This is a genomic window from Streptomyces sp. LUP47B (assembly GCF_001746295.1).
Taxonomy (GTDB): Bacteria; Actinomycetota; Actinomycetes; order Streptomycetales; family Streptomycetaceae; genus Streptomyces.
Genome location: NZ_MJAH01000009.1, coordinates 56,428 through 111,803, shown reverse-complemented (window position 1 = coordinate 111,803; position 55,376 = coordinate 56,428). Strand labels below are relative to the sequence as shown.

55 protein-coding genes and 1 pseudogene (2 of these 56 only partly in view) are annotated in these 55,376 nt (G+C 70.3%); 18 read left to right on the top strand and 38 right to left on the bottom strand.

From position 1 onward, the window contains the following. Positions 1-767, top strand: the 3' portion of a protein-coding gene (locus BFN33_RS26770; protein ID WP_069762724.1) for a chitinase. Its footprint begins 262 nt before the window's first position; 767 of the gene's 1,029 nt are visible here — the last part of the coding sequence; its start codon lies off the left edge, out of view; its stop codon occupies positions 765-767. Positions 768-826: 59 nt separating this feature from the next. Here BFN33_RS26770 and BFN33_RS26765 read toward each other — a convergent pair whose 3' ends face one another. The 5 genes from BFN33_RS26765 to BFN33_RS26745 all read right to left on the bottom strand — a co-directional run bounded on the left by BFN33_RS26765 (position 827) and on the right by BFN33_RS26745 (position 6,174). Beyond that, complete coding sequence (locus tag BFN33_RS26765; protein WP_079141029.1) at positions 827-1,465, bottom strand: hypothetical protein; 639 nt, start codon at positions 1,463-1,465, stop codon at positions 827-829. 7 nt (positions 1,466-1,472) lie between these two features. Next, positions 1,473-2,672, bottom strand: coding sequence for a cyclic dehypoxanthinyl futalosine synthase (gene mqnC / locus BFN33_RS26760; RefSeq protein ID WP_069762723.1), 1,200 nt, complete (start codon positions 2,670-2,672; stop codon positions 1,473-1,475). Between the two features lie 82 nt (positions 2,673-2,754). Continuing rightward, a complete protein-coding gene (locus BFN33_RS26755; RefSeq protein ID WP_069762722.1) occupies positions 2,755-3,483 on the bottom strand; it encodes an A24 family peptidase in 729 nt (242 codons plus the stop codon). Further along, positions 3,480-5,294 (bottom strand): serine/threonine-protein kinase, encoded by a 1,815-nt coding sequence (locus BFN33_RS26750; RefSeq protein ID WP_069762721.1) that lies wholly within the window; start codon positions 5,292-5,294, stop codon positions 3,480-3,482. The genes BFN33_RS26755 and BFN33_RS26750 overlap by 4 nt, the downstream gene beginning before the upstream one ends. Positions 5,295-5,325: 31 nt before the next feature. Further along, positions 5,326-6,174 (bottom strand): menaquinone biosynthetic enzyme MqnA/MqnD family protein, encoded by an 849-nt coding sequence (locus tag BFN33_RS26745; protein ID WP_069762720.1) that lies wholly within the window; start codon positions 6,172-6,174, stop codon positions 5,326-5,328. A 285-nt stretch (positions 6,175-6,459) separates the two neighbouring features. On the opposite strand from BFN33_RS26745, the gene BFN33_RS26740 reads away from it, so the two are divergent. Further along, entirely contained in the window at positions 6,460-6,663 is a 204-nt protein-coding gene (locus BFN33_RS26740) for a cold-shock protein (protein WP_003992177.1), read from the top strand. Between the two features lie 95 nt (positions 6,664-6,758). Here BFN33_RS26740 and BFN33_RS26735 read toward each other — a convergent pair whose 3' ends face one another. After that, positions 6,759-7,325, bottom strand: coding sequence for a helix-turn-helix domain-containing protein (locus BFN33_RS26735; protein ID WP_069762719.1), 567 nt, complete (start codon positions 7,323-7,325; stop codon positions 6,759-6,761). Between the two features lie 68 nt (positions 7,326-7,393). Here BFN33_RS26735 and BFN33_RS26730 point away from each other — a divergent pair, with 68 nt between their 5' ends. From BFN33_RS26730 to BFN33_RS26720, 3 genes are read left to right on the top strand one after another with little or no spacing between them, the layout of a single operon-like run. Next, on the top strand, positions 7,394-8,062 hold the full coding sequence (locus tag BFN33_RS26730; RefSeq protein WP_069762718.1) for an AzlC family ABC transporter permease: 669 nt from the start codon (positions 7,394-7,396) through the stop codon (positions 8,060-8,062). Continuing rightward, a complete protein-coding gene (locus tag BFN33_RS26725; protein ID WP_069762717.1) occupies positions 8,059-8,373 on the top strand; it encodes an AzlD domain-containing protein in 315 nt (104 codons plus the stop codon). The genes BFN33_RS26730 and BFN33_RS26725 overlap by 4 nt, the downstream gene beginning before the upstream one ends. 31 nt (positions 8,374-8,404) lie before the next feature. Next, positions 8,405-9,043: a class I SAM-dependent methyltransferase gene (locus BFN33_RS26720; protein WP_069762716.1), complete on the top strand. Its 639-nt coding sequence runs from the start codon at positions 8,405-8,407 to the stop codon at positions 9,041-9,043. Here BFN33_RS26720 and kstD read toward each other — a convergent pair. Together kstD and BFN33_RS26710 are read right to left on the bottom strand one after the other, a co-directional pair. Then, on the bottom strand, positions 9,040-10,770 hold the full coding sequence (gene kstD, locus BFN33_RS26715; protein ID WP_069762715.1) for a 3-oxosteroid 1-dehydrogenase: 1,731 nt from the start codon (positions 10,768-10,770) through the stop codon (positions 9,040-9,042). The genes BFN33_RS26720 and kstD overlap by 4 nt on opposite strands. Positions 10,771-10,836: 66 nt before the next feature. Continuing rightward, a complete protein-coding gene (locus BFN33_RS26710; RefSeq protein ID WP_256122880.1) occupies positions 10,837-11,370 on the bottom strand; it encodes a DUF6817 domain-containing protein in 534 nt (177 codons plus the stop codon). A 156-nt stretch (positions 11,371-11,526) separates the two neighbouring features. Between BFN33_RS26710 and BFN33_RS26705 the strand changes: the two genes are divergently transcribed. After that, the gene (locus BFN33_RS26705; protein WP_069762713.1) at positions 11,527-12,429 is read left to right on the top strand and encodes a LysR family transcriptional regulator; all 903 of its coding nucleotides are present in this window, start codon (positions 11,527-11,529) and stop codon (positions 12,427-12,429) included. Positions 12,430-12,619: 190 nt separating this feature from the next. Then, a complete protein-coding gene (locus BFN33_RS26700) occupies positions 12,620-14,545 on the top strand; it encodes a YncE family protein (protein WP_141757996.1) in 1,926 nt (641 codons plus the stop codon). 51 nt (positions 14,546-14,596) lie between these two features. Here BFN33_RS26700 and BFN33_RS26695 read toward each other — a convergent pair whose 3' ends face one another. After that, a complete protein-coding gene (locus BFN33_RS26695; RefSeq protein WP_069762711.1) occupies positions 14,597-15,019 on the bottom strand; it encodes an ATP-binding protein in 423 nt (140 codons plus the stop codon). Between the two features lie 116 nt (positions 15,020-15,135). Here BFN33_RS26695 and BFN33_RS26690 point away from each other — a divergent pair, with 116 nt between their 5' ends. The 3 genes from BFN33_RS26690 to BFN33_RS26680 are packed head-to-tail and all read left to right on the top strand — an operon-like array spanning position 15,136 to position 17,830. Next, positions 15,136-15,990, top strand: coding sequence for a helix-turn-helix transcriptional regulator (locus BFN33_RS26690; RefSeq protein WP_079141028.1), 855 nt, complete (start codon positions 15,136-15,138; stop codon positions 15,988-15,990). Then, positions 15,987-16,196 carry a DUF397 domain-containing protein gene (locus BFN33_RS26685; protein WP_069762709.1) on the top strand — a complete coding sequence of 70 codons (210 nt, stop codon included), beginning with the start codon at positions 15,987-15,989 and terminating at the stop codon, positions 16,194-16,196. Before BFN33_RS26690 ends, BFN33_RS26685 begins: the two co-directional genes overlap by 4 nt. A gap of 41 nt (positions 16,197-16,237) precedes the next feature. Beyond that, positions 16,238-17,830 carry a peptide-N4-asparagine amidase gene (locus BFN33_RS26680; protein ID WP_069762708.1) on the top strand — a complete coding sequence of 531 codons (1,593 nt, stop codon included), beginning with the start codon at positions 16,238-16,240 and terminating at the stop codon, positions 17,828-17,830. A gap of 16 nt (positions 17,831-17,846) precedes the next feature. Here the strand turns inward: BFN33_RS26680 and BFN33_RS26675 are convergent, their stop codons facing one another. The 3 genes from BFN33_RS26675 to BFN33_RS26665 form a co-directional block, all read right to left on the bottom strand. Beyond that, positions 17,847-20,132, bottom strand: coding sequence for an MFS transporter (locus BFN33_RS26675; protein ID WP_069762707.1), 2,286 nt, complete (start codon positions 20,130-20,132; stop codon positions 17,847-17,849). Positions 20,133-20,264: 132 nt separating this feature from the next. Further along, positions 20,265-22,181: a long-chain fatty acid--CoA ligase gene (locus BFN33_RS26670; protein ID WP_069762706.1), complete on the bottom strand. Its 1,917-nt coding sequence runs from the start codon at positions 22,179-22,181 to the stop codon at positions 20,265-20,267. Between the two features lie 221 nt (positions 22,182-22,402). Next, complete coding sequence (locus BFN33_RS26665; protein WP_069762705.1) at positions 22,403-23,689, bottom strand: acetyl-CoA C-acetyltransferase; 1,287 nt, start codon at positions 23,687-23,689, stop codon at positions 22,403-22,405. Between the two features lie 88 nt (positions 23,690-23,777). Here BFN33_RS26665 and BFN33_RS26660 point away from each other — a divergent pair, with 88 nt between their 5' ends. Together BFN33_RS26660 and BFN33_RS26655 are read left to right on the top strand one after the other, a co-directional pair. Continuing rightward, entirely contained in the window at positions 23,778-25,058 is a 1,281-nt protein-coding gene (locus tag BFN33_RS26660) for a 3-oxoacyl-ACP reductase (protein WP_069762906.1), read from the top strand. Positions 25,059-25,345: 287 nt separating this feature from the next. Beyond that, positions 25,346-26,173, top strand: coding sequence for a MaoC/PaaZ C-terminal domain-containing protein (locus tag BFN33_RS26655; RefSeq protein WP_069762905.1), 828 nt, complete (start codon positions 25,346-25,348; stop codon positions 26,171-26,173). A 135-nt stretch (positions 26,174-26,308) separates the two neighbouring features. Here BFN33_RS26655 and BFN33_RS26650 read toward each other — a convergent pair whose 3' ends face one another. The 7 genes from BFN33_RS26650 to BFN33_RS26620 form a co-directional block, all read right to left on the bottom strand. Continuing rightward, complete coding sequence (locus BFN33_RS26650; protein ID WP_069762704.1) at positions 26,309-26,983, bottom strand: TetR/AcrR family transcriptional regulator; 675 nt, start codon at positions 26,981-26,983, stop codon at positions 26,309-26,311. A 45-nt stretch (positions 26,984-27,028) separates the two neighbouring features. Next, positions 27,029-27,340 carry a DUF4229 domain-containing protein gene (locus BFN33_RS26645; protein WP_069762703.1) on the bottom strand — a complete coding sequence of 104 codons (312 nt, stop codon included), beginning with the start codon at positions 27,338-27,340 and terminating at the stop codon, positions 27,029-27,031. 96 nt (positions 27,341-27,436) lie between these two features. Further along, positions 27,437-27,961 carry a GNAT family N-acetyltransferase gene (locus BFN33_RS26640; RefSeq protein ID WP_069762702.1) on the bottom strand — a complete coding sequence of 175 codons (525 nt, stop codon included), beginning with the start codon at positions 27,959-27,961 and terminating at the stop codon, positions 27,437-27,439. Positions 27,962-28,019: 58 nt separating this feature from the next. Beyond that, positions 28,020-28,670 carry a UdgX family uracil-DNA binding protein gene (locus tag BFN33_RS26635; protein WP_088245402.1) on the bottom strand — a complete coding sequence of 217 codons (651 nt, stop codon included), beginning with the start codon at positions 28,668-28,670 and terminating at the stop codon, positions 28,020-28,022. Positions 28,671-29,013: 343 nt separating this feature from the next. After that, the gene (gene mqnE / locus BFN33_RS26630; RefSeq protein WP_069762701.1) at positions 29,014-30,177 is read right to left on the bottom strand and encodes an aminofutalosine synthase MqnE; all 1,164 of its coding nucleotides are present in this window, start codon (positions 30,175-30,177) and stop codon (positions 29,014-29,016) included. A 47-nt stretch (positions 30,178-30,224) separates the two neighbouring features. After that, positions 30,225-30,680, bottom strand: a complete 456-nt coding sequence (locus BFN33_RS26625; protein ID WP_069762700.1) for an Lrp/AsnC family transcriptional regulator — start codon at positions 30,678-30,680, stop codon at positions 30,225-30,227. Between the two features lie 90 nt (positions 30,681-30,770). Next, positions 30,771-31,454, bottom strand: a complete 684-nt coding sequence (locus tag BFN33_RS26620) for a UbiX family flavin prenyltransferase (RefSeq protein ID WP_069762699.1) — start codon at positions 31,452-31,454, stop codon at positions 30,771-30,773. A gap of 91 nt (positions 31,455-31,545) precedes the next feature. On the opposite strand from BFN33_RS26620, the gene BFN33_RS26615 reads away from it, so the two are divergent. Next, a complete protein-coding gene (locus tag BFN33_RS26615; RefSeq protein ID WP_069762698.1) occupies positions 31,546-32,148 on the top strand; it encodes a rhomboid family intramembrane serine protease in 603 nt (200 codons plus the stop codon). Here the strand turns inward: BFN33_RS26615 and BFN33_RS26610 are convergent. The 3 genes from BFN33_RS26610 to BFN33_RS26600 form a co-directional block, all read right to left on the bottom strand. Then, on the bottom strand, positions 32,139-32,657 hold the full coding sequence (locus BFN33_RS26610) for a Uma2 family endonuclease (protein WP_069762903.1): 519 nt from the start codon (positions 32,655-32,657) through the stop codon (positions 32,139-32,141). The two genes, BFN33_RS26615 and BFN33_RS26610, sit on opposite strands and share 10 nt — an antisense overlap. Before the next feature lie 101 nt (positions 32,658-32,758). Further along, positions 32,759-33,661 (bottom strand): menaquinone biosynthesis prenyltransferase MqnP, encoded by a 903-nt coding sequence (mqnP, locus tag BFN33_RS26605; RefSeq protein WP_069762697.1) that lies wholly within the window; start codon positions 33,659-33,661, stop codon positions 32,759-32,761. Beyond that, positions 33,658-35,115, bottom strand: coding sequence for a menaquinone biosynthesis decarboxylase (locus tag BFN33_RS26600; RefSeq protein ID WP_069762696.1), 1,458 nt, complete (start codon positions 35,113-35,115; stop codon positions 33,658-33,660). The genes mqnP and BFN33_RS26600 overlap by 4 nt, the downstream gene beginning before the upstream one ends. Before the next feature lie 87 nt (positions 35,116-35,202). Between BFN33_RS26600 and BFN33_RS26595 the strand changes: the two genes are divergently transcribed. Next, on the top strand, positions 35,203-35,595 hold the full coding sequence (locus tag BFN33_RS26595) for a PLD nuclease N-terminal domain-containing protein (protein WP_069762695.1): 393 nt from the start codon (positions 35,203-35,205) through the stop codon (positions 35,593-35,595). 81 nt (positions 35,596-35,676) lie between these two features. Next, complete coding sequence (locus tag BFN33_RS26590) at positions 35,677-37,068, top strand: cytosine permease (RefSeq protein ID WP_069762694.1); 1,392 nt, start codon at positions 35,677-35,679, stop codon at positions 37,066-37,068. Between the two features lie 4 nt (positions 37,069-37,072). On the opposite strand, the gene BFN33_RS26585 is transcribed toward BFN33_RS26590, so the two are convergent. The 3 genes from BFN33_RS26585 to BFN33_RS26575 form a co-directional block, all read right to left on the bottom strand. Continuing rightward, positions 37,073-37,900 (bottom strand): hypothetical protein, encoded by an 828-nt coding sequence (locus BFN33_RS26585; protein WP_069762693.1) that lies wholly within the window; start codon positions 37,898-37,900, stop codon positions 37,073-37,075. A 90-nt stretch (positions 37,901-37,990) separates the two neighbouring features. Then, positions 37,991-38,965, bottom strand: a complete 975-nt coding sequence (locus BFN33_RS26580) for an isopenicillin N synthase family oxygenase (protein ID WP_069762692.1) — start codon at positions 38,963-38,965, stop codon at positions 37,991-37,993. Beyond that, entirely contained in the window at positions 38,958-39,407 is a 450-nt protein-coding gene (locus tag BFN33_RS26575; RefSeq protein ID WP_176742476.1) for a nucleoside deaminase, read from the bottom strand. The genes BFN33_RS26580 and BFN33_RS26575 overlap by 8 nt, the downstream gene beginning before the upstream one ends. A 93-nt stretch (positions 39,408-39,500) precedes the next feature. On the opposite strand from BFN33_RS26575, the gene BFN33_RS26570 reads away from it, so the two are divergent. Next, positions 39,501-40,793, top strand: a complete 1,293-nt coding sequence (locus tag BFN33_RS26570; RefSeq protein ID WP_069762690.1) for a PucR family transcriptional regulator — start codon at positions 39,501-39,503, stop codon at positions 40,791-40,793. On the opposite strand, the gene BFN33_RS26565 is transcribed toward BFN33_RS26570, so the two are convergent. The 9 genes from BFN33_RS26565 to hemL all read right to left on the bottom strand — a co-directional run bounded on the left by BFN33_RS26565 (position 40,775) and on the right by hemL (position 50,103). Then, the gene (locus BFN33_RS26565) at positions 40,775-41,689 is read right to left on the bottom strand and encodes a transglutaminase-like domain-containing protein (protein WP_069762902.1); all 915 of its coding nucleotides are present in this window, start codon (positions 41,687-41,689) and stop codon (positions 40,775-40,777) included. The genes BFN33_RS26570 and BFN33_RS26565 overlap by 19 nt on opposite strands. A 128-nt stretch (positions 41,690-41,817) precedes the next feature. Beyond that, positions 41,818-42,216: a hypothetical protein gene (locus tag BFN33_RS26560; RefSeq protein ID WP_069762689.1), complete on the bottom strand. Its 399-nt coding sequence runs from the start codon at positions 42,214-42,216 to the stop codon at positions 41,818-41,820. Positions 42,217-42,311: 95 nt separating this feature from the next. Next, positions 42,312-43,412: a c-type cytochrome biogenesis protein CcsB gene (gene ccsB / locus BFN33_RS26555; RefSeq protein ID WP_062042013.1), complete on the bottom strand. Its 1,101-nt coding sequence runs from the start codon at positions 43,410-43,412 to the stop codon at positions 42,312-42,314. Beyond that, a complete protein-coding gene (locus BFN33_RS26550; RefSeq protein WP_069762688.1) occupies positions 43,409-45,178 on the bottom strand; it encodes a cytochrome c biogenesis protein ResB in 1,770 nt (589 codons plus the stop codon). Before BFN33_RS26550 ends, ccsB begins: the two co-directional genes overlap by 4 nt. A gap of 3 nt (positions 45,179-45,181) precedes the next feature. Continuing rightward, positions 45,182-45,955 carry a cytochrome c biogenesis CcdA family protein gene (locus BFN33_RS26545; RefSeq protein WP_069762687.1) on the bottom strand — a complete coding sequence of 258 codons (774 nt, stop codon included), beginning with the start codon at positions 45,953-45,955 and terminating at the stop codon, positions 45,182-45,184. Position 45,956: 1 nt separating this feature from the next. Further along, positions 45,957-46,565, bottom strand: coding sequence for a TlpA disulfide reductase family protein (locus tag BFN33_RS26540; RefSeq protein WP_069762686.1), 609 nt, complete (start codon positions 46,563-46,565; stop codon positions 45,957-45,959). 66 nt (positions 46,566-46,631) lie between these two features. Continuing rightward, a complete protein-coding gene (locus BFN33_RS26535; protein WP_069762685.1) occupies positions 46,632-47,900 on the bottom strand; it encodes a hypothetical protein in 1,269 nt (422 codons plus the stop codon). Between the two features lie 197 nt (positions 47,901-48,097). Continuing rightward, a complete protein-coding gene (locus BFN33_RS26530) occupies positions 48,098-48,787 on the bottom strand; it encodes a histidine phosphatase family protein (protein WP_069762684.1) in 690 nt (229 codons plus the stop codon). Next, on the bottom strand, positions 48,784-50,103 hold the full coding sequence (gene hemL, locus BFN33_RS26525) for a glutamate-1-semialdehyde 2,1-aminomutase (RefSeq protein WP_069762683.1): 1,320 nt from the start codon (positions 50,101-50,103) through the stop codon (positions 48,784-48,786). The genes BFN33_RS26530 and hemL overlap by 4 nt, the downstream gene beginning before the upstream one ends. Before the next feature lie 304 nt (positions 50,104-50,407). On the opposite strand from hemL, the gene BFN33_RS26520 reads away from it, so the two are divergent. Together BFN33_RS26520 and BFN33_RS55600 are read left to right on the top strand one after the other, a co-directional pair. After that, positions 50,408-51,064, top strand: a complete 657-nt coding sequence (locus BFN33_RS26520) for a hypothetical protein (RefSeq protein ID WP_176742475.1) — start codon at positions 50,408-50,410, stop codon at positions 51,062-51,064. An 85-nt stretch (positions 51,065-51,149) separates the two neighbouring features. Then, positions 51,150-51,778, top strand: a pseudogene (locus BFN33_RS55600) (Lrp/AsnC family transcriptional regulator); the annotation flags it as partial. Between the two features lie 68 nt (positions 51,779-51,846). Here the strand turns inward: BFN33_RS55600 and BFN33_RS26510 are convergent. The 4 genes in view from BFN33_RS26510 to BFN33_RS26495 are tightly spaced (at most 20 nt apart) and all read right to left on the bottom strand, a layout consistent with a single transcriptional unit that may run on beyond the window. Next, positions 51,847-53,205, bottom strand: a complete 1,359-nt coding sequence (locus BFN33_RS26510; RefSeq protein WP_069762681.1) for a GH1 family beta-glucosidase — start codon at positions 53,203-53,205, stop codon at positions 51,847-51,849. Between the two features lie 20 nt (positions 53,206-53,225). Then, on the bottom strand, positions 53,226-54,065 hold the full coding sequence (locus BFN33_RS26505; RefSeq protein WP_069762680.1) for a carbohydrate ABC transporter permease: 840 nt from the start codon (positions 54,063-54,065) through the stop codon (positions 53,226-53,228). A gap of 13 nt (positions 54,066-54,078) precedes the next feature. Continuing rightward, complete coding sequence (locus tag BFN33_RS26500; RefSeq protein WP_069762679.1) at positions 54,079-55,071, bottom strand: carbohydrate ABC transporter permease; 993 nt, start codon at positions 55,069-55,071, stop codon at positions 54,079-54,081. Between the two features lie 5 nt (positions 55,072-55,076). Further along, on the bottom strand, positions 55,077-55,376 hold the final stretch of the coding sequence (locus BFN33_RS26495; protein WP_069762678.1) for a sugar ABC transporter substrate-binding protein. It continues 1,017 nt past the right edge of the window; the window shows 300 of its 1,317 coding nt (coding positions 1,018-1,317); its start codon lies beyond the right edge, outside the window; it ends in the stop codon at positions 55,077-55,079.

Here is a 55,376-nt window from a genome sequence, read left to right as displayed (position 1 = left end):
CGCCTTCCTGGAACGGCACGTCCGCCATCGGCGACTCGTCGGTCGCGTCCCGGATCAGTGCGCTGAAAGAGGACGGGGCCCAGGTGCGGGTCTCGTTCGGCGGGGCGTCCGGGAAGGAGCTGGCCGAGACCTGTTCCACCGCGGCGAAACTGGCCGCGGCTTATGGAAAGGCGCTGGATGCCGCCGGTTCCTCACTCGCCGACTTCGACATCGAGGGGGACGCGCTGACCGACTCCGACTCGGTGGAGCTGCGGTCCGAGGCGATCGCTTTGCTCCAGGAGCAACGGAGCGATCTCGCCGTCTCGTTCACGCTTCCCGTGATGCCGTCCGGGCTCGACGACGGGAGTGTGGCCTTGCTGGAGTCCGCGAACGACAAGTCGGTTCAGGTGTCGACCGTCAACATCATGACGATGAACTACGGGGAGTCGTACGACGGGGACATGGGGGATTACGCGATCACTTCGGCGAAGGCGGCGCAGGCGCAGTTGAAGGAGGTTTTCGGTACGTCCGACTCCACCGCGTGGCGGGCCATGGCGCTCACGTCGATGATCGGGACGAATGATGTGGACGGAGAGACGTTCACGTTGTCCGACGCGGCGCAGGTGCGGGAGTTCGCCGAGGCGAAGGAGGTGGCGTGGGTGTCGATGTGGTCGACGTTTCGGGATCAGGAGTGTGAGTCGGGGAGCTCGGACGAGGATGATCCGTTGACCAATTGCAGTGGGGTTTCTCAGTCGGCGGGGGCGTTTGGGAAGGCGTTGGCTGGTTGAGTTTTGGGTGCGGGTGCGTTGTGGCTGGTCGCGCAGTTCCCCGCGCCCCTAGGTGGGTCTCAGCGCCGTCGATGCAAGAGGCGGCCGGCGATCACTGTTGCCACACAGGTGATCGCGCCCTCCTCCGTCAGCGCCGCCTCGCCCGACACGTCGAAAACCGTGAAGGTCGCGTCGATGCCCATGTGCGGCAGCAGGGGCATCAGGATCGCCTCGGCCAGGCTCCGTCCGATCAGCGGGTCGAGAGTGGGTGGGCCCGCAGGATCCTCGAAGCGTTCTTCACTCGTCATCCCCGCCCGGTACACGGCGTCTGCCACCATGGGGCGTCTCAAGTCCCCCGCCACCGCCACCGTCCCGTGCGCCAGCATTCGCTGTACGCCCCGCCTCGCGCTCGCGCCCCACCTCGCGTCCGTCATGCCCAGTGACTTCAGCGCCTCGCCCGAGATCGGCTCGTTGCCCAAGTCCTCGCGTGGGTCCGGATGGTAGGCCTGCTCCAAGAGTTCCGGGCCGTACGGGTTCACCAGGCCCGGGGTGAGAACTCCCGGCCAGCGGCGCACCCTTGCCGTCGGATGTGCGGCGGCCAGGTCCTCGTAGACCTCTACGGCAGCGATCCGCCGCCCCTCGACCAGTACCGCGCCACCGGGCAGCGGTGACCTTCCGCCGCCCGGGATCAGCAGGTCGGCGGTGTGGATCGTCAGCAAGGCGGGCCTAGTTGGACGCGAGGATCTTCAGCTCGGGATGCGCCGTACCGCCCGCGATCGCCGTGGAGGAGATGTGGGACACCACACGCGCGTCGACCGGGTCGTTCGCCGGGTCGTCGTGGACGACGAGGTGTTCGTACGTCGTGGAGCGCTGGGCCGGGACCCGGCCCGCCGTGCGGATCATGTCGATCATTTCCTGGAGGTTGGAGCGGTGCTTGGCACCGGCCGCCGAGACGACGTTCTCCTCCAGCATGATCGAGCCGAGGTCGTCCGCGCCGTAGTGCAGCGTCAGCTGGCCCGCGTCCTGGCCGGTGGTCAGCCAGGAGCCCTGGATGTGGGCGATGTTGTCCATGAAGAGCCGGGAGATCGCGATCATCCGCAGGTACTCGAAGATCGTGGCCTGGGTGCGGCCCTTCAGGTGGTTGTTCATCGGCTGGTAGAGGTACGGGATGAACGCCCGGAAGCCGCCCGTCCGGTCCTGTACGTCACGGATCATCCGCAGGTGCTCGATGCGCTCGGCGTTGGTCTCGCCGGTGCCCATGAGCATCGTGGAGGTGGACTCCACGCCCAGGTTGTGCGCCGTCTCCATGATCTCCAGCCAGCGCTCGCCGGACTCCTTGAGGGGCGCGATGGCCTTGCGGGGACGCTCGGGGAGCAGTTCCGCGCCGGCGCCCGCGAACGAGTCGAGGCCGGCCGCGTGGATGCGCCGGATCGCCTCGTCGACGCTCACCTTGGAGATCCGGGCCATGTGCTCGACCTCGGACGCGCCCAGCGAGTGGATCACCAGCTGGGGGAACTCCTTCTTGATGGCGGCGAAGTGCTTCTCGTAGTACTCGACGCCGTAGTCCGGGTGGTGGCCGCCCTGGAACATGATCTGCGTGCCGCCGAGTTCGACGGTCTCCGCGCACCGGCGCAGGATGTCGTCCAGGTCGCGGGTCCAGCCCTTGTCCTTGGCGGTCGGCGGGGCGTAGAACGCGCAGAACTTGCACGCCGTGACGCACACGTTCGTGTAGTTGATGTTCCGCTCGATGATGTACGTCGCGATGTGCTCCGTGCCCGCGTACCGACGGCGGCGCACGGCGTCCGCGGCGGAGCCCAGCGCGTGCAGCGGGGCGTCGCGGTAGAGGTCGAGCGCCTCCTCCGGAGTGATGCGCCCACCCTCGGCGGCACGGTCGAGGACGGACTGAAGGTCGGCCTTCTCGGTCACCGGGGCGTGCCTTTCGTCAAGGATTCGGGCGGACCGGGCCAGCCTACGCCAGCCCTCCGACAAGCCGGATGTCAGGCCGATGTCAGGCCGTGTACGCGCCGATCAGCAGGCCCGCGTACGCCCCCGTGATCAGGAACGGCCCGAACGGGATCGCCGTCTTGCGTCCCGCCCTGCCCACCAGGACCAGGACACCGCCGTAGAGCGCGCCGAGCAGGAAGCCGGCGAAGGTGCCGAGCAGCACGGTGTCCCAGCCGTACCAGCCCAGGACCGCCCCCGCCCCGAGCGCCAGCTTCACGTCGCCGAAGCCCATGCCGCCGGGGTTGATCCGCCACAGCACCCAGTAGCCGGCGCCGAGCGCGAGGGCGCCGAACAGGGCGTTCAGCCAGTTCCCGGTGTGCTCGGGCACCAGTGAGACCGCGCCGAGCAGCGCGAGGGCGGCGGCCGCGAGGGGGAGGGTGAGCGGGTCGGGCAGTCGTCGTACGCGCAGGTCGATGACGGCGAGCAGCACGCCCACGGGGGCGAGCAGCAGCCAGACGGCGATCTCCGGGCGGGTGCCGGTGGCGGCGGCGAGGGCGGCGCAGAGGAGGGCGGTGACGGTGGAGAGGAGGAGGGTGCCGGGACCGTACGACTGCCGGGTGCCGCAGGTTCCGCACCTCGCCCGTCCGAGCCACCCGCCCAGCGGGTGCCCGTCGGGGCAGGTTGTCCGCCACGGCTGCCCGGTCGGGACGGAGTAGCGGTAGGCCGCGCGCGGCAGCAGCGCACCCGTCGCCGCTCCCCACAGTGCGGCCGGGACGACGAGCAGCTGCGTCACCGCTCGACCTTCGACATCCGCGCCTCGGGGTATCCCTCGGCCTCGCTCTCCGACGTGTACTTCAGGTCGTCGCCGACCGTGGTGAGGCGGACGGTGTGGGCGGTGGGGTTGCAGCCGGCGTGGTTGTCCTTCGCGCCGACGGCCGTGGTGACGAGCTCCGTCTCCGTGACCTGCTTCAGCGTGAGGACGTCGGTGCACTCGGCCCCGATCGCGTCGGTCTGCCGCAGTCGGCCCAACTCCTCGCCGACGCTCACCTTCTTGACGGTGATCCGGAAGGTCCCCATCGGCAGGCTCCCGCCGAGACCGCTGCCCGGCCCCTCCCAGGTGCCGAGATAGCGGTCGGGGACCTCGGAAGGCCCGCTCGGCGCCGCGCTGGACGGCTGGGAGGACGCGGACGGCGGCGAGGAAGCCGAGGGCAGGGAGGCCGACGGTACGGAGGTCGGGGCCGAGGAGTAGGCGCCGTTGCCGGGACTGGAGCTCGCCGAGTCGTCGTCGCCCCGCCCCGGCAGCAGGTCGAACAGGAACACCGACCCCACGGTCACCGCGGCCAGCGCCCCGGCGACCGCGAGCGCCACGGTGCAACTCATCCGGCGCCCGCGGCCGCCCTCTCCGGGCGTGGCGGTGGCGGCGACGGAAACGGAGAGCCGACCGGGACCGGGTCGCTTGTCGGAGGGCACCACCGTCTCGTGCGGCGCCGCGTCCCGGGGCTCGGGCACAAAGGGTCCGCCCGTGGTGGCCGGTGGCGTGACCGGAAACGCCGGGGGCCCGGCCGCGTCGGCCGGAGGCGCCCCCGCGGACACCAGCGGCATCACCGGCGGCGGCCCGAACGCCCCCGCCGTCCCCGGCGAACCACCACCCACCGAAGGACTGCTGAACCCCACAGGCCCGGAGGCCTGCTCCCCAGTCCGCTCCCCCACCGCCTCAAGATTCAGCAGCTGTACGGCACTTCGCCCCACCTGCTCGACCAGCGCCCCCGGCAGCCATCCCGCCGCCACCAGCCGGGCCGCCCCCTCAGGGGCGAGCCGCCGGGCCACCTCAGCCGGGGTCGGCCGTTCCTGTGCCGACTTGGACAGGCAGGCCCCCACGAGTTCCCGCAACTCGCCGGTCAGTGACCCGAGTTCGGGCTCCTCGTGGACCACCTTGTAGAGGAGCGAGGCCGAGGAGTCCCCCGGGAAGGGTGGTGCTCCCGTGGCCGCGTACGCCAGCACCGCGCCCAGGGAGAAGACGTCCGCCGCGCCCGACACCCCCTTGCTCAGGATCTGTTCGGGGGACATGTAACCCGGCGAGCCGATGGAGACGCCGGTCGAGGTCAGGGACGCGGTTCCGTCGGTGGCGCGTGCGATGCCGAAATCGATGAGGAGGGGGCCGTCGACGGTGAGCAGGACGTTGGAGGGCTTCACGTCCCGGTGGACGAGCCCCAGTCCGTGCACGGCCGCGAGCGCCTCGGCGAGGCCCGCCCCCAGGACTCGTACGGAATGCTCGGGCAGCGGGCCCCCGTCCGTGACCGCCGAGGCAAGGGAAGGGCCCGCCGCGTACCCCGTGGCGACCCACGGCACCGCCGCCTCCGGGTCCGCGTCGAGGACCGGCGCGGTCCAGGCCCCGCCCACTCTGCGCGCCGCGTCGACCTCGCGGCGGAAGCGGGCGCGGAACTCCTCGTCGAGCGCGAAGTGCGGGTGCACGATCTTGACCGCGACCGTGCGGCCCCCGGCGCTGCGGCCGAGGTAGACCCGGCCCATGCCGCCGGACCCCAGTCGGCCGAGCAGCCGGTAGGGCCCCACGGTGGTGGGTTCGTCGACTCCCAGCGGCTGCATACCGGCCTCCCCCATAAGGTGCAGATGCAGATTAGGGCTGAAGCAGTTCCACCTTCACGTCCCCGGGGAAACCCGTCGTCGGCCCGACCCTCCGCGCGAACTCCGTGACCGCCGCCAACTGCGGTCCCCCGAACCGGAAGTCCAGCGTCGTGAAGTACTTCGCGAGCACCTCTTCGTCGAAGTCCTCCCAGCGGGCCGCCTGCTCCGCGACCTTGCCGACCTCCTCCAGGGAGAGGTTCCGGGAGGCGAGGAAGGCCTCGTGGACCTTGCGGGTGATGACCGGCTCGCGTTCGAGATAGTCCCGGCGGGCGGCCCACACCGCGAAGACGAACGGCAGCCCCGTCCACTCCTTCCAGAGCGAGCCGAGGTCGTGCACCTCGAGGCCGAAGCGCGGGCCGTCGAGGAGGTTCGCCCGCAGGGCCGCGTCTCCGATGAGTACGGCCGCCTCCGCCTCCTGCATCATCAGGCTCAGGTCGGGCGGGCAGGTGTAGTAGTCGGGCCGGACGCCGTAGCGCTCGGCGAGGAGGAGCTGGGCGAGGCGTACGGAGGTGCGCGAGGTCGACCCGAGGGCAACCCTGGCGCCGTCCAGCTCGTCCAGCGGGACCTGGGAGACGATGACGCAGGACATGACCGGGCCGTCGCAGCCGACGGCGATGTCGGGGAAGGCGACCAGGTCGTCCGCGTTCTTGAGGAACTCGACGAGGGTGATGGGCCCGATGTCGAGGTCTCCCTGCACCAGCTTCTCGCTGAGCTTCTCCGGGGTGTCCTTCGTGAGCTCGAAATCGAGGAGCGTGCCCGTCCTCGCGAGCCCCCAGTACAGGGGCAGGCAGTTCAGGAACTGGATGTGGCCGACGCGCGGCCGGGTGCGAGAATTGTCCACATCGCGACAGTAGACCCCTTGGGGTACGCTTCGGACTTCGGCCCCACAGTCAACCGGCGTGCGATCTTCAAACCTCCGGGTGACGTGATCTTGGCCTCTATTGCTTTCGGCTGCCTGCATGCTAGGCTCGCCGCAAGTTGCAGTTTGGTTTCCCTTGCAGTACAGAGCCTGCGGAGCATGTAACCGCAGGCTCTAGTCGTTTTCAGACATATGCAGTTGTGCGGCACTGTTTTCACACTTGCAGGTTCTGGAGCAGGGCAACCCTTTTGGGCCCAAGGAGGGCTTATGGCTACCGGAACCGTGAAGTGGTTCAACGCCGAAAAGGGCTTTGGCTTCATCGCCCAGGAGGGCGGCGGCCCCGACGTCTTCGTCCACTACTCCGCGATCAACGCGAGCGGCTTCCGTTCGCTGGAGGAGAACCAGCAGGTCTCCTTCGACGTGACCCAGGGCCCGAAGGGCCCGCAGGCGGAGAACGTCACCCCCGTCTGATCCCGTCTCATTGGCCATCCAGCCTCTGATCCGGACCTGAAAGCAGTACCCAAGGAGCCCCGCGCCGCACGGTAGCGGGGCTCCTGCCTTTGCTTTTACAGGTGCTGCATGACAAGCACGAATGTCGTGCCGGCGGTGAGCGCCTCATATGAATGGGCCACGTCCCCCCGATACGTCATGTAGTCACCGGGCTCCAGTTCGGCCTCCTCCCCCACCGGCCCGGCCTTCACCCGCCCCGTGCTCACGATCAGATGCTCCACGGTCCCCGGAATGTGTGGCTCCGATTCCCGTACGGCACCGGGTTCGGCCCGCAGGTGGTAGATGTCCCGGCGCGCTCCGGGCGGACTCGCGGAGAGCAGGGTGGCCGCGAACTCGGACTTCTCCGAGGCCACACTCGGCCCCTGTCCCGCCCTGATCACCCGCACGGACGACGCCGGCGGCTCCACCAGGGCACTGAACGGCACCCCGAGCGCCACCCCCAGCGCCCACAGCGTCTCCACGCTGGGATTCCCGCTCGCCGCCTCCAGCTGGGACAGCGTGGACTTCGCGATTCCGGCGCGCTTGGCCAGCTCGGAGAGGGAGAGCCCGGCGCGGGTGCGTTCGCGGCGCAGGGAGGCGGCGATCCAGTCCAGGGGGAGCCGGGGCGGGGGGCTGTCGGACATGCTGTTCGCTCCATCGGTACGATCGTTCGCCTTGACGAACAGAGGCGGTACCGTCCAGTGTAGTGAACATGCGTACGGCAGAGCGAACAGCCTTGGTCCGTGACAGTGCGCTCGTCTGGCTCGCGAGCGGGGTCGTGGGCGTCTCCTTCGGCGCGATCGCCGTCACCGGCGGCCTGCCGGTGTGGGTGCCGGTGGTGATGTCCCTGGTGGTGTACGCGGGCTCCGCCCAGTTCAGCGCGGTCGGGGTGCTGCTGGCCGGGGGCGGTCCGGTCGCCGCGGCGGTCACCGGCCTGCTGCTCAACACCCGTACGGCCGCCTTCAGCCTCGCGGTCGCGGACATCCTCGGCCGGGGCCGGCTCGCCCGTCTCCTCGGCGCGCACCTGGTCACCGACGAGACGGTGGCCTTCGCCCTGGCCCAGCCGGACCCGGCCCGCCGCCGGGCGGCCTTCTGGGTCTGCGGGCTCGGTCTGTTCGCCGTGTGGAACACCGGCGTCCTGGCCGGGGCCCTCGCCGGGGACGCCCTGGGCGACACCGGCACCTACGGCCTGGACGCGGCCTTCCCCGCCGTCCTCGTCGCCCTGGTGCTGCCCGCCCTGCGGGAGTCCTTGGCGATACGACGGTCCGCGCTGCTCGGCGCCGGGCTGGCCCTGGCGGTGACGCCGGCGGTCCCGGCGGGGGTGCCGGTGCTGGTGGCGCTGGCGGGACTGGTCCTCCACGGCGGCAGGAGGCCGGTGTGAGCGCGACGGTCGCCATGATTCTGGCGCTGGCGGTGGGGACGTACGCCTTCCGGCTGGTCGGGCCTGTGCTGCACGGGCGGGTGGAACTGCCGGGGCGGGTCCGCGAGTTGCTGGGCGCGGGTGCCGTCGTGCTGCTGGTGGCGCTGCTGGCGACGGGTTCGCTGACGGAGGGCGGCGGATTCGCGGGGTGGGCGCGGCCGGCCGGGGTCCTGGTGGGGGCGGTGCTGGCGTGGCGGAGGGCGCCGTTCGTGGTGGTGGTGCTGGGGGCGGCCGGGGCAACTGCCGTACTGCGGGCGGCCGGTGTGGCCTGAGTGTCAGTGGGGGCCACTAGGGTCCCCGGCCATGACCGAAGCCGACTTCCTCACCAGCACCCGAATGTTCTACGACGCCATCGCCGAGGACTACGCAGAGCGCTTCTCCGACGAAATCGACGGCAAGCCACTGGACAGGGCCGTGTTCGCAGCGTTCGCCGCACTCGTCGGCAGAGGCGAGCCCGTGGCCGACCTGGGCTGCGGCCCCGGACGGGTCACCGCCCACCTAGCCTCTCTCGGGCTGTCCGTCTTCGGCCTCGATCTGTCGGATTCAATGCTGGCGATCGCGCGGCGGGAGAACCCGGGGCTGCGGTTCGAGCGGGGCTCGATGCTGGAGCTCGACCTGCCCGACGGCGCACTCGCCGGCGCGGTGTCCTGGTACTCCTCCATCCACACGCCTGTGGACCAGCTCCCGTCCCTCTTCGCCGAGTTCAGGCGAGTCCTGGCGCCCGGCGGCCATCTGCTCCTCGCGTTCCAGATCGGCGACGAGCCCCGCCGCCACGAAAATCCCTGGGGACACCCGGTGACGCTGGACTTCCTGCGGCGGCAGCCGGAGCACATGGCTGAGCTGCTGACGGCGGCGGGGTTCGCGCCCGTCTCCCGGACGGTGCGCGAACCCCTCCCGAACGAGTCGACCCGCCAGGCCGCCCTGATCTTCAGGCGCGACTAGAGCGCCCCCGCGATGTCCCGGGCCGCGATGTACCCGAAGGTCATCGCGGGACCGATCGTCGAGCCCGCGCCCGCGTAGCTGTGGCCCATGACGGCCGCGCTGGCGTTCCCGGCGGCGTACAGGCCGGGGACGACCGAGCCGTCGGGCCGCAGGACGCGCGCGCGGGCGTCGGTCACCAGGCCGCCCTTGGTGCCCAGGTCTCCCGGGACGAGCCGGAAGGCGTAGTACGGGGGCAGCCAGAGCGGGGCCAGGCAGGAGTTCGGGAGGACCGACGGGTCCGTGTAGTAGTGGTCGTAGGCGCTGTCGCCGCGCCCGAAGTCCGTGTCGTCGCCCTTCAGGGCAAGGGAGTTGAAACGGTCGACGGTGGCCCGGAGGGCAGCGGCCGGGACGCCGATGGAGGCGGCCAGGGCGTCGAACGTCCAGGCCTTGTGGGCGGCGCCCGAGCCGTACCAGTCGTCGGGGAGGACGAAGGTCGGGGCGATGTCCTTGAAGAGGTACCGGTTGCGGTAGTTCTGGTCGACGATCAGCCAGGACGGGATGTCGGGGTCGGTCGGGTTCCGGTCGTACATGGTGTGGACGACGTCGCTGTAGGGGGCGGCCTCGTTGACGAAGCGCCGACCGGCCGCGTTGACGATGAGCCCGCCGGGCAGGGTGCGTTCGGCGAGACAGAAGTACGGGTCGCCGGGGATCGGGATGGCCGGCCCCCACCAGGCGTCGTCCATCAGCGCGAGATCGCCGCCGACTCGTTGGCCCGCCCGGATGCCGTCCCCGGTGTTCTCCTTCGCGCCGACGGTCCACTCCGTGCCGATGGGCTGCCGCTGGTACTGCGCCCGCATCGCCGCGTTGTGCTCGAAGCCGCCGGAGCCGACGATCACGCCCCGGCGGGCACGGTAGAGCCCGCCCGGGGTCACCGCTCCGGCGACGGCGCCCTTCTCGACGTAGAGCTCGGTGAGGGGGGTGTTGAGCCGGACGGCGACGCCGGCGTCCTGGAGTCCCTTCCGCAGCCCGGCCGCCAGCGACTGCCCCATGGTGAGCGGCGTCTGCCCGAGCAGGGCCGCCTTCGTGCCGCGCGCCAGGCACTCGGCGGCGACGGCGGCACCCTTGACGCTGACCGCGGACAGGGCGAGCCACTTGTAGTCGGCGCTGAACACGACCAGACCTGCGGGGACTTCGAGGTACGGCGGGTTCAGGTGGGCGAGTTCGGCGCCGAGGAGTTTGCCGTCGAGTTGGTCGGGCTCGATGGAACGGCCGTTCGGGAGGCCGCCCGGGAGCTCCGGGTAGTAGTCGCTGTACCCCTCCATCCAGCGGAAACGGAGCGGGCTGTTGGCCATGACGAAGGAGATCATGGCGGGTCCGTGTCGGAGGAAGGCCTGCTGTCGGACGGCCGGTACATCGGGCCCCACGACGGCGGCGAGGTAGGCGGCCGCCTTGGCCGGGGTGTCCGGGACGCCGGCGGCGAGGATGACGGGGTTGTTGGGGATCCAGATCCCGGCCCCTGAACGGGCGGCGGATCCGCCGAAGGTGGGCGCCTTCTCGAGAACCACGGTGCTCAGGCCCTGCTTGGCGGCGGCGAGCGCGGCGGTCATGCCTGCGGCGCCGGAGCCGATGACGACGACGTCGTACGTCCCGACCGTCGGCAGGTCAGCGGCGCTCGCGACCTGTTGCACCCCTGCGGCGACGGCCGCCCCGGCACCGGCGGCCAGCAGGTGTCTTCGGGTCACACTCATGGTCGGGTCCCCCCTGCGGTTGGTATGGACGAAGGGTCCGGAACGTCGCGCGGGGGTCTTGAGAAGTCAAGAGCCGTGGAGGACGTCGAGGGTGTCCCGCCAGGCGAGTTGGCTGAGAAGCGGCCGGAAACGGGTGAGGAGGGCGAGGAGTTCGGGCCCCCACCGCTCCCGGAAGGCCGGGTCCCGGCGGGCGAGGTCGAGTTCGTTGGCGGCGGTGAGCTCGGCGAAGTTCCTGCGCAGGACGAGGTCGGGGGCGTACGTCCGCCCGGTGAACCGGTCCCGGAAGCGGGGTTCCAGGAGGTGCGGGTAGGTCGCCCCGCGGTCACAGCTCGCGTAGAAGTGCACGATCGCCTCGGCGTCCGGGCCGATCACGGACGCGAGCTCCGTGCGCCGGTCGAGCGGGAGCAGGGCGGTGGGGAAGCCGTCGGTGCCGTAGAAGGCGTGGCAGAGACCGGCGAGCTGGAGGGCGGGGCGGGCGTCCCAGAGGGCGAGTTGGATGCGGACGCGTTCGAGGTGGGTGAGGAGGGTGCCGCCGGGGTGGGGGATGCGCTCGGCACCGAGCCGCCGTAAGAGAGCTCTGGCTTCGTCAGTGGTGGACACCGGACTCCTCGGCAGTGGGCGTGGGTTGGGTCGGCACCCGCTCCTCCCGGGTTGGGAGCGGGTTGCCGCCCGGGCCCTGAGGAGATCGTCGTACGGGCGTTCACCCGAGTCAATCCTAAGAATTTGTCACTGGACCCAAGTGCTAGCTTGGGGATCATGACCCTCGACGACCTGCGTGTCTTCGTGGCCGTGTGCCGCGCCGGAAGCCTCAGTGCGGTGGCCCGTGAGCTGGGCTGCACGCAGTCCGCGGTGAGTCAGCACGTGAAGCGGCTGGAGCGGGAGACGGGGGTCGGTCTGCTGGAGCGGCAGCCTCGGGGGGTCGTACCGACGCAGGCCGGGCGGGTGCTGGAGGCGGCCGCGGCGGAAGGGATCGCCGGGCTGGATCTCGCCCTGCGCCGGCTGCGTGAACTGGTCGACGGGGAGAGCGGGTCGGTCCGGGTGGCGACGGGCGCGACGACCGTACGGCACTTCATGTCGGACGCGGTGGTGGCCTTCCGGCAGCAACACCCTGACATCAGCCTGGAGTTCAGGACCGAGAGCTCCAGCCGGGCCTGCTTCGACGCGCTGGCCGACAGCAGTCTCGACCTGGCGTGGATCACGCTGGGCGCGCCGGTGCGGGGCATCGAGCAGCGGCCGGTGATGGAACTGCCGTGGGTGCTGGCGGTACGGGCCGGGGATCCACTCGCGGGGCGCCCGTACGTCGACGCGGCCGAGCTGTCCGGTCTACGGCTCATCCGCCTCCCCCCGAACTCGACCTCCGCCGCCCACCTGGACGCGGCCTGCGCGGAGTTGGGTGTCCGGTTCGCCTTCGACACGAGCGTGGCGGACTGGGACACGGCGCTGCTGCTGGCCGAACTCGGGCTGGGGCGGGCGGTGGTGCCGTCCCTGCCGGGCCTCGACGTATCCGGCCGGGGTGACCTACGACTGGTTCCCGTCCCCGCCCTGCGGCCCCTCTCCGTCGGCTGGGCGGTGCGCCGCTGGGACGCGCTGTCGCCGCCGGCGCGGGCGTTCGCGGACACCGTGGTGGAGTCCTGCCGCGATACGGCCGCGCACGGCTGAGGTCCCTGCCTTCGGACCTGCCGCCGGTTCGTGCACAAGCACTCGGCCGAGCGGAGGTGCTTGTACGGAGTGTCACAGGTCTGGCCTACGCTTCACTCGCCGGCCACGGGGCCGGTACCGGCCGCTGACACCGGCCACAGTCTTGGGGGGTTCAATTACCGTGCGCACACGCACACTTCCGGTTGCCGTCGTGACGGCTGCTCTCTTCGGTTCGGTGCTGCTCGCCGCCTCTCCCGCGGTCGCCGACACGAGCGTGCCGATCGGCGTCGACAACGTCAGTGACACCGTCGTCGACGGCGCCCACCAGCACCTCTACATGAGCACCGGCGACGCCATAGCCGTCGTCGACAACAGCGGCAAGATCGTCACCAGACTCACCGGTCTGCCCGGGGTGTCGGACCTTCAGCTGAGTGCGGACGGCAGCACGCTCTATGCCGCCGTCACCCGCGCCGACAAGATCGTCGCCTTCGACACCGCGACGCTCACCCAGACCGGCGAGTACGCGACGGGAGCCGGGACGGCGCCGCGGCACATCGCCCTGACGCAGGGGCGGATCTGGTTCGGTTACGGCGACCAGTGGGACTCCGGGCTCGGCGAGGTCGATCTGACCGCGGACCCGGTCACCGTGCGGCTCGACCTCGCGGGCGATCACGACTTCGCCAGCACGCCGAGGCTGTATGCCGACCCGGCTAACCCGGACACCCTGGTCGCGCTGGACGGCGGTATCAGCAGCGGACCGATCGTCGTCTACGACATCGCCTCCGGCACCCCGGTCATCCGTGTCACGGCGGACGAGGGCGGCTTCTACAGCGACGCCGCGCTCACCCCCGGCGGGCAGTCGATCGTCGTGGTCGGGCAGGGGCACCGGGCCGCCGTCGAATACCGGCTCTCCGACCTCGCCGAGGTGCACGCGTACCCGGTCAACGATGAGGCGGAGACCGTCGCCATCGCCCCGGACGGCACGATCGCGGCCACCTCGCTGGACACCGACAACACCGGCGACACCTACGTCTTCCCGGGCGGCGCCGACGCCCCGGCCAGCGTCCGCAACCTGTCGAGCTCATGGATGCCGTGGGGCGGACATTCGACGGCCTGGTCGGCGGACGGCACGAAGCTGTTCGTGCTGACCGGATCGTCCGGCTACATGCAGTTCCAGACGGTGACCGAACCACGCAAGTACGTCACGAAGCTCGCCGTCAACGCCCCGGGCACCGCCGCTCGCGCCAAGACGCTCACCGTCAAGGGCACCCTCACCGCCGGTCTCAAGCCGCCCGCCGGGACCCCGGTGAACGTCGTACGCACCGACCTGCTCTCCCCCTCGGGCAAGTCCCTGGGCACCACGAAGCTGGGCGCCAACGGCGCGTTCTCCTTCACCGACGCACCCCCGGCCGGCGGCTCGGTCCGCTACACGGTCACGTATCCCGGGGACGCCGCCCACACCCCGGCGTCCGCCTCGGACACCGTCGCCGTCTCCCGGGCCACGCCCGCCCTGACACTCACCAACAACAAGAAGACGTACGACTACGGCAAGAAGGTCACCTTCACCGCCCACCTCGGTACCACCTACAGCAACCGCACGGTGGAGATCTGGGCCGACCCCTACGGCGCGGACAAGCCGAACAAGCTGCTGAAGACCGGCAAGGTCGACTCGCACGGCAACCTGTCGGCGGTCGTCACCATGTCCCGCGACACCGCCGTGAAGGCCGTCTACAAGGGCGATTCCCGCTACGCTCCGCGGACCGTCAAGTCCAGCGCGTACGCACACGTGAAGATCGCCGGCTCACTGTCCAAGTACTACAAGACCGGCACGATCGGCTCCACCCGCTACCGCTACTTCCACAAGAACACCGACGCGATCCTGACCACCACGATGACGTACTACCGGGACCGCAAGGAGCGCCTGGACCTCCAGGTCTACTCCGACGGCAGGTGGTACACGACCGCCTCCGAGTACTTCGCACTCGGTACGAACGGCAAGTGCGTCGTCAACCTCGGCCACTCGGGAAGCGCGGGCATCCGCGCCCGGGTACGCGCCGTGTACGTGGACCCGTCCTCGGGCGACAGCGTCAACACCACCACCATCGGCGCCTGGCAGTACTTCTACTTCTCCAACTGACGTCGGGCACAACGCGGGAGGGCGGCGGCGCGGGCAACCGTGCCGCCGTTCTCATGCCCTCCCGAGCCCGAGCTCGGCCCACACCGTCTTGCCGACGTCCCGCTCCGTGACGCCCCAGGTGTCGGCGAGAAGCGTCACGAGGATCAGGCCGCGGCCGTGTTCGCCGGCCTCGTCGTTGACGTACCGGAGTCGGCGGTCGCCTCGCGGATCGCTCACCTCGATACGGAGCGTGTTCTCCGGGAGCCGTAGCAGGCGCAGTTCGAAGTCCCTTCCGGGTACGCGGCCGTGGGTCACCGCGTTGGCGGCGAGCTCGGCGACGAGGTGCTGCGCGGTGTCGTTGACGTCGGTGTCGTGGGCGTGGCCCCATGCCGCGAGCTGGGTGGCCGTGAGTCTGCGGGCCAGGCGAGCGCCTCGCGGAGTGGCGCTCAGACGCTGGGTCAGTTCTTCGGTGGGGGTGGAGATTTCGGCGTTCACGTCACCGAGCGTGCTGGGTTCTCTCTACGCTGACCAGGTGCGACTCGGCGACTCTGAGTAGCTGTACGAGTGCGGTCGGTTCGGTGTACGGGTTGTCGCGTGGGAGGGGTGAGTGCGTGGGTGAGCGGAGGCCGGAGACGCCTGCGGAGGCAGACGGTACGGCGGGGTTGTTCGTCGCGCTGGGCAAGATGGTCAGGCTTCTGCGGGAGCGGAAGGGGCTGACGCAGAAGGAGTTCGGGGAGCTGGTGGGGTACGGCCCCGACGCGGTCTCCTCCATGGAGAGGGGAGTGCGGACACTCCGGCCGGAGGTCCTGATCAAGGCGGACGAACTGCTGGACGCCGGGGGCCTGTTGAAGGAGGTCCTGCCCGAGGTCGAGGAGGCGATGGCCAAAACCCGGACGCGGCATCCCGAGTGGTACCGCAACTACGCGGGGCTGGAGGCCGAGGCGGTCTCCCTCTACGACTACAGCACCATGGGCGTGCTGGGCCTGCTCCAGACGGAGGACTACGCCCGGGCCGTGTTCACGCAACGGCACCCGCCGCTGGACGAGGAAACCATCGAGAAACGTGTCGCCGACCGGCTCTCCCGTCAGCAGCTTTTCGAGAAGTGGCCGCCGCCGGAGTGCAGCTTCGTCCTCGAACAGGCCGTGCTGGAACGGCCGATCGGTGGACCCGAGGTGCAGACGGGTCAGCTTCGGCGGCTGCTGCACATCGGTCGTATGCGGAACGTCCAGCTTCAGGTGATGCCGACGGGACGGACCGAACACCCCTGCCTGGACAACTCGTTCACCCTGCTCACCCCCAAGGGCAAGGAGCAAGTGGTGTACATGGAGAGTCAGGGGTACCCACGGCTGATCACTGGCCGAGAAGAGGTACGCATCCTCGCTGCCCGTTATGGGATCATCCGAGCTCAGGCCCTCAACCCGCACGAGTCCCTGGACTTCATCGAGAAGATGCAGGAAAAGCGATGACCATAGAGAAGCTGAACTGGTTCAAGTCGAGCTACAGCAGCGGCGAGGGCGGCCAGTGCCTCGAAGTCGCCGTCACCCCCCACACCATCCACCTCCGCGACTCCAAGAACCTTCCCGGCCCTCACCTCACCCTCTCCCCCACCGCGTGGGCTCCCTTCGTCGCGAAGGTCAGCGAAGAGACTCGAATTGGTCAAGACCTCTTCTGACCCTCTGGTCACCGGAGGGGTACACAGGTTCACTGCGGCGCATGAGACGACCTCACCCTTCCCTGCGCCGGGCCGCCACCGCCCTCGCCGCCGCGCTCGCCTCACTGGCCCTCGCGGCGGGCACGGCGTCCGCCACCACGGTCCCCGTCGAGTTCGGCACCGACTACCACGACCCCGTCACCGCCGCCCCGCCGATCAGCACCCCGCACACCAAGGCCTGCGAAGTCACGGTCGCCGAAGCGCGGTTCAAGGACTTCACGCCGTACACGGGGACGTACACACCGCCGACCGGCTGCGGAACCCCGGGGCAGTGGTCGAAGGTCGTGCTGCGGATGGACGGGAACGTGAAGGGGCGGCAGTACGACCGCCTGGGGTATCTGGACATCGGCGGGGTGCAGGTCTTCCGGACGTCGACGCCCGAGCCCTCACAGGACGGGATCAACTGGTCCGTCCAGAAGGACGTCACCGAGTACGAGAAGACGCTGAGCAGCGCGCAGTCCGTCGACATGCTCATCGGCAACGTTGTCAACGACACCTACACGGGCATCCTCGACGTCGAGGTGACGCTCACCTTCTACGCTCCCGGCCCCGGGGGCGGCACGGACGCTCCCGACCAGGTCATCCCCCTCAGCGACGGCGACAGCGTCACCACCGGCGCCTCCCTCACCGTCCCCCGCAACTCCGAGCGCATCCTCGCCGAGGTGTACGCCACCGGGTCGGGCGGCGGCTGCGAGGAGTTCTGGTACTCGGCCACGACCCCGAAGGCGTCGTACTCCTGCCAGGGCGGGGACGACGGGCCGTACCGCGAGGTACAGGTGAGCGTGGACGGGAAGGTCGCCGGGATCGCGTCGCCGTATCCGAACGTGTGGACCGGCGGCTGGTCGCCCTATCTGTGGTCGGTGATTCCGTCCCCGACCGCCTTCGACGTACGTCCGCTGACCTTCGACCTGACCCCCTTCGCGGGCCTCCTCAACGACGGCAAGGCGCACACCGTGGACGTCGAGGTGGTCGGAGTGCCGGCCGGGCAGACCGGGTGGAGCGCGCCGACCAATGTCCTGGTGTGGCAGGACGCCCACAAGTCGGTGGTGACGGGGGCCGTCACGTCGTACGAGAAAACCAGTCCGGCCGTCGGCAACACCTTCACCGACGGCTCGATGCGACACCTGGTCACCGACGGCAAGGACCGGCTCAAGGTCACCGGGTATCTGAACACCTCACACGGCCGGGTCACCACGACCGTCGAGCGGACCCTGACCACGGCGATCGACCACCAGTGGACGCCCGACGAGAACACGGACAACCAGACCGGCACCTGGACCGATCACCAACTCGTCACGACCAACGGCCACTTGAACCGCACCGACCGCACGTACACCCTCGACGGCCGCGCCACCATCGACAGCGCGAACCGTCTGCGGGTCGTCATGTCCCTCGCCGACCGGGCCCACCTCGGCGCCACCCGGGTCGACGACAGCTACCACGGCGACGCCACCTTCACGCTCGGCGTGGCCCGCGAGGACCGGCACGCGGTGGCCACGACGAGCGAGCGGTACCGGCTGAGCGGGCCCGGCCGGCACTACGACCACACGCTCGCGACCGAGCAGGGGGTGCTGACGAAGGACGTCCTCCGCTGACGCGGACCGGCGGGCCCTACGCCTCCTTGTGTCCCAGCAGCACGTCGACCTCCTCGCTGCCGTTCACGGTGACCTGCGTGGCCACCGGCGGGTATCCGCTGGCGATCACCGTGTACTGCTCGCTGGCGAGGTCGGTGAAGGCGTAGCCGCCGTCGACGCTCGTGGTGCGGGTTCCGACGACGTTGCCGGCGGCGTCGATGAGGGTGACGCGGGCGTCGTCCAGGGCGCGTCCGTCCGGGGTGTGGACCGTGCCCCGCAGGGTCGCCGCGGTGGTCAGCTCGATGTCGAGGCGGGCGGTCTCGGCGGAGACGGTGGCGGGCACGGCCACCGGGCGGTGGCCGGGCGCGCTGACGCTCAGCGTGTAGTCGCCGGGCAGCAGGTCGCCGAGCCGGTAGCCGCCGTCCGTCCCGGCGGTGGCGGAGGCCGTCACGTCACCGTGCTGGTCGGTGGCCACCACCAGCGCGGCGGGGAGGGGCTCGCCGTCCCCGCCGCGCACCGTACCGGTCAGGCCACCGGGGCTGGGCAGGATCACGAGGTCGTGGGAGACGGGCGCGCCGTTCACGCTCAGGGTGACGACGTGCGGCTGGTGGCCGGGGGCCGAGCCGATGAGGACGAGGCTGCCGCGCTCGGCGGTGTCGAGGGCGTACGTGCCGTCCTCGCCGGAGGTGGCGCGGGCCAGCTGGCGGCCGGAGCCGTCGAGCAGGGTGATCGCGGTGCGGGGGACGGGGGCGCCCGTGCCGTTGCGCACCTGTCCGCGGACGACGGGAGCCGCCGCGTCCATGGGGGGAGCGGTAACCGTGGGGGCGGGGGCCGGTGCCTCGACCTGCTCCGCGGGGGCGGTCTCCCGCCTCTTCGCGCGGAACAGCAGTGCCGTGATGATCACGCCGACGGCGAAGAAGCCCGCCGACCACCAGTAGGCGACCTCGTAGCTGTGCAGCGCCGCGTTCGCCTTGACCAGCGGGTCGGACAGGTGGTCCTTGGCGTAGTTCGTGGCGGCGGTGGCGGCCAGGGTGTTCAGCAGCGCGGTACTGATCGAACCGCCCACCTGCTGGGTGGTGTTGAGGGCCGCCGAGGCCACGCCCTGGTCGTTCGCCTGCACCCCGAGGGTGGCGTAGCTCATCGCCGCGGGCATCGACATGCCGAGCCCGGCGCCGAGCAGCAGAAGCGGCGGCAGCACGTGGGAGGCGTAGCTGCTGTCGAGGCCGAGGCGCGTCAGCCAGACCATTCCGCCCGCGGCCACCAGCATGCCGAGGGGTACGACGATCTTGGGGCCGATCTTCGGGACCAGCCAGTTGGTGGAGAGCTGCGCCATCACCATCAGCGCGCCCACCATCGGCAGGAAGGCCACGCCGTTCTTGACCGGCGAGTAGCCCAGCGTCGACTGGAGGTAGTAGGTGAGGAAGAGGAAGACGCCGAACATCCCGGCGGACGAGATGAGGATGGTCGACAGGGCGGCGGCGCGGTCGCGGTCGGCGAGGACCCGCAGCGGCAGCACGGGGTGCTTCGCCCGCGCCTGCCAGAGGAAGAACGCCACCAGCAGGACGCCGCCCGCGGCGAGGAAGCCCCAGGTCATCCAGTTGTCCCAGTCGTGCGTCTCCGCGTTGGCGAAGCCGTAGACGACACCGAACAGGCCACCGGAGACCAGGACCACGCCGGGGATGTCAAGGCGGGGCCGTTCGGCCGGGACGGAGCGGCCGATGAAGACGACCGCGCCGACCAGCGCGAGCACCGCGATGACGTCGTTGACGTAGAGCGTCCAGCGCCAGTTCAGGTACTCGGTGAGCAGACCGCCGAGGACCAGGCCGACCGCGGCGCCGGAACCGGCGATGGCTCCGAAGATGCCGAACGCCCTGGCGCGTTCCTTGGGTTCGGTGAAGGTCGTCGTCAGCAGGGAGAGGGCCGCCGGGGCGAGCAGGGCGCCGAACAGGCCCTGCACCGCGCGCGCGACGACCAGCATGGTGAAGCCGTTCGCCGCGCCGCCGACCGCGGAGGCGGCGGCGAAGCCGACGATGCCGATGATGAAGGTCGTCTTGCGGCCGAAGAGGTCGGCGAGGCGGCCGCCGAGCAGCAGCAGGCTTCCGAAGGCGAGGGAGTAGGCGGTGACGATCCACTGCCGGCCGTTGTTGTCGAAGCCCAGGTCCTGCTGCGCGGACGGCAGCGCGATGTTCACGATCGTGGCGTCGAGCACGACCATGAGCTGGGCGAGACCGATCACGGCCAGCGCCCACCATCGGTGTTTCGACGGGGCCTGGGACTGACCGGACGGCACGACCTGGGCGGTGGCTGCCGGAATGGCTTCCACGATGGTGCTCCCCTCATGGGGCTCGGATTGCTCGGACACCACATCGGTCCGAAACCGTTTCGTACACCAAACCTAGGTCACACTTGCAGCGAACCGCAAACGTCTTCATCAGGTCTCCACCGACCGCGGCGCTCAGCGCGCGTACAGCCCCTCGATCTCCTCCGCGAAGTCCCGCATGACCGCTTCCCGGCGCAGTTTCATCGACGGGGTCAGATGGCCGGCCGCCTCGGTGAAGTCGGTGGGCAGGACGGTGAAGCGGCGGATGGACTCGGGGCGGGAGACCATCTTGTTCGCCTCGTCCACCGCGCGTTGCAGGACCTGCCTCAACTCCTCGTCATTGGTGAGGAGTTCGGCGGGAACAGGGTGCTTGCCGTTCATCTGGCGCCAGTGGTTGACGCCGTCCATGTCCAGGCTGATCAGGGCCGAGATGTAGGGGCGGCGGTCACCGAGGACCATGCACTGCGAGATCAGGGGGTGCGAGCGGAGCCAGTTCTCCAGCGGGGCCGGGGCGACGTTCTTGCCCCCGGCCGTGATCAGGATCTCCTTCTTGCGGCCCGTGATCGTCAGATAGCCCTCGTCGTCCAGCTTTCCGATGTCGCCGGTCGGGAACCAGCCGTCGGCCGAGGCGGGGGCCACCCCGTCGCCGTACGGGTCCCAGTAACCCCGGAACACCTGACCACCGCTCAGCAGGATCTCGCCGTCGGCCGCGATACGGACCCGGGTGCCCGGGATGGGCCAGCCGACCGTGCCCAGGCGGGGCTTGAGGGGCGGGGTGCAGGTCGCGGCCCCCGTCGACTCCGTCAGGCCGTAGCCCTCGTAGATCTCCATGCCGGCGCCCGCGTAGAACGCGGCGAGACGGCGGCCGAGCGGCGAGCCGCCGGAGATGATGTGCCGGATCCTGCCGCCCATGGCGTTGCGGATACGGCGGTACACGAGCGGGTCGTAGAAGGTGCGGGCCGTTCTGAGGCCCGCGCCCGGCCCTGAGCCGGTGCCCGCGTGGCGGGTCTCCATCGCCTCGCCGTAGCGGACGGCGACGTTGGTCGCGCGGTCGAAGACCGTCACCCGGCCGCCGCTCTCCGCCTTGGCGCGGGCGTTGTTGAAGACCTTCTCCAGCATGTAGGGGATCACGAGGAGGAAGGTCGGCTTGAAGCTGCTCAGGTCGGCCAGCAGGTCCTCGGCCTGGAGACTCGGCGCGTGGCCGAGGCGGACGCGGGCGCGGACGCAGGCGATGGCCACCATGCGGCCGAAGACGTGCGAGATGGGCAGGAAGAGGAGGGTCGCCAGGTCCGCCTCGTCCGACTTCGACTTGAAGACCGGGTAGAGGAGTTCGATCGCGTTGTCGACCTCGGCGAGGAAGTTGCCGTGGCTGAGCACACAGCCCTTGGGGCGGCCGGTGGTGCCGGAGGTGTAGACGACGGTGGCGACCGTGCCCGGGCCCAGCATGCCGCGCCGTACGCCGATCTCCTGGTCGGGGACGGCCTGGCCGAGTTCCCCCAGACGCTCCACATGCCCCTTCTCCATGATCCACATGTGCCGGAGATCGGGCAGGCGGCTGAGCTCGGGACCGAGGGCCGCGGCCTGGCCGGCCGTCTCCGTCACCAGGGCGACCGCGCCGGAGTCCTGGAGGATGAAACGGGTCTGGAAGACGGAGGACGTGGGGTAGATGGGGACCGTCACCAGGCCCGCGGCCCACGCGGCGAAGTCGAGGAGCGTCCACTCGTACGTCGTGCGGGCCATGATCGCGACCCGGTCGCCCGGCATCAGGCCCTCCGAGATCAGGCCCTTCGCCACGGCCAGCACCTGCGCAGCGAACTCCGTCGCCGTCAGATCGACCCAGCGGCCGTCCTGCGTACGGCGGCTCATCACCCGCTGCTCCGGCGCCGCCTCGGCGTTGTCGAAGGGCAGGTCGGCGAGCGAGCCATACGTCCGCGGCGGGGCCAGCGGCGGCACCGACACCTCGCGGACCTCGCCGTCCAGCCGCACGATCTCGGGTTCGACGAGCACGGGTGCGCCGTCGTAGTCGTGACCGGACACGTACGAGAGGGACATGGTCAGCTCCTGGGACGTGCAGCTCGGTAGCGTTCCGCTGCATGAGGTACGCAGGGGACGTACCGGGGCGTTCACCCGCGAGTGCGCCTGGAAGGGTTACCTGGGGTTAGGACGGTGATCCTAAGTGCCTCAAGTGGGGGGTCTGTGCGGGTTCGTTGATGGTCCGGAGCCGGGACTGTGCAACCTCGACCGCAAAGTGAGACTTCGTCAGCTATCGACGCTTACGGCCGCTCCAGAATCGCCGTCACCCCCTGTCCGCCCGCCGCGCACACCGAGATCAGGCCGCGGCCCGGGCCGTCCCGTTCGGCCAGCAGTTTCGCGAGCGTGGCGACGATCCGGGCACCGGTGGCGGCGAAGGGATGCCCGGTGGCGAGGGAGGATCCCGTGACGTTGAGACGGTCCCGGTCCACCGGGGCCAGGCCCTGCTTCTCCCAGGCCGCGAGGGTCGCCAGGACCTGGGAGGCGAAGGCCTCGTGGATCTCGACCAGGTCGAAGTCGTCCATGCCGAGACCGGCTCGCTCCAGCATGCGGGGGACGGCGTACGCGGGCGCCATGAGCAGACCGTCCTCCCCCTGGACGACATCCCCTTGCACGAAGTCCACGGCCGCCGTCTCGTACGCCGTGAGGTAGGCCAGCACCTCCAGGCCGCGCTCCTCGGCCCACTCCTGGGACGCCAGCAGCACGACCGCCGCGCCGTCCGTCAGCGGGGTCGAATTCCCGGCCGTCATGGTCGGGTCGGGGTCCTTGAGCCCGAACACCGGCTTGAGCGCGGCGAGTTTGCCGGCCGTCGAGTCGGGGCGGAGGTTCTGGTCGCGGGCCAGCCCTCGGAAGGGGACCACCAACTCCCCGAAGAAGCCTCGTTCGTACGCCGCCGCCAGCCGCTGGTGACTCGTCGCCGCCAGCTCGTCCTGGGCCTGACGGGTCACGCCCCACGCGCGGGCGGTGACGGCCGCGTGCTCGCCCATGGACAGGCCGGTGCGGGGTTCGGCGTTGCGGGGGATGTCGGGCACGAGGTGGGTGGGACGGATGCGCGCGAGCGCCTTCAGGCGGGCCCCGGCCGACTTCGCGCGCCGGGCCTCCAGCAGGATGCGGCGCAGCTCGTCGTTGACGCCGAGGGGCGCGTCGCTCGCGGTGTCCGCGCCGCCCGCGATCGCGGATTCCGTCTGCCCCAGGGCGATCTTGTTGGCGGCGGCGATGACGGCCTGGAGACCGGTCCCACAGGCCTGCTGGATGTCGTACGCCGGGGTGCGCGGGTCCAGTTTCGAGCCGAGGACCGTCTCGCGGGCGAGGTTGAAGTCGCGGCTGTGCTTGAGGACGGCACCGGCGACGAACTCGCCCACGGCGCCCGGTTCCTGGAGCCCGTTCCGTTCGACGAGGGCGTCGAGGACGGCGGTGAGCATGTCCTGGTTCGAGGCGGTGGCGTACGGGCCGTCCGAGCGGGCGAAGGGGACACGGGCACCGGCGACGATCGCCACACGCCGGGCGACCGGCGGCTTCAGGGGGCTCATTTCCACCAGCTCCTCACCTCGGACATAGCCTTACCTACGGTAACCTTACTCCAGAGTAAGGAATCTGCGACCGACCCGGGAGATGGACATGGCCGACCGCTATCTGAGCTTCACCGGTACCGCGCCGGGTCGGTTCCTCACCCGCCGCCTGGGGCTTCCGCAACCCGCGGTTCTGCGGCGGTGGTCGGAAGGGTCCCCGGGGTTCGAGGGCGGCGTGCTGCACCTCACGGCGGCCAAGTCACAGCTCTCCGGGCCGGCGTTCCCGTCCCCGTCGGACACACCGGCCGCGGTCCTCCTCGACGCCACCGGAGTGCGGGACGTCGAGGGGCTCGCGGAGGTGCACGCGGCACTGCACCCGGTCGTGCGGTCGGTCGCCGAGAGCGGGCGGATCGTCGTCCTGGGGGCACCCCTCGACCCCGCCGACCATCACCAGGCCGCCGCCCAGCAGGCGCTGGAGGGTTTCACGCGCTCGCTGGGCAAGGAGATCGGGCGGGGCAGAACGGTCAACCTCGTACGGCTCACCGACGCGTCCGCGGCCGAGTCGACGCTGCGCTTCCTGCTCTCCCCCAAGTCGGCGTACGTCAGCGGTCAGGTGATCGAGGTCGGGCAGGCCCAAGAGGCCGACGTCGACTGGTCCCTCCCGCTCACCGGCCGGACGGCCCTGGTGACCGGCGGGGCGCGGGGCATCGGCGCGGCGGTCGCCGAGACGCTGGCCAGGGACGGGGCCCGGGTGGTCGTACTCGATGTGCCGGGGGCGTCGGCGGATGCCGAGCACCTTGCCGCGCGGCTCGGGGGCAGTGCCCTCGCGCTGGACATCACGGCCGCGGACGCGGGCGCTCGGATCGCCGAGGCGCTGCCCGAGGGGCTGGACGTGCTGGTCCACAACGCGGGGATCACCCGGGACCGGCGACTGGTCAACATGCCCGCGGACCGCTGGAGTTCGGTGCTCGACGTGAACCTGGCGAGCGTGCTGCGCACGACGGACGCGCTGCTGGAGGCGGGCACGCTGCGGCGGGGCGGACGGATCGTCGCCACCGCGTCCATCGCGGGGCTCGCGGGGAACGCCGGGCAGACGAACTACGGCGCGAGCAAGGCCGGTGTCGTCGGTCTTGTGCGCTCCCTGGCACCCCGGGCGCGGGCCGAGCACGGGGTCACCGTGAACGCGGTCGCTCCCGGGTTCATCGAGACGAAGATGACGGCGGCGATCCCGCTGTTCATCCGGGAGGCGGGGCGGCGGATGAACTCCCTCGGACAGGGCGGGCTGCCGGCCGACGTGGCCGAGACGACGGCGTGGCTGGCGCATCCGGCGTCCGGCGCGGTGAACGGGCAGGTCGTGCGGGTGTGCGGCCAGAGCTTGTTGGGGGCGTAGTGGGGACGCACTCGGAGGACGGGCAGGCCGGAGGGCCGTGCGGCGAGGGGGAACGGGCCGAGGGCCCGGGTTCCGCGGGGGCGAACTCCGACGGGGTGCGGCTGGGGGGCGGGGAGGCGCGCCCCGAGAAAGCTGACCCGGAGGGCGGGCGCTCCGAAGGCTGGGACTCCGGCGACGGCTACGGTGACGCCTCGGCCTCCGAGGACTCGCACTCCCGGTTCGCGCACCCCCAGAACTCACGGCGTCCCGCCGACTCGGCCCCCTACACCCGCCACGGCTCACTCACCGTGCTCGCCCGGTCTCCCTCCCTCACTCCCCTCCTGGCCCTCGGCGCCCTGCGCTCCCCCTTCAAGCGGCCCGCCGCGACCGCGGACTTCCCCCGCACCCGGCTGGTGCTGCCCGGTCTGCGGGTGGACCTGGCGCGGCTCGCCGCCTACGAGCGGGTGTGCGGGTTCGCGACCGGGGAGGACGCGTTGCCGGTGACGTATCCGCATGTGCTGGGCTTTCCCCTGGCCATGAGCCTGATGAGCGGGCGCGACTTCCCACTGCCGTTGCTCGGGCTGGTGCACACGTCGATCGAGATCACGCGGTACCGGGCGCTGGCGGCGACGGGCGAGTACGAACTCACCGTGTACGTCGACGGGTTGGCGCCGCACCGGCGCGGTACGGAGGCGGCGGTCGTGACCGAGCTGCGGGTGGGCGAGGAGGTCGTGTGGGAGTCGGTGAGCACGTATCTGGCCCGGCACCGCACGAAGGAAACCGACCGGGAGCGGGACCGCGAGCGGCATGAACCGCTGCCCGGCGTCGACGAGTGGCGGCTGGCCGGGGACATCGGCCGGCGTTACGCCGCCGCGTCCGGCGACCGCAACCCGATCCACCTGTACCCGCTCACGGCCCGCCTCTTCGGCTTCCCGAGGGCGATCGCGCACGGCATGTGGACGGCGGCCCGCTGTCTGGCGGCCCACGGGACGCCCCAAGCGGTGCTGGTTCGCGCCGAGTTCAGGGCACCGGTGCTGCTGCCGGGGACGGTGACGTACGCGGCGGACGGGGAACGGTTCGAGCTGTGCGGCGGGGACCGCGTGCATGTGACGGGGGGCGTCCACTCGCTGGCCTGAAACAGGCACGGGTGCCTCGGAGGACAGGGGACGGCGTCGGCCGACCTGATACGGGGTGCCTTCGGGGTGATGTGCCCGCGGCGTCACCCCCAGGGCCGGCCTGGACCGAGGACGGGCGTCGGGGCGCTGCTGCTGTCAGCCGACCTGCAGCGGGGCGTCCTCGGTGGGTGTGTTTCGGAGGGTCCACGGGTGGCCCTCCATCAGGTTTCCGAGGCCCGCCCACGCGAAGTTCATGAGGGTGACCGCCGACTGCCTCGCGGTCACGCCCTCCGTCGCGTTGGCCCAGGCCGCGAGGGACTCGGCGGCACCGACGAGTGCCTCGGCCAGGCCGGCGACCTCACGCTCGGGCAGATCGGGATCGCGGTGCGCCTCGCGGGCCGCGACCACGATCAGGTGGGTCACGAACGCCACGATCTCCTCGCGCATCGCGGTGACCTCGGCGGCGAACCCCTCACCGTGGATACGCGCCTGGAGATGCAGCACGGACCAGCCGTGCGGGCTCCGCGAGGTGTGGGTGAAGAAGGCCAGCAGTCCGTCCCAGAGCTGACGGTCGGCGGGCAGATCGGTCCGCACCCCCGTCCGCACCGCCTCCGTGAGCGCGGCCGCCTCCCGGCGGATGCACGCGGTGAAGAGGTCTTCCTTGGAGTTCAGGTACAGATACACCAACGGCTTCGACACACCGGCGAGTTCGGCGATCTCGTCCATCGAGGCGGCCATGTACCCACGCCGGCCGAAGATCTCCACAGCGGCGTCCAGCATCTGCTGCTCCCGCACGGCACGCGGCATCCGCTTGCTCTTCACGACACCCATGCGCAAAGCGTACGGTCACGCGGCCACGGCAGCGCGGGCGTGACCTCAGGAGGTCTGCGGAGCCTGGCCCTGGGCACGGCTCGCCTCGTCGGCGGCCTCGTCCTCCTGGCTGCGGCTCGCCTCCAGGTTGGCCTTCATCCGGTCGACCCGCTGCACGACCTTGACGGAGGCGCGGTCCCGCTCCTTGCGCAGGACCACGAAGCTGATCGGAGCCGAGAGCAGCAGGGAGAGCAGGACGATCCACATGCCGTTGGAGTCGCCGAGGCCCCGCGGGAAGAGGCCGGAGTAGACGAGGCCCCAGACGACCACGAGGCAGCCCACCAGGATCCCGAGGCGCATCAGCGTGTAGCGGAGCATGTCAATCCACTCTTCCGTATCCGTATCGAACGGCCCGAACACCCCAAAGGGGCACCGTCCAGTGAAGCACGCCGGGCACCCGTTCCTCGAAGGGGGTCAGGTGAGCGGCAGCAGCATGATCACGTCGTCCCGGTCGTCGCCCGGTGCGACACGGATCGCGCCGGGTATGCGGCCGACCTCCTTGTAGCCGCAGGAGCCGTAGAAACGCTCCAGACCGAGGCCGCCACGGCAGGTGAGCCGTATCGCCTCGATGTCCTCGAAGGTGCGGGCCGCGTCGGCCGCCGCCGAGAGGAGGTCGCGGCCGTAGCCCCTGCCCTGGTGGCGGGGGTGGACCATCACCGTGTACAGCCACACCCAGTGGGTCATGAGCCGGTGCGTGTTGAAGCTGAAGAAGGCGGTGGCGGCGACCTGGCCGTCCTCGTCGTGTCCTACGAGCAGCCGCGTGCGCCCCTCCGCCATCCCCACGAAGTGCTTCACCAGCTCGGGGCGGATCGTCTCCCGCTCCACCGGCGCGACGAAACCGACGGCGCCGCCCGCGTTGGAGACGTCCGTCCACAGGTCGAGGAGACCGTCGCGGAGGGCGGGGGTTACGGCCGGGTCGAGGGTGAAGGTAAGGGGCATGGGGCGAGGCTAGTCATTACGCCTCCGGCGCCTCAAGTGGGTTCGGCCGTCACTTACGTCACCCCAGCGCCCGGGCCGCCACCTCCAGGTCCGTCACCAGGCCCCGGTACGCGCCCTCCCGGTCCTCGGCCCGCAGCACGGCCGACGGATGCACGGTCGGCACGAGCCGCTCCCGCCTGCCGTGGATCTCCTCCTCCAGCACGGTCCCGCGCACCTGCGTCACCCGGAACGACGAGCCGAGCAAGGCCTTGCCCGCGGTGGCGCCGAGGACGACGATCAACTCCGGTTCGACGATCTCCAGCTCCTTGGCGAGCCAGGGGCCGCAGGCCGTCATCTCCCGGAGGCTGGGCGCCTTGTGGATACGGCGCTTGCGGGGCTCGGCCTGGGTGAACTTGAAGTGCTTCACCGCGTTGGTGACGTACGCGTCCGCCGGTTCGATGCCCGCCTCCGCGAGGGCACGGTCGAGCAGCTTGCCGGCGGGACCGACGAAGGGCTTCCCCTGCCGGTCCTCCTGATCACCGGGCTGCTCCCCGACGAGCATCACGCGCGCGTGTGCGGCACCCTCGCCGAACACGGTCTGCGTGGCGTCCCGGTGCAGGGGACACCCACGGCAACCGGCGGCGGCCTTGCGCAGAGCGGCCAGACCGCCACGGCCGGGAACGAAGGGTTCGGCGGTGTAGGCGTCTTCGGGTGCCTTGGTACTCACCATGGTGGGCGAGTACCCGGGGTGGGGGAACGCGAACGAAGGGGACGGCTTGTGCCGGAAGCGCGGGTGCGGGCCGGCGGGGGTTGGTCGCGCCGTTCCCCGCGCCCCTGGGGGCTGCAGCTGCCGTCCGCCGGGGGGCGGCGTCGCTGCGCGACCGGAGGGGCCACTTGCGCCCGACGCGCGGCCGCGGACCGGTGGGGGCCGGTCGCGCAGTTCCCCGCGCCCCTGGGTGGGCTGCAGTGCCGTCCGCAAGGCGTCGGCGTCACTGGCGGCGGGCCCGCGCGACCGGAAGGGACCACTTACGCCCGACGCGCGGCGGTAGCCGCACATCCATGTAGCCCCGCGGTCAGAGGCGCATCGGCTGCGGCGACTCTCGGCGTCCCGCGTCCGGGCCGTCGTACTCGCGGATGATCTCGTACCGCGTGTTCCGCTCCACCGGGCGGAAGCCCGCGTCGCGGATCAGGTCCAGGAGGTCCTCGCGCGTCAGTTTGTTCGGGGTGCCGTAGTTGTCGGCGTCGTGGGTGATCTTGTACTCGACCACCGAGCCGTCCATGTCGTCCGCGCCGTGCTGGAGCGCCAGCTGGGCGGTCTGGACGCCGTGCATGACCCAGAAGACCTTGACGTGCGGGACGTTGTCGAACAGCAGCCGGGAGACCGCGAAGGTCTTCAGGGCCTCCGCGCCCGTCGCCATCCGCGTCTGCGCCTGGAGGCGGTTCCTGACCTTGCCGTCCTTCACGTCCACGAAGTCGTGCTGGTACCGCAGCGGGATGAAGACCTGGAAGCCGCCGGTCTCGTCCTGGAGCTCGCGCAGCCGCAGGACGTGGTCGACGCGGTGCCTGTGCTCCTCGATGTGGCCGTACAGCATGGTGCTCGGGGTCTTGAGACCCTTCTCGTGCGCCAGGCGGTGGATCCGGGACCAGTCCTCCCAGTGGGTCCTGTGGTCCACGATGTGCTGCCGGACCTCCCAGTCGAAGATCTCCGCGCCACCGCCGGTGAGGGACTCCAGGCCCGCGTCGATCAGCTCGTCCAGGATCTCCGACGCCGACAGACCCGAGATGGTCTCGAAGTGGTGGATCTCCGTCGCGGTGAACGCCTTCAGGGAGACGTCCGGCAGCGCGGCCTTCAGCTCACGCAGCGACCGCGGGTAGTAGCGCCACGGCAGGTTCGGGTGCAGGCCGTTGACGATGTGCAGTTCGGTGAGGTTCTCGCCCTCCATCGCCTTGGCGAGCTTCACCGCCTCCTCGATGCGCATCGTGTACGCGTCCTTCTCGCCCGGCTTGCGCTGGAAGGAGCAGTAGGCGCAGGACGCCGTGCACACATTGGTCATGTTGAGGTGGCGGTTGACGTTGAAGTGGACGACGTCGCCGTTCTTCCGCGTCCGCACCTCGTGCGCGAGGCCGCCGAGCCAGGCCAGGTCGTCCGACTCGTAGAGTGCGATGCCGTCCTCACGGGTCAGCCGTTCACCGGCCCCGACCTTCTCCTCCAGCTCGCGCTTGAGCCCGACATCCATGCCCACACCTCTTCCGACGACCCCGAACGACTCCGACAACCGTACGTCTACACCTCTTCGGGCAGCTCTCCGACCCGGTTCTCCCACTTCGTGGAGAGCACGATCGTGGTACGGGTCCGGGAGACGCCCTTGGTCCCGGACAACCGCCGGATGATCTTCTCCAGACCGTCGACGTCCGACGCCCGGACCTTCAGCATGTACGAGTCGTCGCCCGCGATGAACCAGCAGTCCTCGATCTCCCCGAGGTCCCGCAGCCGGCGCGCCACGTCCTCGTGGTCGACCGCGTCCCCCAGCGAGATACCGATCAGCGCGGTGACACCGAGGCCGAGCGAGGCGGCGTCGACGGTGGCCCGGTAACCGGTGATGACCCCGGCCGCCTCCAGCCGGTTGATGCGGTCGGTGACGCTGGGTCCCGACAGACCGACGAGGCGCCCCAGCTCCGCGTAGGAGGCCCGGCCGTTCTCCCTCAGGGCCTGGATGAGCTGCCTGTCCACCGCGTCCATGCGATCGAAGCCTTCCGCTGAAAAGTGCCTGAAGTGATGAGAGGTACTGCCACGTGCCTTGCTGACCGCTTGCCTTACCGACCGTTTGCGTTACTGATCCGACGTGCCGCCGCCCAGCTCGCCCTGCCAGCGTCGGTACAGGTCGTGCCGGACGCCCGCCGCGTCCAGCACCCGCCCGGCGACGAAGTCCACCAGGTCCTGGATGTGGGTGGCGCCCGCGTAGAAACCCGGCGAGGCCGGGACCACGCTCGCGCCGGCGTCGTCGAGCGTGACGAGATGCCGGAGGGTCTGGCCGTTCAAGGGGGTCTCCCGTACGGCCACGACCAGCTTGCGGCGCTCCTTGAGGGTGACGCTCGCGGCCCGCTGCAGCAGGTCCTTGGAGAGGCCGAGGGCGACTCCGGCCACGCAGGCGGTGGAGGCGGGGACGATCAGCATGCCCTTGCTCGGATACGACCCCGAGGACGGCCCCGCGGCCAGGTCCCCGGCGTTCCAGTACCGCACGTCGGCGATGTCCGCCTCGAAGGTGCCGGGCTTTCCGTCCGCCCCCCGGTCCAGCCATTCCCGCAGGTCCTCGCGCCAGTGCGCGTCCCGGAAGGAGATCCCCGTCTCGTCGAGGAGGGTGAGCCGCGAGGCACGGGAGACCACCAGGTCGACGCTCTCACCGGCGGCGAGGAGCGCACGCAGCACGGACGCGGCATACGGGGTGCCGGAGGCGCCGGACACCCCTACGATCCAAGGCGTACGCCGCGTCTCTCCTGGCTTGACTGGGTTCACACCCCCGAGCCTATCCGGCGTCGCAGGGTGGGAACCGGCCAAGGGGGCCGGTCGTTCCCTGGATGGGGACGAGTGAGTGGTGGGGGGTGCCATGACGGGCAGGGAACTCGAGTGGTCGCGCGGTGACCGCGCCAAGGCCGCGGCCAAGCTGATGGTCGGCTGGGTCGCGCTGCTGTGGCTGCTGGAAGTGGTGGACGTGGCGAGCGGCCACGCCCTCGACGGCCTCGGCATCACGCCACGCACCCCGTCCGAGCTGATCGACGTCGTCCCGGCCGCCTTCATCCACTTCGGCTTCGCCCACGTGGCCGCGAACAGCGTCCCGCTGCTGGTCATGGGCTTCCTCGCGGCCCTCGGCGGCCTGCGCCGGTTCGCCGCCGTCTGCGCCCTGATCATCGTGGCCGACGGCCTGGGCGTCTGGCTCATAGCCCCGGCCCACACCAACACGGCGGGCGCGTCGGGCCTGATCTTCGGCCTGTTCGGCTACCTGCTGGTCACCGGCTTCGTGGAGCGGCGCCCGCTGGGGGTGCTGGTGGGGCTGCTGGTGGCGGCGGTCTGGGGCACGTCGATCTTGGTGGGCCTGGCGCGAACGCAGACGGGGGTCAGTTGGCAGGGGCACCTGCTGGGACTGGTGGCGGGAGTGGCGACGGCGTTCGTGTTCAAGCGCCGGGCTGGGCGCGGAGTGGTTCAGGTCTGAGGCCGGGCCTTCGGGTCGACGGGGAGTCGGGAGGTGGGGATCGTCAGCTTGCCGAGCGGGGAGTCGACGGCCAGGTCGGGGCCGTAGGGGAGAGTGTCGCGGCCTCGGTACCCGTCGGGTCCTGGGTTCCACATGGCGACGGCGTGGCCCTGCAGCGGATCGAGGATCACGTAGTTGGCGATGCCTCGGGAGGCGTACCAGCGCGGCTTGATCTCGTAGTCACGACGCACGCTCTCCGGCGACACCACCTCAGCTACGAACTCGATCAGATCAGCGGGGTAAGAGCTGCGGTTCTCGGCCTCCGCCTCTGCCGGGATGACGGCGATGTCCGGGCAGAACTCATTGGCGTCGTCGAAGGGGAACGCCACATCACTCACCAAGGCCCACTCCGGTGACAGCTGCTCCTCAAGGCCGGCTGACACCCTGAGGATCGTCTTCCCGTGGAACGGCCTGACCGGGTTCATCACGATGCTGCCCTCGACAATCTCCGTCAGATAGCCGGGGAACATGTCCTCCAGCTTGCTGAGCTGCGAGTGCAGGCGGTCAAGGTCCGAGATGACAGTCACGGTGGCCTCCTGAGGTCCTGCCCTCGATGGTAGGCGCACCGTACTTACACGGTCAGGCCACGAACCAGGAGATCCAGCAGCGCGCACACGAACAGGGCAATCCCGATGAACCCGTTGACGCTGAAGAACGCCCGGTTCAGGCGGGACAGATCATGCGGCCGCACGATCGAGTGCTCGTACACGAACGCACCCGCGACGATCATCAGCCCCACCCAGAAGAACCCGCCCGCCTCGGTGGCGACGGCGTACCAGATGAGGAGGGACATCGTCAGGAAGTGACAGACCCGGGCACCCCAGATCGCCGCGGGAATGCCGAAGCGCGCCGGCACCGACATGACGCCGATCTCCCGGTCCGTCTCCACGTCCTGGCAGGCGTAGATCAGGTCGAACCCGCCGATCCAGATGCCCACCGCGAGACCGAGCAGCACCGCGTCCCAGGACCACTCCCCGGTGATCGCGAGCCAGCCGCCCACCGGCCCCATCGCCTGGGCCAGACCCAGGATGGCTTGCGGGAAGTTCGTGAACCGCTTGCCGTACGGGTAGACCACCATCGGGATCACCGCGACGGGGGCCAGCGCCAGGCACAGCGGGTTCAGCAGCGCCGCCGAGCCGAGGAAGACCACGACCGCGACCAGCGCGCCGGTCCAGGCGTGCTTCACCGACATCGCACCGGTGACCAGCTCCCGCTGTGCCGTCCGGGGGTTCCGCGCGTCGATCTCCCGGTCGATGATCCGGTTGACCGCCATGGCGAAGGTCCGCAGCCCGACCATGCAGATCGTGACCAGGAGCAGCCGCCCCCAGTGGATGTTCTTGTCCCACTCGAACATCGCGGTCAGCGCGGCGATGTACGCGAACGGCAGCGCGAAGACCGAGTGCTCGATCATCACCAGCCGCAGGAAGGCTTTCGTGCGTCCCGGTTGCGGGAGTGCCGCGGAGGCGCTGCTCACAGCCCGTACTCCTTCCACCGGCGGTCGACCTTCGCCGCCGTCTCGGGGTCGGACAGGACCATCTCGGGCCAGCCGCCGTCCCGTGTGTAGCCCTCCTCGGGCCACTTCCTCGTCGCGTCGATGCCCGCCTTGCCGCCCCAGAACTGCTGGTAGGAGGCATGGTCGAGGTGATCGACGGGTCCCTCGACGACCGAGAGGTCACGGGCGTAGTCCGTGTTGCCCAGCGCCCGCCAGGCGACCTCGTGCAGATCGTGCACATCGCAGTCGGCGTCGACGACCACGATCAGCTTGGTCAGGGACATCATGTGTGCCCCCCAGACCGCGTGCATCACCTTCTGCGCGTGCTTCGGGTACTTCTTGTCGATCGAGACGATCGCGCAGTTGTGGAAGCCGCCCGCCTCGGGCAGGTGGTAGTCCACGATGTCCGGCACGATGATCTTCAGCAGGGGGAGGAAGAAGCGTTCCGTGGCGCGACCCAGCGGTCCGTCCTCCGTCGGGGGGCGGCCTACGACGATCGACTGAAGCAGTGGCCGCTTCCGCATCGTCACGCAGTCGATCCTCAGCGCCGGGAACGGCTCCTGCGGTGTGTAGAACCCGGTGTGGTCGCCGAAGGGTCCCTCGGGCAGCATCTCGCCCGGCTCCAGCCACCCCTCGATGACCACCTCGGCCTGCGCCGGGACCTGGAGCGGGACCGTCTTGCAGTCCACCATCTCGATCCGCTTGCCCGCGATGAACCCGGCGAAGAGGTATTCGTCGATGTCGCCGGGGAGGGGGGCCGTGGAGGCGTAGGTGACGGCGGGCGGGCAGCCGAAGGCGATGGCCACCGGGAGGCGTTCGCCCCGCCGGGCCGCGACCTGGTAGTGGTTGCGGCTGTCCTTGTGGATCTGCCAGTGCATGCCGATCGTGCGCTTGTCGTGGCGCTGCAGGCGGTACAGACCGAGGTTGCGGATCCCGGACTCCGGGTCCTTGGTGTGGGTCAGGCCCAGGTTGAAGAAGGACCCGCCGTCCTGCGGCCAGGTGAAGAGGGCCGGGAGCTGGTCGAGATCGACGTCGTCCCCGGTGAGGACGACCTCCTGGACCGGGGCGCTGTCGGACTTCACCTTCTTCGGCGGGACGTGCGTCATCGCGCCGAGCTTGCCGAAGGCCTCCCGTACGCCCACGAACCCGTGCGGCAGCTCGGGCCGCAACAGTCCGCCGATCTTCTCGGAGATCTCGCCGTACGACTTCAGGCCCAGGGCCTTCAGCAGTCGCCGGTCGGTCCCGAAGACGTTCATGGCGAGCGGCATCGCGGACCCGCGGACGTTCTCGAAGAGCAGCGCGGGACCGCCTGCCTTCTGCACCCGGTCGACGATCTCCCCGACCTCGAGATACGGGTCGACCTCGGCCTTGATCCGCTTGAGGTCTCCCTCGCGTTCCAGTGCCCTGAGCAGGGAGCGAAGATCGTCGTAAGCCATGGGGTCCAGTATCCCCGAGCCGCTACCCTGACCCCGTCAGGGGCCTGTCACAGGCTCCACACAACGTTCCCTGGGGGCCAAAAGCACATGTTCCGGCTGCTGATGTACCTGATCCCGCTGGCGCTGACGATCTACGCGTTCATCGACTGCCTCAACACCCCCGAGGACGAGGCCAAGCACCTCCCCAAGATCGCCTGGGTGTTCATCATCCTGCTGTTCTGGATCGTCGGCCCCGTCGCGTGGCTCGCGGCCGGCAAGCTGCGCACCCCGCCGGTGAACGGCCGTACGCCCTCGGAGTGGCACCGCAACCACCGCACGCAGTACGTCGCTCCCGACGACAACCCGGAGTTCCTGAACTCCCTGAAGGCGGAGAACAAGAAGGACGAGGCGCTCCTCAAGGACTGGGAGGCCGACCTGCGCCGTCGCGAGGAGGAGCTGAAGCGCCGGGAGTCCGGCGAGGGCCCCAAGGACGCCTCCTGACAAGGTGTACGTCGGCGGGCCCCCCGAAACGGACAATGCGCCCCTGGGCGCAGGCCGGTACGGACCGGACACTTACCTCGCATGACGACAGCTCCCGCCGACTCCGCCGGCACCCTCGCCCCCGCCTATGGTGACAAGGTCATCGCCGTCGAGTCGGCGGGCTCGGAGCCCATTCCCGAGTCCGAACGCCACGGCGGTCCGCTGCAACTGCTGTGGACCTGGGCCTCTCCGAACATCGAGTTCGCGACCGTCTTCATCGGTGTGATCGCGGTCCTCTTCTTCGGTCTGAGCTTCTGGCAGGCCACGGCCGCCATCGTGCTCGGCACCGCGCTCGGCGCGCTCACCCAGGGCGTGCTGTCCCTGGACGGGCCGCGGTTCGGGGTACCGCAGATGGTGATCGGCCGCCTCTCCTTCGGCCACCGCGGCAACATCCTGCCCGCCGCGGCCAACGGCCTGGTGGCGGGCGTCGGCTGGTTCGCGGTGAACAGCGTGAGCGCGGCCTTCGCGCTCAACACCCTGACCGGGCTGCGGCCGCTGCCGTCCCTGCTGCTCGTGGTGGCCGCCGAGATCCTGATCGGTTTCATCGGCCACAACTTCGTCCACGTCTTCGAGAAGTACGCCTTCCCCGCGCTCGCGGTGATCTTCCTGCTGGCCGGGGTGTGGACCTTCAAGGACGCGCACCTCGGCGGGGGCGGCACGGGCGGCGGGATCGGCGGCTTCCTGCTCGCGTTCAGCGCGGCCTGGGGCTACGCGGCGGGCTGGAACCCGTACGCCTCGGACTACTCCCGCTATCTCCCCCGTACGGCGAACAAGGCCAGGACGGTCCTGTACCCGGCGCTCGGCCTGTTCCTGTCGGTCACCGTGGTCGCGGTGATCGGCGCGGCCTCGGCGACCATCGTGGCCCCGAAGGACGCGACCCCGACGGCGGCCTTCACCGGCCATCTCCCGGGCTGGCTCGGCGACCTGGTGCTGCTCGCGATCATCCTGGGCGGGGTCTCGGCGAACGCCCTCAACGTGTACTCCGGCGCCATCTCGATCGCCTCCTTCGGCCTGAACCTGCCCGCCTGGCTGAGCCGGAGCGTGCTGGTCGTGGTGTCCGGCGTCGCCGGTACGGCGGCGGCGTGGGCGTCGCTCTCGGACGCGGGGGCGGCGTACGAGGCGTTCCTGCTGGTGATCGCGTACTGGGTGGCGCCCTGGCTGGGCGTGGTCCTGGTGGAGCGGTGGCTGCGGGCGCGGGTGCCCCAGGAGCAGTCGGCGGCCCGTCTGACCGACCGCTCCTTCACCAACTGGCCGGGTCTTGCGGCCCTGTTGATCGGCGTTGCGGTCTCCGTGCCGCTCTTCTCCAACCAGGAGGACTACGTCGGCTACGTACCGGAGCACTGGCCGTCGTTCGGGGACATCACCCCCGTGGTCGGCTTCGCGGTGAGCGCGGTGCTCTACGCGGCGCTGCGCAGGCGGTCACCGGCGCGGTGACCGCTCAGCCCTCCTTCGCCGGGTCACTGCCGTACAACGCGGAGGCGGTGACCGCCTGTCGGGCCCGGCAGGTGTGCTGTTCGTCGGCCGGAGCCGCCCACAGGGGGATCAGGTCGGCGGCACCGGACGAGGAGTCCATGCGCAGGTAGTGGCAGACGCCGTTGACGCGCAGGGCCACGGCGTGGACGCCGGTGCCGGCCTCCCTGCCGGAGAGGTCGGTCACCGTGTCCTTGGCGGAGATCAGGCCCTTGTCGGTCAGGAACCGGGTGGCGCCGTCGGCGGTGTGGTCGTAGCCGGCGGCCGACATCTTGCGGTAGGCGCCTGCGGTGGCGGGCTGCCGGGCGAGCAGTCCGCCCAGCTGTGCGGCGAGGCTGCCGGGTCGGCCGTCGGCCCGGGCGTTCGGGCAGGTCATGTCGGTGTGCTTCACGCTGAAGGCGCCACGGGCGAAGGCGAAGCGGTAGCAGCGGACGGGGTAGGCGCGCGCGGAGACGGTCGTCCCGGTGGGCGGCACCAAGCCCAGCATCACCTCGGCGGTGTGGCCGAGGGCGCCGTCCGCGTCGATGCGCAGCAGCGCGCCGCCGTGTTCCTCGACCTGCGCGACGATCGTGCCCTCGGTGAACTGCCCGCCGTAGGTGCCGCCGCCCGCCGAGTGGAAGCCGGCGGTCAGGTCCTGGCGCAGGTCCTGGGCGAGGGCTGCGGCCTGCGCGTCGACGGCCGCGGTGTCCGGGGCGGTGATCCGCTGGTGGAGCAGGGTGCCGCCGACTCCGGCGGCCGCGGCGACGAGGGCGGTCGCCGTGACGAGCAGTCCCTGTACGGCGGTGCGCTTCCTCATCTCTCCCCCAGCTGCGACGGCCGCCCCGGAAAACGGCCGTCGCACTGTATCCCCCATGGCCGGAAGGGCTGCGGGGGACCCTGGACCGCCTCAGCCGACCGTGATCGAGTCCAGCTTCGCCCTCAAGTACACGTGGGAGTCGACGGGTTCGTGCGCCACCCGCCCGACCGGTGCCGGTACTGACTCCACGGTCGTGCCCGGGGTGCACTCACCGAAGTAGACGAGGGACATCAGCTCCTCGGCGGGCGCGTCGGCCGGGGGCGGCAGCACCCGGTGCCGTCCGGACCGCCACCGGTCCCCCGTCCAACGGGCCATCAGGTCACCGATGTTGATCGTGAAGGCGTCCGGGTCGAAGGGCGCGTCCTCCCAGCCGCCCTCGTCCGTGAACACCTGGAGCCCGCCCTTGCCGGCCTGCCGGTCGAGGATCGTCACCGTGCCGAAGTCGGTGTGCGGGCCGATGCGGAACTGGCCCGGCTGCGGCTCCCCGATCACCTCCGTGCCCGGGTACCAGTTGATGTTGAAGCCGTACGTCGGATGGTCCATGTGCCGGGAGAAGAAGTCGGGTTCGAGCCCGAGGGCCTCGCCGAGGAGCGACAGCAACCGTTTCTCCAGGTCGCCCATCCGCTCCAGGTACTCCTCGCACAGCGTCCGGAGCTCGGGCACCTCGGCGGGCCAGACGTTCGGCGCGTACCACTCCGCGTTGACGACCGGGTCCTCGAAGGGCTCGTGGGTGGCGAAGGTCAGCGACTCCTTCAGGTCCGGCGGGGTCTCGGTGCCCTCCGAGTAGCCGTTGGCCTCGGCGCCGGGACCGAGCCAGCCGCGGCCGCCGACCTTCGCGGAGTACGGCTGCTTGACGTCCGCGGGCATCCGGAAGAACGTCCGTGCGGCCTCCCGGATCCGGGAGCGCAGCGCCGGGTCGACGCCGTGCCCGGTGACCAGGAAGAACCCGGCGGTCTGCAGGGCCTCGTCCAGGGTGCGGGCGATGGCGGCGCGGGCGCCGGGGTCCGCGGAGAGCCAGGGCCGCAGGTCGATGGTGGGGATGCGGGGCTGGGGGGTGTCAGTCACCGATGTCCTCGTTCCACAGTGCCGGGTTGTTCTCGATGAAGTCGCGCATCAGCCGGACGCACGCGGGATCGTCGACGAGCACGATGTCCACACCGTGTTCGGCGAGCCAGTCGTGCCCGCCGTGGAAGGTGGTGGCCTCCCCGACGACGACCCGGCCGATCCCGAACTGCCGGACCAGACCGGAGCAGTACCAGCAGGGCGAGAGGGTGGTCACCATCGTCGTACCGCGATACGACCGCTGCCGTCCCGCCGCCCGGAAAGCGGCCGTCTCCGCGTGCATGGAGGGGTCGTCGTCCTGGACGCGCCGGTTGTGCCCGCGCCCGAGGAGCGTGCCGTCGGCGCCGTAGAGCGCGGCCCCGATGGGGATGCCGCCCTCGGCGAGCCCGGCGCGGGCCTCCTCGACGGCGATGGCGAGCCACTGATGAGCCTGTGCCTGATCCATGTCTCTCACTCTCCTGTGGCCGAAACACGAGGGCAACGTGCGGAAAGTACTCTCCCGGCAGCCCACAGCCGGACGAACTGTCGGGAGGCATGCATGCCCGCACTCACTCTTCGCGAGATCCTGGCCCTCGATCCCGTCCGCGCCGCCGAACCCGAGCTGCTGGCCGGACACACCGCGCTGGACCGCCCGGTGCGCTGGGTCCATTCCAGCGAGGTCTACGAGGGCGCGAACTTCCTGGACGGCGGCGAGCTGCTGCTCACCAACGGTTTCGGGCTGATGGACGCCGGCGAGGAGGTCCGTCGCCGTTACGTCCGCGAGCTGGCCTCCCGGGGCGTCGCCGGGCTGGCCGTGGAGGTCGGGCGGTCCCTGCCGGCGATGCCCGCCGAGGTGGTCGACGAGGCCCGCCGCCGTGAGCTGCCGCTCCTGGCCCTGCACCGGGTCGTGCCCTTCGTCCGCATCACGGAGGCCGCCAACCGGGCGATCGTGGCCCGCGGGCTCTCGGGCCGTTCGGTCGTACGGCCATGGGGCGACGACCATACGGCGGCCCTGCTCGCCGACCTGGCCGACCGGGCGGCGCTGAACCAGCCGGAGGTCGAGGCGCGGGCGGCACTCGCGGGCTTCCATCCCGGCCCCGGCGCCCGCCTGGTCGGGGTGTCCCTGCACGGCACGCGGGAGGTCGGGACGGTCGACCGCGCGGTACGGCTGCTCGGCGGTGCGGGCGTGCTGCGGGCCGCGTTCCCCGGGGATGTCCTGGCGCTGCTGTCCCTGCCCGGGGCGCGCCCCGGTGACCCCGTGAAAGCGGTGCAGGAAGTGTTCCGCAAGGCCGCCGACCCCGGGCTGACCGTGGCGGTGGGGCACGCCGTCTCCGCCTCCCAGGGCGGCTGGCTGCGCTGGAGCGACACGCTGCGGGCGGCGCGTACGACGCTGGAACTGGCACTGACCGTGCCCGCGGCCGAACCGGCCTCCCCCGACGGCCCGTTGGTGACCTCGTCCCGGGCCCTGGCGCTGGAACGCGAACTGACGCGGGGCGGCGTGGACGCCAACCGGGAACGCCTCGCGGCGCTGGTGCAGCACACCCTGGGGCCGTTGCTGGCCTGGGAGGCGGCTCACCCGAGCGACCTGGTCCGCACCCTGGAGACCCACCTCCGCAACGGCTGCTCCCCGACCCGCACCGCGGCGCTGCTCCACATCGGCCGCCAGTCCCTTTACCAACGCCTGGACCGTATCGGGTCGTTGCTGGACCTGGACATCAACGACCCGGAACTGCTGGGCGAGTTGCTGACGGCAACATGCGCACACCGGCTGGTGGAGCGCCCTTCAGGGGCGCGGGGAACTGCGCGACCAGCCACAACGCTCCCGCAGACGAACTACCCACGAACCGCCTGACGCAAAGTCACCAGACTTGTCCCATTGAAGGGTGCGTAACACGTCACCGTTGACGGCGTCCGCAGCACGTCGTCCTCGGCGAACAGCTTCCGCGCGGCCTCGAACGACACGTCCCCGCTCACCACCGGGGCCACCCGGTCGTAGAACTCCCGCGACGCCTCGGGCAACGGCGTCCCCGGCTCCCCCTCGTCCTCACCCCAGACGTCCCACAGCAGCGTCTCCACCTTGTTCAGCGCGGCGAGGTCGAGCCGGATGTTCCCGGCCACGAACCGCTCGCCGAAGAAGGGCCCCTCGGTCGGCCGGTGCAGCCCGAACTCCGTCTCGTCCGCCCCGTCCTCCCGGATCGCCCGCCAGGCCTCGCCGGCGACGAGGAAACGTGTCCGGGGGACGTCCATCGGGTCGAAGTCCACGGGCCAGTTGGCGGTGACCTCGGGGTCGGTCAGCTGCGCGTCCGCGAGCAACCAGCCCCGCTGCTCGTCCCAGTACTCGGTGACCACGTGGTCACCGTGGAAGCGGGTCGGCCAGAAGTAGTCGGCGAATCCGGACCGCAGCCGGGCCGGGATGCCGACATGGCGCAACAAGGACACGTGGAGCAGCGTGAAGTCGCGGCAGGTCCCGACGAACCGGTCGTCGGGCTCGCGGCGCACGGTCAGCGGGGCGTCGTTCCGCTCGACGAGGATCCGCAGGACGTCGTCGATGTAGCGGGACTCCGCGTCGTTGTGCAGGCGGTCGGCCGGGTGGGTGTGCCCGAAGAGCTCGCCCTCGACACGATGGATCATCACATCCCGTACGACACGGGCGAGTTGACCGGCGTCGCGCGGCAGGTCGCCGTAGAGGGAAGCGAGCTCACCCGGGTCGGAGAACGTGCTCTGGGCGGCGTAGAAGGAAAGGGACACGACGGTCTCCCGAAAGACGTCATCGACCACGCGTTCGATTACGGGCCGGTGCGCCCCACCGTGTCAAAATTGGCCGTGGAATGTCCAGAGGGCGGACTCCTGACCCATCCGGTGCCGACCGGACACTTCTAGGCGTCCAGGGCTTCCAGCAGCCGTTCAAACCGAGCCCGCCACCCGGACTCGGTCTCGCCCTCCCCCTCGTACTCGTGCGTGAAGCGCAGTGCGGCCCCTGCCTCGCCGTGCCGCTCGAGATGGAAGCGGACCCGGTCGCCCCGCTCCAGCGTGTACTCCGCGACCCGGTCGACGTCCCACGCGGTGACCTGCCCCTCCCCCAGACCCGGCAGCACGACCGCGCCGCCGAGCCGGGGCTCGAGCACCTCCACCCCGGTCCACCAGACCCTAAGCCCCTCCACGGTGGCCACGGCCGGCCAGACGGTCTCCATGGGGACCGGCAGTCGCACCAGGAAGTGCAGGATGCGGGTGCTGCCGTGGGTCCGGCTGCTGCCCTGCTCGACGGAACCGCTCATGACACCAGGGTGGCGCGGAGCCCGGCGTTCCGCACACGAAAGGCCGGTTCCCCGTGACCTGGGTCATGGGGAACCGGCCTTGGCCGTACGTGGGTTCAGACGCCGGCGTAGGAGTGCTTGCCGGTGACGAAGATGTTGACGCCGTAGTAGTTGAACAGCCAGCAGCCGAAGGCGAGCATCGCCAGGTAGGCGGCCTTGCGGCCCTTCCAGCCGGCGGTGGCGCGGGCGTGCAGGTAGCAGGCGTAGGCGACCCAGGTGATGAACGACCAGGTCTCCTTGGGGTCCCAGCCCCAGTAGCGGCCCCACGCGTCGCCGGCCCAGATCGCGCCCGCGATGATCGTGAACGTCCACAGCGGGAAGACGGCCGCGTTGACCCGGTAGGCGAACTTGTCGAGGCTCGCGGAGGCGGGCAGCCGGTCGAGGACGGAGTTCGCGAACCTGCCGGGAGTGCCGCCGGACGCGATCTTGTTCTCGTAGCTGTCCTTGAAGAGGTACAGGATCGTGGCGACCGCGCCGACGTAGAAGACCGCGCCGCAGAAGATCGCGGTGGAGACGTGGATGTACAGCCAGTACGAGTGAAGGGCGGGAACCAACTGGTCGCTGGCGGTGTACAAGACAGTGACGGCCAGGCCGAGATCGAGGAGGACCGTGGTGACCAGGAACAGCCCGAGCCAGCGCACGTTCTTCTTCAGGGCCAGCAGCCCCAGGTACACGGCGACGGCCACCGTGGAGAAGGTGATGTTGAACTCGTACATGTTGCCCCAGGGCGCCCGCTCCACCGAGGCCGCGCGGGCGACGACCCCGGCGAGCTCGACGAGAAAGGCGAGCACCGTGAGGGAGATGGCGATACGCCCGTAGAGGTCGCCCTGCTCGTCCCCGCCATGCGCACCGGGCCCGTCGGGCACGTCCCGCGAACCGGCCGCGGACCGCACCACGACCTGCGGCCGCTCCAGTACGGCGGTGCTGCCACCCTTGTTCACGGTGACGGCTGGCGCCTTGGCCTTGGCCTTCGCGTCGGCGGTGAGCGCGGCGGCGGTCCGGCCGACCTTGCTGCGACTGCCGAGGAGCCATTCGGCGATGTAGGCGAAGAAGGCCAGCGTGTAGACGGCCATCGACGAGTAGATCAGCGTGTTGCTGATGTTGGCGAGGTGCTCGTTGGTGGCGGTGGCCAACTCGGTTGCGGCGGCGAGAGTCATTTCTCAGGCCTTTCGGCAGGTACGACTTGAGGGTCGGGGGTGGTTGGCTCGGTGCTCGGCTCCGGGGCGGGGTCGGCGAGCGGGGACTTGGCGGAGTGCTGGGTGTTGGGGGCCGCGTCGGGGTCCGGTGCCCCCGGCGCCTGGTCGTAGAGAACCCCCGCGAGTTCGCCCAGTTCCTCCGGCACCTTCGCCGACTCGCTGCGGCCCAGGCCGGCCATCTCCACGACCGTCACCCCGTCGGCGCCGCGTACCGCCCGTACCCACACCCGGCGGCGCTGGATGAACAGGGACGCGGCGAGGCCGAAGATCGCGGTGAGGGCGCCGGCGAGAGCCCAGCCGCTGGCGGGCTGCTGGACGACCTGGAAGTTCGCCCACTGCTTGGTGCCCTCGTAGGTGACCGAACCGGCGCCGCCCGGGAGCTGCATGGTCTGGCCGGGCTTCAGGTTCTCCCTGAGCTGCGCGCCCTTGGCGTCCTTGAACGCCTTCACATGCGACTTGTCGAGCTGGTACACGCTCTGCGGGATGCCCGAGTCGACGCCGAGGTCGCCGTGGTAGGGCGCGAGGTTGAGCACCGGGTTGTTCAGCGCGGGGAAGGTGGAGGCCGTCTCGCTGCCCTTGGTGTAGGTGGGCAGGAAGAAGGCCGAGATGCCCAGCTGCTCGCTGACGCCCTTCGGGTTCTTGTAGCCGTCGAGGACCTTGACCACGCCGGTGGAGGTGACGTTGGAGTCGAGCGGCAGCATCGCCACGGCGTCGTGGAAGACGACGTTGCCCTTGCCGTCCCGCACGGTGATGAGGGGCGCGTAGCCGTGGGCGGTGAGGTAGACCTTCGCGTCGCCGACCTCCAGCGGCTCGTTGACCTTGACGAGGGTCTTGTGGCCCTTGCCGTAGGCGCCCTCGCTGTAGGTGATGGCGGCCTGGTAGAGGCGCGGGGTGCCCTTGTTGGGGCCGGAGGTCTCGTAGGTGCCGGTGAACTTGTTCAGCCTGAAGCTGAGCGGCACCAGATCGCCGGTGTCGAAGAGGTTCCCGGACTTGAAGTCGTCGTACTGCGTGAGGGTGTTGGAGAAGCCGTCGCCCTCGACGACCAGTTTGTTGCCCTCGGACTTGAACAGCTGGCCCCAGGCGAACGACGTCAGCAGCACGATGAGCGCGATGTGGAAGGCGAGGTTGCCGACCTCGCGCAGATAGCCCTTCTCACCGGCGACGTTGTCACCGGCGAGGTGGGCGCGGAAGCGCTTCTTCGTCAGCAGGGCGAGCGCTGCCTCGCGGACCTGCTCGGGCTCTGCCTCGGTGCGCCAGGTGGTGTAGGCGGGCAGCCGGGTCAGTCGCTTGGGGGCGCCCGGCGGACGGCTGCGCAGCTGGCCGACGAACTGCCAGGTGCGGGGCACGATGCAGCCGACGAGGGAGACGAACAGCAGGATGTAGATCGCGGAGAACCACACCGAGCTGTAGACGTGGAAGAGGCCGAGCTTGTCGTAGACGTCCCCGAGGGTGGGGTTGTTCTTGACGAAGTCGGCGACCTTCGTGGCGTCGGTCCCGCTCTGCGGGATCAGCGAGCCGGGGATGGCACCGAGCGCCACCAGCAGGAGCAGCAGCAGCGCGACCCGCATGGAGGTCAGCTGGCGCCAGAACCAGCGGGCCCAGCCGACGACCCCCAGCGCGGGCATGCTCAGGCTCTCCGCGGGCGCGGTGGACAGCTGGGAGCCCGCGGCGCCGAGGTCCTGGTCGCCGACGGGGGCGTCGGTGGTGGCGGGTGTGGTCTTGCTCATGGATCAGATCCCCACAGTGAAGCCGGCGGACCAGGACTGGACGTCCTGCACGAGACGGTCCCACGCGCCGGTCAGCAGCAGCAGTCCGGTCACGATCATCATGGTGCCGCCGATGCGCATGACCCAGACGTAGTGGCGCTTGACCCAGCCGAAGGCGCCGAGCGCCTTGCGGAAGGCGACCGCGGCGAGCACGAAGGGCATGCCGAGGCCGAGGCAGTAGGCGACGGTCAGTATGGCACCGCGGCCCGCGCTGCCCTGTTGGGAGGACAGGGCGATCACCGAGGCGAGGGTGGGGCCGATGCAGGGGGTCCAGCCGATGCCGAACAGCGCGCCGAGCAGCGGGGCGCCGACCAGGCCCATGGTGGGCTTGTTGTGGAAGCGGAACTCCCGCTGGGTCATCCAGGGCATCAGGCCCATGAAGAAGACGCCCATGAGGATCATGAGCACGCCCAGCACCTTGGACAGCACGCTCTGGTTCTCCTGGAGCGTCTGGCCGAAGTAGCCGAACAGCGCCCCGCTGGAGACGAACACCGCGGTGAAGCCGAGCACGAACAGTGAGGCGCCCGCGACCATCCGGCCGCGCCGTGCCTCGGCCAGATCGGTGCCGGTGACGCCGGTGACGTACGACAGATAGCCCGGGACCAGGGGCAGGACGCAGGGCGAGAAGAAGGAGACCAGGCCGCCGAGGACCGCGATGGGCAGGGCGACGAGCAACGCGCCGTTGAGGACGGTGCCGTTGTAGCCGGTCTCGGCGGCGAGCGTGACGACTGCGCTCACGTCACTTCTCCGCGAGGACCGGGTTGATCATCTTGCGCAGCTTGCTCTCGCTGAGCGCGGCCAGGGAGCGGGCGGCGATCTTCCCGTCCCGGTCGATGACGAGCGTGGAGGGCACCGCCTGCGGGTTGAGGGTGCCCTTGGAGAAGCGGAGCATCAGCTTGCCCGTCGGGTCGTACAGGCTGGGGAAGGTGATGCCCATGTCCTTCTCGAAAGCGCGGGCGTTCTGGACGCTGGTGTCGCGGGTGTTGACCCCGACGAACTGCACGTCCTTCGCCTTGAGGTCCTTGTAGACGGCCTCGAGGTTGGGTGCCTCGGCCCGGCAGGGGGCGCACCAGGAACCCCACATGTTGAGGACGACGACCTTGCCCTTGTAGTCGGCGACGTCGAGCTGTCCCCCGTCGACGGTCTTGCCGGACAGGTCGGGGGCGGTGCCCCGGTCGCCCTGCTCGGCGGTGGAGATGCCGTCCGCGCCCATGATGAAGTTGGTGTCGCCGCCTCCGCCCGAGGTGCCGCCCGAACTGCAGGCGGACAGGGTCAGCGCTGCGGCTGCGGCACCCGCGCTGAGCAGGGTGGTACGGACTCGGGAGCGGCTACGGCTGGCGGCACTCATGTGAAAAGTTTCGCATGCCCGTTCTGGGGATCTTGCGCACCCCCCTTGCGGGCGGAAACCCGCATTTCAGGCGGCGTTCGACGAGGTCGCCGAGGGGTCCTTGAGGAATCCGTGCCAGCCGCCCACGGGCTCCTGGCCGACGTCGAGCGTACGGAGCTTGGCGAGGATCTCCGGCTTCTGGACGTCCATCCAGTCGACGAACTGCCGGAAGGAGACCAGGCGAATGTCCGCGCCCTTCTCCTTCTCCCGCGCGATGTGGGTGAGGGCCCGCTCGACGGCGTCCATGTAGATGCCGCCGTTCCAGTGCTCGAAGTGGTTGCCGACGAAGAAGGGGGCGCGGTTGGTCTCGTAGGCCCGCTTGAAACCGGAGATGTAGGCGCCGGCGGACTGCTCGCGCCAGGCCGGGTAGTTGTAGGCGGGCGCGTTGGTCGAGTTGATCGACTGGTTGGCGAGCATGTTGTAGTCCATGGACAGGACCTCGAAGCTGTGGCCGGGGAAAGGTATCGCCTGCAGGGGCAGGTCCCAGATGCCGTTCTTCTTCTCGGGCCAGACCTGGGTTCCGCCGGGTGAGGAGGCGTCGTAGCGCCAGCCGAGCTCGCGGGCGGTGGGCAGCAGGTTGTCCTGGCCGAGCAGACAGGGGGTGCGGCCGCCGACGAGTTCCTTCTCGTAGTCGAAGGGCAGGGCGGGCAGGTCGGTCCAGCCGGTGTTGGTGCGCCACTCCTTGACGAAAGCTTTCGCCTGCGCGATCTCCGAGCGCCACTGCGCCGGTGCCCAGTTGCCCACGGTGCCGTAGCCGGAGCAGAAGTGACCGTTGAAGTGCGTGCCTATCTCGTGCCCTTCGAGCCAGGCCCGGCGGACGTTGGTGAGGGTCGCCTTGACGTGCTCGTCAGTGAGGTAGCCGATGTCCGAGGTGCCTCGGGGGTTGTTCGGGGGGTCGTAGAGCCGCTTCTTCGACTCGGGCAGCAGATACAGCCCGGAGAGGAAGAAGGTCATGTGCGCGTCGTGCTTCCTGGCGAGGTCGAGGAAGCGCGGGAAGAGGCCGTTGCCGACCTCGCCGGCGCCGTCCCAGGAGAAGATCACGAACTGCGGCGGGGTCTGACCGGGCTCCAGCGGCACCGGCTTTCCGGGCTGGCGGGGCTGCTTGCCTGTGAAGGAGGTGGAGCCGTCACCGATGGGCCGGGCCGTCGGCGTCGGCGTCGGCGCGTGCGTGGGCTTGGCGCCCGGGGTGTGGGTCACCCCGTCCGAGCCGGTGAGGGTTCCGCACCCCGAGAGCCCCACGGCGGCCGCGGCGCCCGCGCCGAGGCCTATTGCTCCCCTTCGGGTGAGAGACTGCATGCTTCCCCGATTCGTCACGTTCCCTGGTGGTCACCCAGTCAGAGGAGACGAGGAGGGGGAAGGTTCCGGCACTATTTGCGGATTCGGTAACAGAGGGGCTGCGCTGCCGCGCCCTTCAGGGGCGCGGGGAACTGCGCGACCAGCCACGACGAACCCGCAGCTCCCCACGGCCTTCTTGCTCGGCTTCCCGCGGAGCGCTACGCCCCGAACGCCTTGGAGCCACCCTTCACCGGCTTGGCGCCCGCCCGGAGATGAACCGGCACAAGATCGATCGCGGGCTCGCTGTAGCCGACGGAGACGATCCTGTCGCCCTGGTACGTGAAGGACGTGAGCGAGGCGAGCGTGCACTGCCGCTTGCGCGGGTCGTGCCACAGTCGCCGCTTCTCGACGTACGACCGCACGATCCAGATCGGCAGCTGATGACTGACGAGCACGGCCTCATGCCCCCGCGCCCGGTCCCGCGCAGCGTCAAGCGCGCCCTTCATCCGGACGACCTGGTCGACGTACGGCTCGCCCCAGGACGGCTTGAACGGGTTGACGAGGTGCTTCCAGTTCTCCGGGTTCTTCAGCGCCCCGTCGCCCACGCCGAAGGTCTTGCCCTGGAAGACGTTCTCGGCCTCGATGAGCCGCTCGTCGGTCGCGATGTCGAGGCCGTGCGCCTTGGCGATCGGCGTGGCGGTCTCCCGCGCCCGCTCCAGCGGGGAGGCACAGACGTAGGTGACGTCCCGGGCGGCGAGGTGTTCGGCGACCCGGTCGGCCATCTGCCGCCCGAGCTCGGACAGGTGGTACCCGCCGAGACGGCCGTACAGGACCCCGTCGGGGTTGGCGACCTCACCGTGTCGCATGAGGTGGACGACGGTGATGTCGCTGTTGTTCGAGGTGCTCATGCTGCCGTGGCCTCCGCCGCCGCTCGCGCCGCCGCCGGAAGGGCGTCGGCGATCCGCTGAACCGCCTGCTCGTCATGGGCCGTGGACACGAACCACGACTCGAAGGAGGACGGCGGCAGGTAGACGCCGTTCTCCAGAAGGGAGTGGAAGAAGGCGGTGAACCGGAAGGACTCCTGCGTCTTGGCGTCCTCATAGCTGCGCACCGGCCGGTCGGTGAAGAACACCGAGAACATGTTGGAGGCGTTCTGCACGGTGTGCGCGACGCCTTCCTTGCCGAGCGCCTCGGAGACCAGCGAGCGGATCTGCTCGGAGACGGCGTCGATCCTGACGTAGGCGGCGTCGTCGAGCAGCCGCAGCTGGGCGAGGCCGGCGGCGGTGGCGACGGGGTTCCCGGAGAGGGTGCCGGCCTGGTAGACGGGCCCGGCGGGGGCGAGGTGGGCCATGACGTCCTTCCGGCCGCCGAAGGCAGCGGCGGGGAAGCCGCCGCCCATCACCTTGCCGAAGGTCATGAGATCGGGCTTGACCCCGTCGATGCCGTACCAGCCACTGCGGCTGGTCCGGAACCCGGTCATGACCTCGTCGGAGACGTAGAGGGCGCCGTTCTGCGCGCAGGCGTCCTTCAGCCCCTGGTTGAAGCCGGGCAGCGGCGGCACGACGCCCATGTTGCCGGGCGAGGCCTCGGTGATCACACAGGCGATCTCGCCGGGGTGCCGGTGGAAGGCCTCGTGGACGGCTTCGAGGTCGTTGTACGGCAGAACGATCGTGTCGCCGGCCTGGGCACCGGTGACGCCCGGGGTGTCGGGAAGCGCGAAGGTGGCCACACCGCTGCCGGCCGCGGCCAGCAGCGAGTCGACGTGACCGTGGTAACACCCGGCGAACTTGATGACCTTGGTGCGCCGGGTGAAGCCGCGGGCCAGCCGGATCGCGGACATGGTGGCCTCGGTCCCGCTGGAGACGAGCCGCACCTGCTCCAGCGGTTCGACGCGGGCGACCATCTCCTCGGCGAGCGCGACCTCGCCCTCACCGGGGGTGCCGAAGGAGGTGCCCTTCGACACCGCCTCCTGGACGGCGGCGATCACCTCGGGGTGGGAGTGCCCGAGGATCATGGGGCCCCAGGAGCAGACGAGGTCGACGTACTCGCGGCCGTCGGCGTCGGTCAGGTAGGGCCCGGTGCCGGAGGCCATGAAGCGGGGGGTGCCGCCCACGGCACGGAAGGCGCGGACCGGGGAGTTCACGCCGCCGGGTGTGACGGCGGACGCACGGTCGAACAGGGCCTGCGAGACAGGCGCATCGTACGAATAGGGCAATTCACTCATATCCTGCGACTACTCCGACCTTCTCCGGTGTGTTCGGCTTTTCTCGGACTCCATTGCCGGTGACTACCTCAGGGTAGGCCAGGTCTCGAAAGCCCCCGGCCCCCGACGATCTGCGAAACTGGACGCAGATACACACAGCTCACGGGGACGATGGCAGGCAGCCGTTTGTTCAGGGGCTGCGAAGATCCTGCGGACAGGTGTTTCAGCGCACGTTTCGGCGGGCGGCCGTGGGGGAGGTCACTGACACGATGATCGGGTTGCGCGGCGGGGGTCGCGCGTCCTAGAAAAGCAGTCGGGTGGAGATATGCATCGCGGTGGCGGACTGGGCGAGGGGACTGATGACCTGGGTCCTCGACGTGCCCGGCGGGGAAGGCACCGACGCGAGGCGGAGGAAGCGGCCGAGACACGTCAGGGGCGGGGCGCCTCGGGCGCCGCGGGCACCCCGGATGAGTCGGAACGCGACGAGCGACGTATCGAACGTCGGATCGATCCGTTGAGGGCGGGAAGCAGGAATGGTGGTCGGGTGGGGGTGACGTACAAGTACTTCGGCGCGCCCGACGGCGCGACCGCGGCCCGCGTCCCGATCTCGATGCGCCCCGAGGAACTCGGCGGCGACGAGCTCGGCATGAACGGCATGTTCACCAAGATCAAGCCGGAGACCATGGCGGCGATGGTCCTCACCGGCATCGAAGGCGTCCCCCTGCACAAGGTCCCCCCGCTCGAACTGGTCGTCCTGCACCCCGACTACGCGGTGGTCAAACTCCCCATGACGGTCGTGGACCCACTGCGCGGCATAGGCGAGGAAGCGGTCGGCGCGGCGGCGTTCATCTGGTCGACGGTCCCGGACCGGGGCGGCCCGAGGGACGCGTTCAACGTGTACCAACTGCTGCACGAGTGGCAGGACTTCAGCCACCGGCTGCACGAGGCGGGGCATCAGCCGTACTGCCTTGTGTGGCCGTGACCTCGGTTTTCATGGTGTGCGGGCGGGGTTTTTCGGACCCCGTCCTTTTCATGTTCCGGTGAGGCCGTCGGGTGTGCACCGCGACCGGCTGCGTGACCTGCCCCACCTCCAGCTCCTGGCGCAGATCTCCGGCAACTATCCGCTGTACGCCGTCGTGCAGGCCCCCTCCGAGGCGGCCGGCAGCGAGGCGATCGACCGGATGTTCTCCGTGGCCGGGGTCCGCCGCGTCAACGCCCTGCCGGCGCTCAGCGCCCTGCGCCGGGGCATCACCTGGGACCCGCGGTTCCTGTCCGGCACCGAACGCGCCGAGCTGCTGAAGTTCACCGACGCGCAGCCGGAGGCCACGGCGGTCGCGTAACCCCCACCAAGCCCCTGAGCAAGTCCGAACGAACCGTGGTCGGGCTGCTGCTGCGGGACGGCCGGGCCTCCGCCGCGAGCATCGGCCGCGCGGCAGATGCGCGGTGGACCGCCGGGTCCTGGACGAGCAGTGGGTCAGGCCACGCCTGGAGATTGTGTCGGAATGGCTCGGTTTCCGGCTACGCGTCGCCCCCGGTGAGACTGGCCGGCGACATGTCCGTACTCGCCACCGCTCTGGTCACCGACCTCTCTGCCCTGGCCCGGTTCATCCACGACGAGTTGGCGAAGATCCCCGGCATCATCACCGTCGGCGTCGACGTCATGCTCGCGGAGCCGCGCCGCTACGGGCTGGACCGGGTGTCGGGGCCGGAAAAGCCCTGCCCCGCCGCGCCGACGAGGCGTGAGGGGACAGGGGCCGGGCCCGCTCAAGCCGCCTTGCGCCCCCTTTCCGCATGCGCCCGGATGATGTCCGCGTACCGATGCCCCGTGCCCTTGATCGTGCGCCGCTGAGACTCGTAGTCGACGTGGACCAGGCCGAAGCGCTTGTCGTAGCCGTAGGCCCACTCGAAGTTGTCCAGCAGGGACCAGGCGAAGTAGCCGGCCAGGGGGGCGCCCTTGCGGGCGGCGGTGGCGCAGGCGGCCAGGTGGTCGGTCAGGTACTCCTGGCGTTCCGGGTCGTCGATCGTGCCGTCGGGGCGTACGACGTCGGGGTAGGCGGAGCCGTTCTCGGTGACGTAGAGCTTGCGGGCGCCGTACTCGTGCGTGAGGCGGAGCAGGAGGGTCTCGATGCCGTTGGCGTCGATCTCCCAGTCCATGCCGGTGCGGGGCACGCCGGGGCGGGAGACCTGGCGGGCCCGTGGGGCGGGTCCGGTGGGGTCGTCGGCGACGGTGACCGGCATGTAGTAGTTGAGGCCGAGCCAGTCCAGGGGTGCCGCGATCGCCGCCGAGTCGCCCGGCTTCTCGGGGAGTTCGACGCCGTAGACCTCGCGCATGTCCGCCGGGAAGCCGCGGCCGTGGATCGGGTCGAGCCACCAGCGGTTGGTGTGGCCGTCCATGCGGCGGGCGGCGGCGAGGTCTTCCGGGGCATCGGTGGCCGCGTGGATCGTCGAGAGGTTGGTGACGATGCCGACCTGTGCGGACGGGGACGCGGCGCGGATCGCGCGGGTGGCCAGGCCGTGGCCGAGGAGGAGGTGGTAGGAGGCGCGGACGGCGGCCGTGAGGTCGGTCAGGCCGGGGGCCATCTTCCCCTCCAAGTGGCCGATCCAGGCCGAGCACAGGGGTTCGTTGAGCGTGGCCCAGTGGTGCACCCGGTCGCCCAGTCGCCCGGCCACGACCGAGGCGTACGCCGCGAAGTGCTCCGCGGTGTCGCGTGCGGGCCAGCCGCCGCGGTCCTGGAGCACCTGGGGCAGGTCCCAGTGGTAGAGGGTGACGGACGGGGTGATGCCGGCGGCCAGCAGGGCGTCGATCAACTCGTCGTAGAAGTCGAGGCCCTTGGGGTTGACCGGGCCGTCCCCTCCCGGCATCACGCGCGGCCAGGCGATGGACAGCCGGTAGGCGTTGGTGCCGAGCCGGCGCATCAGGTCGATGTCCTCGCGCCAGCGGTGGTAGTGGTCGCAGGCCACGTCGCCGGTGTCGCCGCCCGCGACCTTGCCGGGGGTGTGCGAGAAGGTGTCCCAGATCGACGGCGAACGGCCGTCCTCCGCCACGGCTCCCTCGATCTGGTAGGCCGCCGTGGCCGTGCCCCACAGGAAGTCGTGCGGGAGTGCGGAGAGGTCGATGCTCACGAAAGTCCTTTCACGGTCGGTCACTTGACGGAGCCCGCCGTCAGCCCGGCGACGAGATAGCGCTGGAGCAGCAGGAACCCGGCGACCACGGGGACGCTCACCACCAGCGAGGCGGCCATGATCTGGTTCCAGTACACGTTGTTGAGCGTGGAGTAGCCCTGGAGGCCGACGGCGAGCGTGCGGGTGGCGTCGTTGGTCATCACGGACGCGAAGAGCACCTCGCCCCAGGCGGTCATGAAGGCGTAGACGGCGACCGCGACGATCCCCGGGATCGCGGCCGGCACCACGACCCGGAAGAGCGCGCCGAACGGCCCGCAGCCGTCCACCAGCGCGGCCTCGTCCAGATCGCGCGGCACCGAGTCGAAGTACCCGATCAGCATCCAGATCGAGAACGGCAGGGAGAAGGTCAGATACGTCAGGATCAGCCCGCCCCGCGAGCCGAACAGGGCGATTCCGGTGGCGTTGCCGATGTTGACGTAGATCAGGAAGAGGGGGAGGAGGAAGAGGATCCCGGGAAACATCTGCGTGGACAGCACGGTGACCGTGAAGACGCGCTTGCCGCGGAACTCGTAGCGGCTGACGGCGTACGCGGCGAACACCGCGATCACCACCGAGCAGACGGTCGCCGCGCCCGCCACGATCAGCGAGTTCACGAAGTACCGCGCGAGCGGGATCGTCGACCAGATGTCGATGTACGGCCGGATGGTCAACCGGCTCGGCAGCCAGCGGAACTCACCCGTCACGTCCGCCAGCGGCTTCAGTGAGCTGGAGACCATCACGTAGACCGGCACCAGGACGAAGCCGGTGAGCAGGGTGAGGAAGATCCGCCGGGACCAGAAGAACGAGCGCGGCGGTGCCATGGGCGAGCGGGGGCTAGACATCGGCCGGCTTCCTTCCCCGGGAGGTCAGCAGGAGGTAGACGCCCGTCACCACGAGCAGGAACAGCAGCAGCAGGACGGACATCGCGGAGCCGGTGCCGAAGTTCCACGTCACGAAGGACGCCTGGTAGATGTGGACCGAGATCAGGTCCGCGGCCTGTGGAGCCGACTTGCCGAACAGGACGAACGGCGTGTTGAAGTCGTTGAACGTCCACAGGAACAGCACCAGGATCAGCACCTGGTTGACGGGCCGCAGGGACGGGAGCGTGATCCGCCGGATCTGCTGCCACATCCCGGCGCCGTCCAGGGCCGCCGCCTCATACAGCTCGCCCGGGATGTTCTGCAGTCCGGCCATGACGATGAGGAAGGCGAACGGCCAGCCCTTCCACACCGAGACGGTCAGCAGCGCCCAGAAGCTGTTGTCGCCGATGAGCCAGAAGGACGGCTTGTCGGTCAGGTGGAGCTGGTCGTGCAGGACGTGGTTCACCAGGCCGTTGTCGTGCTGGAACATGAACACCCAGGTGATGACGGCCGCGTAGACCGGCAGGGCGTACGGCACCAGGAACAGGGCGCGCAGCAGGCCCCGGCCGCGGAAGGTGTCCTGCAGATAGACCGCGGCCGCCGTGCCGATCAGCCAGCACAGGCCGACCGACAGCAGGGTGAAGGCCACCGTGACGAGGAACGAGTGCAGCAGCGCCTCGCCGACCGGTGCGTCGAAGTCCACCGACACCCGGTAGTTGTCGAGGCCGGACCAGGGCGCGGTGCCCCAGTCCCGGATGTAGAACTGCGTGAGCTCCTTGAAGCTCATCACGATGCCGATCACCATCGGCACCAGGTGGACCAGGAGTTCGAGGAGCAGGGCCGGCAGCAGGAGCAGATACGGCAGGCCGATGCGGCGGATCCTGCCGGGGCGGCGGCGGGGACCTGGGTGCGCCGCCCCGGAAGGGTTGTGGTGCACGGCGGCCTCCGCGGGCGCGGTGGTGGTCATCGCGCTCACTTCGCCGGCATCTGCTGCTGGGCCTTCTCCAGCGCCGCCTTCACCGACCCGGTGGTGACCGCGCGTCCGGCGGCCGCGTCGGCGAACAGGTCCTTGACGGCGGTCCCTACGGCCGTCTCGAACTGCGACTCGTCGGCGACCTGCGGGAGCGCGGCGGCGCTGGTGGCGAGGGTGTTCTTGAGGACCTCGTTGGGGCCCGAGCTGAACACGCTCTCCGCCTGGACGCTCTTCACCGGCGGGATGGAGCTGTAGGCGGTGTTGAGGATCTTCTGCTCGGCGTCGCCGGTCATGAACTT

Excerpts from the sequence above, each read along its gene's own strand:
- mqnE (WP_069762701.1), bottom strand. The coding sequence starts at position 30,177 with ATGGATGTCGGGCTCAAGCGCGAGCTGGAGGAGAAGGTCGGGGCCGGT.
- ccsB (WP_062042013.1), bottom strand. The coding sequence starts at position 43,412 with ATGACTCTCGCCGCCGCAACCGAGTTGGCCACCGCCACCAACGAGCAC.
- BFN33_RS26750 (WP_069762721.1), bottom strand. The coding sequence starts at position 5,294 with ATGCAGCCGCTGGGAGTCGACGAACCCACCACCGTGGGGCCCTACCGG.
- BFN33_RS26660 (WP_069762906.1), top strand. The coding sequence starts at position 23,778 with ATGGCCGACCGCTATCTGAGCTTCACCGGTACCGCGCCGGGTCGGTTC.
- BFN33_RS26685 (WP_069762709.1), top strand. The coding sequence starts at position 15,987 with ATGACCATAGAGAAGCTGAACTGGTTCAAGTCGAGCTACAGCAGCGGC.
- BFN33_RS26665 (WP_069762705.1), bottom strand. The coding sequence starts at position 23,689 with ATGAGCCCCCTGAAGCCGCCGGTCGCCCGGCGTGTGGCGATCGTCGCC.
- BFN33_RS26720 (WP_069762716.1), top strand. The coding sequence starts at position 8,405 with ATGACCGAAGCCGACTTCCTCACCAGCACCCGAATGTTCTACGACGCC.
- BFN33_RS26670 (WP_069762706.1), bottom strand. The coding sequence starts at position 22,181 with ATGTCCCTCTCGTACGTGTCCGGTCACGACTACGACGGCGCACCCGTG.
- BFN33_RS26650 (WP_069762704.1), bottom strand. The coding sequence starts at position 26,983 with ATGGGTGTCGTGAAGAGCAAGCGGATGCCGCGTGCCGTGCGGGAGCAG.
- kstD (WP_069762715.1), bottom strand. The coding sequence starts at position 10,770 with ATGAGTGTGACCCGAAGACACCTGCTGGCCGCCGGTGCCGGGGCGGCC.
- BFN33_RS26740 (WP_003992177.1), top strand. The coding sequence starts at position 6,460 with ATGGCTACCGGAACCGTGAAGTGGTTCAACGCCGAAAAGGGCTTTGGC.
- BFN33_RS26590 (WP_069762694.1), top strand. The coding sequence starts at position 35,677 with ATGACGACAGCTCCCGCCGACTCCGCCGGCACCCTCGCCCCCGCCTAT.
- BFN33_RS26705 (WP_069762713.1), top strand. The coding sequence starts at position 11,527 with ATGACCCTCGACGACCTGCGTGTCTTCGTGGCCGTGTGCCGCGCCGGA.
- BFN33_RS26600 (WP_069762696.1), bottom strand. The coding sequence starts at position 35,115 with ATGGCTTACGACGATCTTCGCTCCCTGCTCAGGGCACTGGAACGCGAG.
- BFN33_RS26635 (WP_088245402.1), bottom strand. The coding sequence starts at position 28,670 with ATGGTGAGTACCAAGGCACCCGAAGACGCCTACACCGCCGAACCCTTC.
- BFN33_RS26680 (WP_069762708.1), top strand. The coding sequence starts at position 16,238 with ATGAGACGACCTCACCCTTCCCTGCGCCGGGCCGCCACCGCCCTCGCC.
- BFN33_RS26540 (WP_069762686.1), bottom strand. The coding sequence starts at position 46,565 with ATGAGTGCCGCCAGCCGTAGCCGCTCCCGAGTCCGTACCACCCTGCTC.
- BFN33_RS26730 (WP_069762718.1), top strand. The coding sequence starts at position 7,394 with ATGCGTACGGCAGAGCGAACAGCCTTGGTCCGTGACAGTGCGCTCGTC.
- BFN33_RS26645 (WP_069762703.1), bottom strand. The coding sequence starts at position 27,340 with ATGCTCCGCTACACGCTGATGCGCCTCGGGATCCTGGTGGGCTGCCTC.
- BFN33_RS26530 (WP_069762684.1), bottom strand. The coding sequence starts at position 48,787 with ATGAGCACCTCGAACAACAGCGACATCACCGTCGTCCACCTCATGCGA.
- BFN33_RS26610 (WP_069762903.1), bottom strand. The coding sequence starts at position 32,657 with ATGTTCCCCGGCTATCTGACGGAGATTGTCGAGGGCAGCATCGTGATG.
- BFN33_RS26535 (WP_069762685.1), bottom strand. The coding sequence starts at position 47,900 with ATGCAGTCTCTCACCCGAAGGGGAGCAATAGGCCTCGGCGCGGGCGCC.
- BFN33_RS26560 (WP_069762689.1), bottom strand. The coding sequence starts at position 42,216 with ATGAGCGGTTCCGTCGAGCAGGGCAGCAGCCGGACCCACGGCAGCACC.
- BFN33_RS26615 (WP_069762698.1), top strand. The coding sequence starts at position 31,546 with ATGACGGGCAGGGAACTCGAGTGGTCGCGCGGTGACCGCGCCAAGGCC.
- BFN33_RS26585 (WP_069762693.1), bottom strand. The coding sequence starts at position 37,900 with ATGAGGAAGCGCACCGCCGTACAGGGACTGCTCGTCACGGCGACCGCC.
- BFN33_RS26640 (WP_069762702.1), bottom strand. The coding sequence starts at position 27,961 with ATGCCCCTTACCTTCACCCTCGACCCGGCCGTAACCCCCGCCCTCCGC.
- BFN33_RS26520 (WP_176742475.1), top strand. The coding sequence starts at position 50,408 with ATGCATCGCGGTGGCGGACTGGGCGAGGGGACTGATGACCTGGGTCCT.
- BFN33_RS26595 (WP_069762695.1), top strand. The coding sequence starts at position 35,203 with ATGTTCCGGCTGCTGATGTACCTGATCCCGCTGGCGCTGACGATCTAC.
- BFN33_RS26575 (WP_176742476.1), bottom strand. The coding sequence starts at position 39,407 with ATGGATCAGGCACAGGCTCATCAGTGGCTCGCCATCGCCGTCGAGGAG.
- BFN33_RS26625 (WP_069762700.1), bottom strand. The coding sequence starts at position 30,680 with ATGGACGCGGTGGACAGGCAGCTCATCCAGGCCCTGAGGGAGAACGGC.
- BFN33_RS26500 (WP_069762679.1), bottom strand. The coding sequence starts at position 55,071 with ATGACCACCACCGCGCCCGCGGAGGCCGCCGTGCACCACAACCCTTCC.
- BFN33_RS26570 (WP_069762690.1), top strand. The coding sequence starts at position 39,501 with ATGCCCGCACTCACTCTTCGCGAGATCCTGGCCCTCGATCCCGTCCGC.
- BFN33_RS26550 (WP_069762688.1), bottom strand. The coding sequence starts at position 45,178 with ATGAGCAAGACCACACCCGCCACCACCGACGCCCCCGTCGGCGACCAG.
- BFN33_RS26505 (WP_069762680.1), bottom strand. The coding sequence starts at position 54,065 with ATGGCACCGCCGCGCTCGTTCTTCTGGTCCCGGCGGATCTTCCTCACC.
- hemL (WP_069762683.1), bottom strand. The coding sequence starts at position 50,103 with ATGAGTGAATTGCCCTATTCGTACGATGCGCCTGTCTCGCAGGCCCTG.
- BFN33_RS26735 (WP_069762719.1), bottom strand. The coding sequence starts at position 7,325 with ATGTCCGACAGCCCCCCGCCCCGGCTCCCCCTGGACTGGATCGCCGCC.